The organism is Roseomonas nitratireducens (genome assembly GCF_017813355.1).
Lineage (GTDB): Bacteria > Pseudomonadota > Alphaproteobacteria > Acetobacterales > Acetobacteraceae > Neoroseomonas > Neoroseomonas nitratireducens.
Genome location: NZ_JAGIYZ010000008.1, coordinates 114,836 through 169,181 on the forward strand (window position 1 = coordinate 114,836; position 54,346 = coordinate 169,181).

53 protein-coding genes and 1 tRNA gene (2 of these 54 cut by a window edge) are annotated in these 54,346 nt (G+C 72.2%); 36 read left to right on the forward strand and 18 right to left on the reverse strand.

Going from position 1 to position 54,346, the window contains the following annotated elements:
* The 9 genes from J5Y09_RS10140 to J5Y09_RS10180 form a co-directional block, all read left to right on the forward strand.
* Positions 1-1,316: the end of a nitrate/nitrite transporter gene (locus J5Y09_RS10140; protein ID WP_280845424.1), read on the forward strand. 1,366 nt of this gene lie to the left of the window's left edge; 1,316 of the gene's 2,682 nt are visible here — the last part of the coding sequence; the start codon falls outside the window, past its left edge; the stop codon is at positions 1,314-1,316.
* A gap of 19 nt (positions 1,317-1,335) precedes the next feature.
* On the forward strand, positions 1,336-5,064 hold the full coding sequence (locus J5Y09_RS10145; protein ID WP_209351647.1) for a nitrate reductase subunit alpha: 3,729 nt from the start codon (positions 1,336-1,338) through the stop codon (positions 5,062-5,064).
* 5 nt (positions 5,065-5,069) lie between these two features.
* The gene (gene narH, locus J5Y09_RS10150; protein ID WP_209351648.1) at positions 5,070-6,635 is read left to right on the forward strand and encodes a nitrate reductase subunit beta; all 1,566 of its coding nucleotides are present in this window, start codon (positions 5,070-5,072) and stop codon (positions 6,633-6,635) included.
* Positions 6,632-7,342, forward strand: coding sequence for a nitrate reductase molybdenum cofactor assembly chaperone (gene narJ, locus J5Y09_RS10155; RefSeq protein ID WP_209351649.1), 711 nt, complete (start codon positions 6,632-6,634; stop codon positions 7,340-7,342). The genes narH and narJ overlap by 4 nt, the downstream gene beginning before the upstream one ends.
* A gap of 12 nt (positions 7,343-7,354) precedes the next feature.
* Positions 7,355-8,110, forward strand: coding sequence for a respiratory nitrate reductase subunit gamma (narI, locus tag J5Y09_RS10160; protein WP_209351650.1), 756 nt, complete (start codon positions 7,355-7,357; stop codon positions 8,108-8,110).
* Between the two features lie 5 nt (positions 8,111-8,115).
* On the forward strand, positions 8,116-8,961 hold the full coding sequence (locus tag J5Y09_RS10165) for a peptidylprolyl isomerase (RefSeq protein WP_209351651.1): 846 nt from the start codon (positions 8,116-8,118) through the stop codon (positions 8,959-8,961).
* A 24-nt stretch (positions 8,962-8,985) separates the two neighbouring features.
* On the forward strand, positions 8,986-9,510 hold the full coding sequence (locus tag J5Y09_RS10170; protein ID WP_209351652.1) for a hemerythrin domain-containing protein: 525 nt from the start codon (positions 8,986-8,988) through the stop codon (positions 9,508-9,510).
* Between the two features lie 32 nt (positions 9,511-9,542).
* Positions 9,543-10,307 carry a carbonic anhydrase gene (locus tag J5Y09_RS10175; protein WP_209351653.1) on the forward strand — a complete coding sequence of 255 codons (765 nt, stop codon included), beginning with the start codon at positions 9,543-9,545 and terminating at the stop codon, positions 10,305-10,307.
* 67 nt (positions 10,308-10,374) lie between these two features.
* Positions 10,375-11,619, forward strand: a complete 1,245-nt coding sequence (locus tag J5Y09_RS10180) for an Hsp70 family protein (RefSeq protein WP_209351654.1) — start codon at positions 10,375-10,377, stop codon at positions 11,617-11,619.
* A gap of 17 nt (positions 11,620-11,636) precedes the next feature.
* Here J5Y09_RS10180 and J5Y09_RS10185 read toward each other — a convergent pair whose 3' ends face one another.
* Complete coding sequence (locus tag J5Y09_RS10185) at positions 11,637-12,197, reverse strand: hypothetical protein (protein ID WP_209351655.1); 561 nt, start codon at positions 12,195-12,197, stop codon at positions 11,637-11,639.
* 466 nt (positions 12,198-12,663) lie between these two features.
* On the opposite strand from J5Y09_RS10185, the gene J5Y09_RS10190 reads away from it, so the two are divergent.
* From J5Y09_RS10190 to J5Y09_RS10210, 5 genes are read left to right on the forward strand one after another with little or no spacing between them, the layout of a single operon-like run.
* Positions 12,664-13,695 carry an ABC transporter substrate-binding protein gene (locus J5Y09_RS10190; RefSeq protein ID WP_209351656.1) on the forward strand — a complete coding sequence of 344 codons (1,032 nt, stop codon included), beginning with the start codon at positions 12,664-12,666 and terminating at the stop codon, positions 13,693-13,695.
* Positions 13,696-13,721: 26 nt separating this feature from the next.
* Positions 13,722-14,738 (forward strand): ABC transporter substrate-binding protein, encoded by a 1,017-nt coding sequence (locus tag J5Y09_RS10195; protein WP_209351657.1) that lies wholly within the window; start codon positions 13,722-13,724, stop codon positions 14,736-14,738.
* A gap of 4 nt (positions 14,739-14,742) precedes the next feature.
* Positions 14,743-15,768, forward strand: a complete 1,026-nt coding sequence (locus tag J5Y09_RS10200) for an ABC transporter substrate-binding protein (protein WP_209351658.1) — start codon at positions 14,743-14,745, stop codon at positions 15,766-15,768.
* Positions 15,765-17,975, forward strand: coding sequence for an ABC transporter permease (locus J5Y09_RS10205; RefSeq protein WP_209351659.1), 2,211 nt, complete (start codon positions 15,765-15,767; stop codon positions 17,973-17,975). Before J5Y09_RS10200 ends, J5Y09_RS10205 begins: the two co-directional genes overlap by 4 nt.
* Positions 17,972-19,042, forward strand: coding sequence for an ABC transporter ATP-binding protein (locus J5Y09_RS10210; protein WP_209351660.1), 1,071 nt, complete (start codon positions 17,972-17,974; stop codon positions 19,040-19,042). Before J5Y09_RS10205 ends, J5Y09_RS10210 begins: the two co-directional genes overlap by 4 nt.
* 45 nt (positions 19,043-19,087) lie before the next feature.
* On the opposite strand, the gene J5Y09_RS10215 is transcribed toward J5Y09_RS10210, so the two are convergent.
* Positions 19,088-20,125, reverse strand: a complete 1,038-nt coding sequence (locus J5Y09_RS10215; RefSeq protein WP_209351661.1) for an AraC family transcriptional regulator — start codon at positions 20,123-20,125, stop codon at positions 19,088-19,090.
* A 318-nt stretch (positions 20,126-20,443) separates the two neighbouring features.
* Between J5Y09_RS10215 and J5Y09_RS10220 the strand changes: the two genes are divergently transcribed.
* The 3 genes from J5Y09_RS10220 to J5Y09_RS10230 all read left to right on the forward strand — a co-directional run bounded on the left by J5Y09_RS10220 (position 20,444) and on the right by J5Y09_RS10230 (position 22,716).
* Complete coding sequence (locus tag J5Y09_RS10220; protein WP_209351662.1) at positions 20,444-21,337, forward strand: dienelactone hydrolase family protein; 894 nt, start codon at positions 20,444-20,446, stop codon at positions 21,335-21,337.
* The gene (locus tag J5Y09_RS10225) at positions 21,334-22,029 is read left to right on the forward strand and encodes a hypothetical protein (RefSeq protein ID WP_209351663.1); all 696 of its coding nucleotides are present in this window, start codon (positions 21,334-21,336) and stop codon (positions 22,027-22,029) included. The genes J5Y09_RS10220 and J5Y09_RS10225 overlap by 4 nt, the downstream gene beginning before the upstream one ends.
* 216 nt (positions 22,030-22,245) lie before the next feature.
* Positions 22,246-22,716: a GlcG/HbpS family heme-binding protein gene (locus J5Y09_RS10230; protein WP_209351664.1), complete on the forward strand. Its 471-nt coding sequence runs from the start codon at positions 22,246-22,248 to the stop codon at positions 22,714-22,716.
* A 74-nt stretch (positions 22,717-22,790) separates the two neighbouring features.
* On the opposite strand, the gene J5Y09_RS10235 is transcribed toward J5Y09_RS10230, so the two are convergent.
* Positions 22,791-23,699 carry an acetamidase/formamidase family protein gene (locus tag J5Y09_RS10235; protein WP_209351665.1) on the reverse strand — a complete coding sequence of 303 codons (909 nt, stop codon included), beginning with the start codon at positions 23,697-23,699 and terminating at the stop codon, positions 22,791-22,793.
* 236 nt (positions 23,700-23,935) lie between these two features.
* Between J5Y09_RS10235 and J5Y09_RS10240 the strand changes: the two genes are divergently transcribed.
* On the forward strand, positions 23,936-24,679 hold the full coding sequence (locus tag J5Y09_RS10240) for a DUF2786 domain-containing protein (protein ID WP_209351666.1): 744 nt from the start codon (positions 23,936-23,938) through the stop codon (positions 24,677-24,679).
* Positions 24,676-25,107, forward strand: coding sequence for a SprT family zinc-dependent metalloprotease (locus tag J5Y09_RS10245; RefSeq protein WP_209351667.1), 432 nt, complete (start codon positions 24,676-24,678; stop codon positions 25,105-25,107). Before J5Y09_RS10240 ends, J5Y09_RS10245 begins: the two co-directional genes overlap by 4 nt.
* 37 nt (positions 25,108-25,144) lie before the next feature.
* On the opposite strand, the gene J5Y09_RS10250 is transcribed toward J5Y09_RS10245, so the two are convergent.
* Positions 25,145-25,219, reverse strand: a tRNA-Gly gene (locus J5Y09_RS10250).
* A gap of 147 nt (positions 25,220-25,366) precedes the next feature.
* Here J5Y09_RS10250 and J5Y09_RS10255 point away from each other — a divergent pair.
* The 6 genes from J5Y09_RS10255 to J5Y09_RS10280 all read left to right on the forward strand — a co-directional run bounded on the left by J5Y09_RS10255 (position 25,367) and on the right by J5Y09_RS10280 (position 29,180).
* Positions 25,367-26,338 carry a Bug family tripartite tricarboxylate transporter substrate binding protein gene (locus J5Y09_RS10255; RefSeq protein ID WP_209351668.1) on the forward strand — a complete coding sequence of 324 codons (972 nt, stop codon included), beginning with the start codon at positions 25,367-25,369 and terminating at the stop codon, positions 26,336-26,338.
* A complete protein-coding gene (locus tag J5Y09_RS10260) occupies positions 26,339-26,839 on the forward strand; it encodes a prolyl-tRNA synthetase associated domain-containing protein (RefSeq protein ID WP_209351669.1) in 501 nt (166 codons plus the stop codon).
* A gap of 112 nt (positions 26,840-26,951) precedes the next feature.
* Positions 26,952-27,893 carry a tetratricopeptide repeat protein gene (locus tag J5Y09_RS10265; RefSeq protein WP_209351670.1) on the forward strand — a complete coding sequence of 314 codons (942 nt, stop codon included), beginning with the start codon at positions 26,952-26,954 and terminating at the stop codon, positions 27,891-27,893.
* A 7-nt stretch (positions 27,894-27,900) separates the two neighbouring features.
* Positions 27,901-28,569, forward strand: coding sequence for an LON peptidase substrate-binding domain-containing protein (locus J5Y09_RS10270; protein WP_209351671.1), 669 nt, complete (start codon positions 27,901-27,903; stop codon positions 28,567-28,569).
* Between the two features lie 46 nt (positions 28,570-28,615).
* A complete protein-coding gene (locus tag J5Y09_RS10275; RefSeq protein WP_198377133.1) occupies positions 28,616-28,807 on the forward strand; it encodes a Trm112 family protein in 192 nt (63 codons plus the stop codon).
* A gap of 4 nt (positions 28,808-28,811) precedes the next feature.
* Positions 28,812-29,180, forward strand: coding sequence for a gamma-butyrobetaine hydroxylase family protein (locus J5Y09_RS10280; RefSeq protein WP_209351672.1), 369 nt, complete (start codon positions 28,812-28,814; stop codon positions 29,178-29,180).
* Positions 29,181-29,279: 99 nt separating this feature from the next.
* On the opposite strand, the gene J5Y09_RS10285 is transcribed toward J5Y09_RS10280, so the two are convergent.
* Positions 29,280-30,395: an alpha/beta fold hydrolase gene (locus J5Y09_RS10285; RefSeq protein ID WP_280845435.1), complete on the reverse strand. Its 1,116-nt coding sequence runs from the start codon at positions 30,393-30,395 to the stop codon at positions 29,280-29,282.
* A 95-nt stretch (positions 30,396-30,490) separates the two neighbouring features.
* Here J5Y09_RS10285 and J5Y09_RS10290 point away from each other — a divergent pair, with 95 nt between their 5' ends.
* The 3 genes from J5Y09_RS10290 to J5Y09_RS10300 all read left to right on the forward strand — a co-directional run bounded on the left by J5Y09_RS10290 (position 30,491) and on the right by J5Y09_RS10300 (position 33,687).
* Positions 30,491-32,038 (forward strand): class I adenylate-forming enzyme family protein, encoded by a 1,548-nt coding sequence (locus J5Y09_RS10290; RefSeq protein WP_209351673.1) that lies wholly within the window; start codon positions 30,491-30,493, stop codon positions 32,036-32,038.
* Positions 32,039-32,131: 93 nt separating this feature from the next.
* A complete protein-coding gene (locus J5Y09_RS10295; RefSeq protein ID WP_209351674.1) occupies positions 32,132-32,605 on the forward strand; it encodes a hypothetical protein in 474 nt (157 codons plus the stop codon).
* A 101-nt stretch (positions 32,606-32,706) separates the two neighbouring features.
* The gene (locus tag J5Y09_RS10300; RefSeq protein WP_209351675.1) at positions 32,707-33,687 is read left to right on the forward strand and encodes a Bug family tripartite tricarboxylate transporter substrate binding protein; all 981 of its coding nucleotides are present in this window, start codon (positions 32,707-32,709) and stop codon (positions 33,685-33,687) included.
* Between the two features lie 351 nt (positions 33,688-34,038).
* Here J5Y09_RS10300 and J5Y09_RS10305 read toward each other — a convergent pair whose 3' ends face one another.
* A complete protein-coding gene (locus J5Y09_RS10305; protein ID WP_209351676.1) occupies positions 34,039-35,301 on the reverse strand; it encodes a UbiH/UbiF/VisC/COQ6 family ubiquinone biosynthesis hydroxylase in 1,263 nt (420 codons plus the stop codon).
* Positions 35,302-35,487: 186 nt separating this feature from the next.
* On the opposite strand from J5Y09_RS10305, the gene J5Y09_RS10310 reads away from it, so the two are divergent.
* Together J5Y09_RS10310 and J5Y09_RS10315 are read left to right on the forward strand one after the other, a co-directional pair.
* The gene (locus tag J5Y09_RS10310; RefSeq protein ID WP_209351677.1) at positions 35,488-35,826 is read left to right on the forward strand and encodes a P-II family nitrogen regulator; all 339 of its coding nucleotides are present in this window, start codon (positions 35,488-35,490) and stop codon (positions 35,824-35,826) included.
* Positions 35,827-35,854: 28 nt separating this feature from the next.
* On the forward strand, positions 35,855-37,201 hold the full coding sequence (locus J5Y09_RS10315) for an ammonium transporter (protein WP_209351678.1): 1,347 nt from the start codon (positions 35,855-35,857) through the stop codon (positions 37,199-37,201).
* A 62-nt stretch (positions 37,202-37,263) separates the two neighbouring features.
* Here J5Y09_RS10315 and J5Y09_RS10320 read toward each other — a convergent pair whose 3' ends face one another.
* Positions 37,264-37,650 carry a carboxymuconolactone decarboxylase family protein gene (locus J5Y09_RS10320; protein ID WP_209351679.1) on the reverse strand — a complete coding sequence of 129 codons (387 nt, stop codon included), beginning with the start codon at positions 37,648-37,650 and terminating at the stop codon, positions 37,264-37,266.
* Positions 37,651-37,787: 137 nt separating this feature from the next.
* On the opposite strand from J5Y09_RS10320, the gene J5Y09_RS10325 reads away from it, so the two are divergent.
* A complete protein-coding gene (locus J5Y09_RS10325) occupies positions 37,788-38,510 on the forward strand; it encodes a DUF5765 domain-containing protein (RefSeq protein WP_209351680.1) in 723 nt (240 codons plus the stop codon).
* A 31-nt stretch (positions 38,511-38,541) separates the two neighbouring features.
* Here the strand turns inward: J5Y09_RS10325 and J5Y09_RS10330 are convergent, their stop codons facing one another.
* Positions 38,542-39,261 (reverse strand): response regulator transcription factor, encoded by a 720-nt coding sequence (locus J5Y09_RS10330; protein WP_209351681.1) that lies wholly within the window; start codon positions 39,259-39,261, stop codon positions 38,542-38,544.
* A gap of 262 nt (positions 39,262-39,523) precedes the next feature.
* On the opposite strand from J5Y09_RS10330, the gene ribA reads away from it, so the two are divergent.
* The 3 genes from ribA to J5Y09_RS10345 all read left to right on the forward strand — a co-directional run bounded on the left by ribA (position 39,524) and on the right by J5Y09_RS10345 (position 42,508).
* Positions 39,524-40,708, forward strand: coding sequence for a GTP cyclohydrolase II RibA (gene ribA / locus J5Y09_RS10335; protein WP_432761235.1), 1,185 nt, complete (start codon positions 39,524-39,526; stop codon positions 40,706-40,708).
* Positions 40,705-41,202: a L,D-transpeptidase family protein gene (locus J5Y09_RS10340; protein WP_209351682.1), complete on the forward strand. Its 498-nt coding sequence runs from the start codon at positions 40,705-40,707 to the stop codon at positions 41,200-41,202. Before ribA ends, J5Y09_RS10340 begins: the two co-directional genes overlap by 4 nt.
* Before the next feature lie 193 nt (positions 41,203-41,395).
* Positions 41,396-42,508, forward strand: a complete 1,113-nt coding sequence (locus tag J5Y09_RS10345) for a glycosyltransferase family 4 protein (RefSeq protein ID WP_209351683.1) — start codon at positions 41,396-41,398, stop codon at positions 42,506-42,508.
* A gap of 110 nt (positions 42,509-42,618) precedes the next feature.
* On the opposite strand, the gene J5Y09_RS10350 is transcribed toward J5Y09_RS10345, so the two are convergent.
* From J5Y09_RS10350 to J5Y09_RS10375, 6 genes are all read right to left on the reverse strand, one after another.
* Positions 42,619-43,590: an acetamidase/formamidase family protein gene (locus tag J5Y09_RS10350; protein ID WP_209351684.1), complete on the reverse strand. Its 972-nt coding sequence runs from the start codon at positions 43,588-43,590 to the stop codon at positions 42,619-42,621.
* Between the two features lie 11 nt (positions 43,591-43,601).
* Complete coding sequence (gene corA / locus J5Y09_RS10355; protein ID WP_209351685.1) at positions 43,602-44,645, reverse strand: magnesium/cobalt transporter CorA; 1,044 nt, start codon at positions 44,643-44,645, stop codon at positions 43,602-43,604.
* An 81-nt stretch (positions 44,646-44,726) separates the two neighbouring features.
* Positions 44,727-45,428 (reverse strand): acireductone synthase, encoded by a 702-nt coding sequence (gene mtnC / locus J5Y09_RS10360; RefSeq protein ID WP_209351686.1) that lies wholly within the window; start codon positions 45,426-45,428, stop codon positions 44,727-44,729.
* Positions 45,425-45,970: a 1,2-dihydroxy-3-keto-5-methylthiopentene dioxygenase gene (locus J5Y09_RS10365; protein WP_209351687.1), complete on the reverse strand. Its 546-nt coding sequence runs from the start codon at positions 45,968-45,970 to the stop codon at positions 45,425-45,427. The genes mtnC and J5Y09_RS10365 overlap by 4 nt, the downstream gene beginning before the upstream one ends.
* Positions 45,967-46,578 (reverse strand): methylthioribulose 1-phosphate dehydratase, encoded by a 612-nt coding sequence (locus J5Y09_RS10370; protein ID WP_209351688.1) that lies wholly within the window; start codon positions 46,576-46,578, stop codon positions 45,967-45,969. Before J5Y09_RS10370 ends, J5Y09_RS10365 begins: the two co-directional genes overlap by 4 nt.
* Positions 46,579-46,654: 76 nt before the next feature.
* A complete protein-coding gene (locus J5Y09_RS10375) occupies positions 46,655-46,930 on the reverse strand; it encodes a twin-arginine translocase TatA/TatE family subunit (protein ID WP_198375552.1) in 276 nt (91 codons plus the stop codon).
* 296 nt (positions 46,931-47,226) lie between these two features.
* On the opposite strand from J5Y09_RS10375, the gene J5Y09_RS10380 reads away from it, so the two are divergent.
* Positions 47,227-48,231 carry a TerC family protein gene (locus J5Y09_RS10380; RefSeq protein WP_209351689.1) on the forward strand — a complete coding sequence of 335 codons (1,005 nt, stop codon included), beginning with the start codon at positions 47,227-47,229 and terminating at the stop codon, positions 48,229-48,231.
* Between the two features lie 89 nt (positions 48,232-48,320).
* Here the strand turns inward: J5Y09_RS10380 and J5Y09_RS10385 are convergent, their stop codons facing one another.
* Complete coding sequence (locus J5Y09_RS10385; RefSeq protein ID WP_209351690.1) at positions 48,321-49,292, reverse strand: Bug family tripartite tricarboxylate transporter substrate binding protein; 972 nt, start codon at positions 49,290-49,292, stop codon at positions 48,321-48,323.
* A 148-nt stretch (positions 49,293-49,440) separates the two neighbouring features.
* On the opposite strand from J5Y09_RS10385, the gene J5Y09_RS10390 reads away from it, so the two are divergent.
* The gene (locus tag J5Y09_RS10390; RefSeq protein WP_209351691.1) at positions 49,441-50,100 is read left to right on the forward strand and encodes a hypothetical protein; all 660 of its coding nucleotides are present in this window, start codon (positions 49,441-49,443) and stop codon (positions 50,098-50,100) included.
* A 3-nt stretch (positions 50,101-50,103) separates the two neighbouring features.
* Here J5Y09_RS10390 and J5Y09_RS10395 read toward each other — a convergent pair whose 3' ends face one another.
* The 3 genes from J5Y09_RS10395 to J5Y09_RS24750 form a co-directional block, all read right to left on the reverse strand.
* A complete protein-coding gene (locus J5Y09_RS10395) occupies positions 50,104-50,604 on the reverse strand; it encodes a CHAP domain-containing protein (RefSeq protein WP_209351717.1) in 501 nt (166 codons plus the stop codon).
* A 126-nt stretch (positions 50,605-50,730) separates the two neighbouring features.
* A complete protein-coding gene (locus J5Y09_RS10400; protein WP_209351692.1) occupies positions 50,731-52,341 on the reverse strand; it encodes an ABC transporter substrate-binding protein in 1,611 nt (536 codons plus the stop codon).
* Positions 52,342-52,452: 111 nt separating this feature from the next.
* On the reverse strand, positions 52,453-54,346 hold the 3' portion of the coding sequence (locus J5Y09_RS24750) for a methyl-accepting chemotaxis protein (RefSeq protein WP_209351693.1). Its footprint extends 239 nt past the window's final position; only the last 1,894 of its 2,133 coding nucleotides appear in the window; its start codon lies beyond the right edge, outside the window — the gene reads right to left on this strand; it ends in the stop codon at positions 52,453-52,455.

Below are 54,346 nucleotides of genomic sequence, written 5' to 3' on the forward strand. Positions count from 1 at the left end.
TCTCCATCCCCTGCCTGCTGCTCGCCTTCGCGGTGTGGATGGTGTGGTCGGTGGTGGTGGCGAAGCTGCCGGCCGTCGGCTTCCGCTTCGATACCGGCCAGCTGTTCTGGCTGGCCGCGCTGCCCGGCCTGTCGGGCGCGACGCTGCGGATCTTCTATTCCTTCATGCCGCCCATCTTCGGCGGGCGGCTGTGGACGACGCTGTCCACCTGGTCGCTGATGATCCCGGCGCTGGGGATCGGCTTCGCCGTGCAGAACCCGGCGACGCCCTATTGGGTGTTCCTCGCGCTCGCGCTGCTGTGCGGCTTCGGCGGCGGCAACTTCGCCTCCTCCATGGCCAACATCTCCTTCTTCTTTCCGAAGCGGGAGAAGGGCAACGCGCTCGCGCTCAACGCCGGCCTCGGCAATCTCGGCGTCAGCGTGGTGCAGTTCGTCGTGCCGCTGGTGATCACCGCGGGCGTCTTCGGCGCGCTGGGCGGCGATGCCCAGGCGGTGCAGGGCGGATCGACGCTGTGGCTGCAGAATGCCGGCTTCGTCTGGGTGCCCTTCATCGCGGCGGCGGCCTTCGCGGCCTGGTTCCGCATGGATGACCTGGCGTCGATGAAGGCGTCCTTCGCCGACCAGGCCGTGATCTTCCAGCGCCGGCACAACTGGATCATGTGCTTCCTCTACACCGGCACCTTCGGGTCGTTCATCGGCTATTCCGCCGGCTTCCCGCTGCTGGCGCGCACCCAGTTCCCCGAGGTGGACGCGCTGCAGCTCGCCTTCCTCGGCCCGCTGGTGGGCGCGCTGTCGCGGTCCATGACGGGCTGGGTGTCGGACAAGTGGGGCGGCGGGCGGGTCAGCCTGCTGGTGTTCATCGCCATGGCGCTGGGCGTCTACGGCGTCATCCACTTCATCGGCATCAAGGAGCAGCCGGGCGCCTTCTGGGGCTTCTTCGCGAGCTTCATGTTCCTGTTCCTCGCGAGCGGCGTCGGCAACGCCTCCACCTTCCAGATGATCCCCGCGATCATGGGCAAGGACATGGCGCGGCTGATGCCGGAACTCGACCCGGCGCAGCGCCGGACGCAGGCGGAAAAGGAAAGCGCGGCGATCATCGGCTTCACCTCCGCCATCGCCGCCTACGGCGCCTTCTTCATCCCCAAGAGCTACGGCACCTCGATCGCCATGACCGGCAGCCCGGTCGCGGCGCTCTGGGGCTTCCTCGCCTTCTACCTGATCTGCATCGCCGTGACCTGGGGCGTCTACACGCGCCGGGGCGGCCTGCTGCACGACATCGAGCGCGGCCGCGCCAGCGCGCCGCCGGCCACGGCCTGACCGGGAAGGACCCGAACAGATGAGCCACTTCCTCGATCGCCTGACCTACTTCAAGAAGTACGCGGGCACCTTCAGCAACGGCCACGGCGAGACCACGACCGAGAGCCGCGCCTGGGAAGACGCCTACCGGTCGCGCTGGGCGCACGACAAGATCGTGCGGTCCACCCATGGCGCCAACTGCACCGGGTCCTGTTCCTGGAAGATCTACGTCAAGGGCGGGATCGTGACGTGGGAGACGCAGCAGACCGACTATCCGCGCACGCGCCCCGGCCTGCCGAACCACGAGCCGCGCGGCTGTTCCCGCGGCGCCTCCTACTCCTGGTACCTGTACAGCGCCAACCGCGTGAAATACCCGATGATCCGCAAGCGCCTGCTGCGCCTGTGGCGGAAGGCGAAGGCGCTGCACGCCGATCCCGTGCTGGCCTGGAAGTCCATCCAGGACGACCCGGCGAAGCGGCGTGAATACCAGCAGGTGCGCGGCCAGGGCGGCTTCGTCCGCGCGAACTGGGACGAGGCGGAGGAGATCATCGCCGCCGCGAACGTGCACACCGTGAAGCAGCACGGGCCGGACCGCGTGATCGGCTTCTCCCCCATCCCGGCGATGAGCATGGTCTCCTACGCCGCGGGCAGCCGGTATCTGTCGCTGATCGGCGGCGTCTGCATGTCCTTCTACGACTGGTACTGCGACCTGCCCCCGTCATCGCCGCAGACCTGGGGCGAGCAGACGGACGTTCCCGAATCCGCCGACTGGTACAATGCGGGCTTCATCATGATGTGGGGATCGAACGTGCCGCAGACGCGCACGCCCGACGCCCATTTCATGGCCGAGGCGCGCTACCGCGGCACCAAGGTCGTGACCGTCACGCCGGACTATTCCGAAGCGTCGAAGTTCGCCGATCTCTGGCTGCACCCGAAGCAGGGCACGGATGCCGCGCTGGCGCTGGCGATGGGCCATGTGATCCTGACCGAATGGCACGCGAAGGGGCGCGGCGACTACTTCATCGACTATTGCCGCCGCTATTCCGACATGCCGATGCTCGTGCTGCTGACGGAGAAGGACGGGCGCCTGGTGCCCGACCGGCAGCTGCGCGCATCCGACCTGGCGGGCAATGCGGGGGAGGCGAACAACCCCGACTGGAAGACCGTCGCGATCGACGACGCGACCGGCGCGGCCTATGTGCCCACCGGCTCGATCGGCTTCCGCTGGGGCGAGCAGGGCAAGTGGAATCTCGAGGGCCGCGACGCGAAGTCGGGCGCCGAGGTCACGCCGCGCCTGTCGCTGGCCGGCGCCGCCACCGCGCGCGTCACCTTCCCCTATTTCGGCGACGGCGCCGTCGCCTTCTTCAACCCGACCAGCCTCGGCGACACCGTCACGCATGAGGTGCCCTTCACCACCGTGGCCCTGGCCGATGGCGGCACGGCGAAGGTCGCGACCGTCTACGACCTGTTCCTCGCGAACTACGGCGTGACGGGCGAGGCGAACTACGACGCCATGGCCCCCTACACCCCCGCCTGGGCGGAGGCCGTCTGCGGCGTGCCGCGCCAGCAGATCATCACCGTGGCGCGCGAATTCGCCGACAACGCCGAGAAGACGCGCGGCAAGTCCATGGTCATCCTCGGGGCCGCGCTGAACCACTGGTACCACTCGGACATGAACTACCGCGGCATCATCAACCTGCTGGTGATGTGCGGCTGCATCGGCCAGTCCGGCGGCGGCTGGGCGCACTACGTGGGGCAGGAGAAGCTGCGCCCGCAATCGGGCTGGATCCCCGTTGCCTTCGCGACCGATTGGGGGCGGCCACCGCGGCAGCAGAACAGCACGTCGTTCTGGTACGCGCACACCGACCAGTGGCGCTACGAGACGGTGCAGGTCGCCGACCTGCTCTCGCCCACCGCGCCCAAGGCGATGACCGGCGCGCTGATCGACTTCAACATCCGCGCCGAGCGGATGGGCTGGCTGCCTTCCGCCCCGCAACTCGTGCGCAACCCGCTGGGCATCGCGGCGGAAGCCGAGGCGGCGGGTATGCCGGTGCCGCAATATGTCGCGCAGTCGCTGAAGTCCGGCACGCTCGAGATGTCCTGCGAGGATCCCGACCACCCGGCGAACTGGCCGCGCAACCTGTTCGTCTGGCGGTCGAACCTGCTGGGCTCCTCGGGCAAGGGGCACGAGTATTTCCTCAAGCACCTGCTCGGCACGCAGCACGGCGTGCAGGGCAAGGACCTCGGGGAACAGGGCGAGGCGAAGCCGGAGGAAGCGGCCTGGCACGACGAGGCGCCGAAGGGGAAGCTCGACCTGCTGGTGACGCTCGACTTCCGCATGAGCACCACCTGCATGTACTCCGACATCGTGCTGCCCACGGCCACCTGGTACGAGAAGCACGACCTCAACACCTCCGACATGCATCCCTTCATCCACCCGCTCTCCGCGGCGGTGGACCCGGCCTGGGAAAGCCGCACCGACTGGGCGATCTTCCGCGGCATCGCCAGGCGCTTCTCGGCGCTCACCAAGGGGCATCTCGGCAAGGAACGCGACACCGTCCTCACGCCACTGATGCATGACAGCCCGGCCGAGCTCGGCCAGACGCATGTCATCCGCGACTGGAAGAAGGGGGAGGTCGAACCCATCCCCGGCAAGACCATGCCGGCCGTCACGGTGGTGGAGCGCGACTACCCCAACACCCATGCCCGCTTCACCGCGCTCGGCCCGCTGATGGACAGGCTTGGCAACAACGGCAAGGGCATGGCCTGGAAGACCGAGCATGAGGTGGAGTTCCTCCGCCACCTCAACGGCACGACCGAGGTGCCGGGCGTCGAGGGCAAGCTAGCGAAGATGGAAAGCGACATCGACGCCTGCGAGACGCTGATGCACCTCGCGCCCGAGACCAACGGCCATGTCGCGGTCAAGGCGTGGGAGTCGCTCGGCAAGTTCACCGGGCGCGACCACACGCACCTCGCGCGCGCGAAGGAGCACGAGGCGATCCGCTTCCGCGACGTGCAGGCCCAGCCGCGCAAGATCATCTCCTCCCCCATCTGGTCGGGGCTGGAGAGCGAGGAGGTCTGCTACAACGCCGGCTACACCAATGTGCATGAGCTGATCCCCTGGCGCACGCTGACGGGGCGTCAGCAGCTGTACCAGGACCACCCCTGGATGCTCGCCTTCGGGGAGGCGCTCTGCCTCTACCGCCCGCCGGTGGATCTGCGCGCGCATGGCCCGATGCACGGCGTGAAGCCGAACGGCAACACGGAGATCGCGCTCAACTTCATCACGCCGCACCAGAAATGGGGCATCCACAGCGTCTACACCGACAACCTGCTGATGCTGACGCTCTCGCGCGGCGGGCCGATCGTGTGGCTCAGCGAGACCGACGCCGCGACCATGGGCATCGAGGACAATGACTGGGTCGAGGCCTTCAACGTCAACGGCGCGCTCTGCGCCCGCGCCGTCGTCTCCCAGCGCGTGCCCAAGGGGATAATCATGATGTACCACGCGCAGGAGAAGATCGTGAACGTACCAGGCAGCGAGATCACGCATGCCCGCGGCGGCATCCACAACTCGGTCACCCGCGCCACGATCAAGCCCACGCACATGATCGGCGGCTACGCGCAGCTGGCCTACGGCTTCAACTACTACGGCACGATCGGCACCAACCGCGACGAGTTCGTCATCGTCCGCAAGATGGCGAATGTCGACTGGATGGACGGCCCGCGCGTGACACCCCAGGCGGCAGACCTCAAGGCGGCGGAGTAACGGCCATGAAGATCCGCGCACAGATCGCGATGGTGCTCAACCTCGACAAGTGCATCGGCTGCCACACCTGCTCCGTCACCTGCAAGCAGGTCTGGACCAGCCGCGAGGGCGTCGAATACGCCTGGTTCAACAACGTCGAGACCAAGCCCGGCATCGGCTATCCCAAGGACTGGGAGAACCAGGACCGCTGGAAGGGCGGCTGGGCGCGTAAGCGCAACGGCAAGATCCAGCCGCGCATCGGGGCGAAGTGGCGCATCCTCGCCAACATCTTCGCCAATCCGAACCTGCCGGAGATAGACGACTACTACGAGCCCTTCACCTTCGACTACACGCACCTGCAGACCGCGCCGGAAAGCGAGACGATGCCCGTCGCGCGCCCCGTCTCGCTCATCACCGGGGAGCGGATGGAGATCAAGTGGGGCCCGAACTGGGAGGAGATCCTGGGGACGGAATTCCGCAAGCGCTCCAAGGACCGCAACTTCGACGGCATCCAGAAGGAGATGTACGGGCAGTTCGAGAAGACCTTCATGTTCTACCTGCCGCGGTTGTGCGAGCACTGCCTCAACCCGGCCTGCGTCGCCTCCTGCCCCTCGGGCAGCATCTACAAGCGGGAGGAAGACGGCATCGTCCTGATCGACCAGGAGAAGTGCCGCGGCTGGCGCATGTGCGTCTCCGCCTGCCCCTACAAGAAAATCTACTACAACTGGCAGTCCGGTAAGGCCGAGAAGTGCATCTTCTGCTACCCGCGCATCGAGGCGGGCGAACCCACCGTCTGCTCGGAGACCTGCGTCGGGCGCATCCGCTACCTCGGCGTCCTCCTCTACGACGCCGACCGCATCGAGGAAGCGGCGAGCGCCGAGAACGAGCAGCAGCTCTACCGCAAGCAGCTCGACATCTTCCTCGACCCCAGCGACCCGAAGGTGATCGAGCAGGCGCGGGCCGACGGCGTCCCGGAAGCCTGGCTCGAGGCCGCGCGCAAAAGCCCGACCTACAAGATGTGCATCGACTGGCAGATCGCCTTCCCGCTGCACCCCGAATACCGCACGCTGCCGATGGTCTGGTACGTCCCCCCGCTTTCGCCCGTGCAGTCCGCGGTGGAGGCCGGCCATGTCGGCTGGAAGGACGGGCTGCCGGACATCGAGAGCCTGCGCATCCCGGTGAAGTACCTCGCCAACCTGCTGACCGCGGGGGCGGAGGCGCCGGTGGTGCTGGCACTCCAGCGCATGATGGCGATGCGCATGCACATGCGCGCGCGCACCGTGGAGAACCGCGAGGACCTCGAGGTGCTGGCCAAGGTCGGCCTCACCGCCGCGCAGGTCGAGGACATGTACCAGACGCTGGCGATTGCGAACTACGAGGACCGCTACGTCATCCCGACCACGCATCGCGAATACGCGGAGAACGCCTTCGACCTGAAGTCGTCCTGCGGCTTCAGCTTCGGCCAGGGCTGCTACGACGGGCGCACCGTCGGCAACCTGTTCAGCGCCTCCGGCCCCTCGGCCGGGCGCATGGCGCCGCCGCGCATCCGCGAAGCGCAGGAAGCCGCCCAGCAGCAGGAGAATGCGAAGTGAACAAGCGCCTCGCCATCCTCTCCCGGCTCCTCCGTTATCCGGACGAGGCGCTGCGCGCGGACCTGCCCGACATCGCCGCGGCCATCCCCGGCGCCGGCTTCCGTCCCGACCTCGTCGCCCGCCTGCTGCGCCTGCCGCGCCGCCTGGCGCAGGGCGACGGGCTCGACCGGGAGGAAGCCTATGTGCGGCTCTTCGACCGCGGCCGCGGCACATCGCTGCACCTGTTCGAGCATGTGCACGGGGATACCCGCAACCGCGGCCCAGCCATGATCGAGCTCGCGCAGGTCTACGAACAGGCGGGCTACGCGCTCGATGCGCGGGAGCTGCCGGACTTCCTGCCGCTCTTCCTCGAATTCTGCGCGGTGGCCCCGGAAGGGACGGCCCGCAACCTGCTCGAGCAATGCGCGCCGATCCTCGACGCGCTGCATGCCCGGCTGCTCGGCCGCGGCAGCGCCGAGGCGCGGCTCTACGCCGTCATCCTCGCCGCCACGCTGGCCGAGATCGGCGCGAAGCCCGCCCAGGCCCCGACGCAGGAACAGGAACGCACCGACGCGGAGGAATTCGCCGAGCTCGACGCGGCCTACGAATCCGAGCCCGTGGTCTTCGGCCCGGAATCCGACCCCGACAAGGAAGGCGCCCGCGCCAAGGTCGCCGCCATGATCCAGCGCCTGCGGCATTTCCGCGGGCCTTCCGCCACCGCCCGCTGAAGGAGAGCGGACATGTTCGCCATCTGGGACGCCTTCACCGACCACCTCCACGGCTTCCTCTTCGGCATCTACCCCTACATCTGCATGGGCGTGTTCGTGATCGGCTCGCTCATCCGCTTCGACCGCGACCAGTACACCTGGCGGTCGGGGTCCTCGCAGATGCTGCGCGCGCGGCAGCTGCGGCTCGGCAGCAACCTCTTCCACTTCGGCATCATCTTCCTGTTCTTCGGGCACTTCATCGGGCTGCTGACGCCGCACTGGGCCTATGATTGGCTGATCGACCCGGCGACCAAGCAGCGCGTCGCGATCATCGCCGGTGGGCTCGCCGGCGCGGTCTGCTTCGCCGGGCTCTCGTTGCTGCTGCACCGCCGGCTGTACGACGACCGCATCCGCCGCACCTCCACCTATGCCGACACCTTCATCCTGCTGCTGCTGTGGGTGCAGCTCTGCCTCGGCCTCGTCACGCTGCCCTTCTCGCTCGGGCATCGCGACGGCTCGGTGATGCTCGCGCTGTCGGGCTGGAGCCAGGCGATCGTCACCTTCCAGCCGGGCGCGGCCGACCTGATCCGCGGGCTCGACTTCCCCTACCACGCGCATCTCGTGCTCGGCATGACGCTGTTCCTCGTCACGCCCTTCACGCGGCTCGTGCACATCTTCTCCGCGCCGGTCTGGTACCTGTTCCGGTCCTGGCAGGTCGTGCGGGTGCGCGGCGGCGCGACCAACCGGCCCGGGCCCGTCGCGCGCCCCGGCGCGCAACCGGCGGAGTGACGCCCATGACCGTCCGTTTCCAGCCGCCGCCGCAGAAGCCCGCCGCGCCGGCCGCCCCCGCCTGGCCCGAGCACGACGTCGTCGTGAACGGCACCACCATCCCGGCGCGCGACATCGCCGCCGAGATGCAGCACCACCCCGCCGCCTGCGCCGAGATCGCGTGGGAGAACGCCGCCCGCGCCCTCGTCATCCGCCGCCTGCTGCTCGACGCGGCGCGGGAAGGCGGGCACGCGGAAGCGGAGGAGGAGGAGGAGGACGCGATCGACGCCCTGCTCGCCGCCGAGATCCGCATTCCCGATCCGGACGAGGCCGCGGCGCGCCGCTGGCATGCCGCGCATCCCGAGCGCTTCGGCACGCCCGAGGCCTGGGACGCCTCCCACATCCTGATCGCCGCCGACCCGGAGGTGGAGGAGGAACGCAAGGCCGCGCGCGCCAAGGCCGAGGCGCTGCTCGTCGAGGTGCTCGCCTCCCCCGGCCGGCTGCCGGAACTCGCCAGGCTGCATTCCGACTGCCCGTCGCGGGAGGAAGCCGGCCATCTCGGCCGCATCGAGCGCGGCAGCACCGTCGCGGAATTCGAGTCGATGCTCGTGGGGCTCGAGCCCGGCCAGGTCTGCCCCGTGGTGGTCGAGACGCGCTACGGCATGCACCTCGTGCACCTGCATCGCCACACGCCCCGCCGCGTCGCCGAGTTCGACGAGGCGCGCCGGCAGGTGCTGCGCGACCTGCGCCACGCCGCCTGGACGGCGGCCGTGCGGCAGTACATCGCCGTGCTGGCCGCGCGCGCGACGATCGAGGGCTTCACGCTCGGCGCCGATGGCGAGGCGCGCGCGGACGGCCCGCTGGTGAATTGACCAGGGACGGAGGAGGCACGCGCCATGGGCGGCCCGGGTGCCCTGTTCGGCTCCCTCGATCCGGCACTCCTCGCGGATCCGCTCGGCTTCCTCAGCGCCGAGCACGCGCGGCAGCGCGCGCTGCTCGGGCATCTCGAGCGCTTCGCGCGCAAGCCCGGCCGGCGGGGTCGGGTCGCGATGGCGCGCGCGCTGGCCGCCTGGCTGGCGCACGACCTGCCGCTGCACCTGCGCGACGAGGAGGAGTCGCTCTTTCCGCGCCTGCCCGCCGTCATCGCCCCCCTCGTCGACACGCTCGCGGCGGACGGCCGCGTCGCCGCCAGGCAATGCGCGATGCTGCAGGCGGATCTGCTCGCCATCGCCAGGGGCCATCCGGCGCCCGCGCGCTTCCTGCCCGCAGCGCTGGATTTCGCGGCCGCCTATCGCCGGCATCTCGCGCTGGAGGAAGCCGAGCTCCTCCCCGCCGCGCGCCGCATCCTCAACACCACCGAACGCGACGCGATCGCCGGCGAGATGGCCGCGCGCCGCGACCAGGGAGGAACCGATGCCTGACCTGACCGGGCCGCGGCGGGGGCGACGCTGACATGGCGCGCCAGGACCAGGGGCCGCCGCCGGGCGGCGCGCTGCGGCGCCTCGTCGAGGGCTTCGACCGCTTCCGCGGCCAGCATTTCGACCTCGACCCCGACCTCTACGACGCGCTGCTCGACGGGCAGCGGCCGGAGGTCATGGTGATCGCCTGCTCGGACAGCCGCACCGATCCCGCCATCATCTACGGCGCGCGGCCCGGCGACCTCTTCGTCATCCGCAACGTCGCCGCGCTGGTGCCGGAATACGAGCCGGACCAGCGCCCACGCGGCACGTCCGCGGCGATCGAGTTCGGTGTGAAGGCGCTCGGCGTGCGCCACGTCATCGTGCTCGGCCATTCCTTCTGCGCCGGCGTGCGCTGCCTGCTGGACCACGACCATGGCGGCCGGCGCTTCGAGTTCGTCTCCGACTGGGTGAATATCGCGCGCGAGGTGCGGGAGGAGATGGACGGGCTCGTCACGGACGCCGACCGCGCCGTGATCGCCCGGCGGGCCGAACAGGCGACGGTGCTGGCGAGCCTGCGCCACCTCGCCACCTATCCCTTCGTCGCCGAGGGCGTGCGCGAGGGGCGCCTCGCGCTGCATGGCTGGTACTTCCACTTCGGCTGGGGCCTGCTGCAGGCGGCCGAAACGCCGGACGGGCCTTTCCGCCAGGTGGATGGCGGCGCCGCGCCGCGCCCGGCGCTCGGCCTGGCCGAGTCCGGCCCGGTGCCGGCCGCCATCGGCCTCGCCCCGGCGCTGCGCTGCGACGACGCGGAGGGCTGACGCGCGCGGGCTTGCCAGACCGCGTCGCGCGGGGTTGAACCCCGCTCCCCTCGGACCGGCCCCGCGCATGCGCCCCGCCATCGGCATCGACTTCGGCACCACCAACAGCGTCGTCGCCATGCTGCGGCCGGATGGCGGCTGCGAGACGCTGCGCCACCCGACGGGCGAGGTGTTCCGCTCCGTGCTCTGCTTCGGCACGGGGGCGGGCGGGCGGACGGTGCACGCCGCCGGGCCCGCGGGCATCGAGGCCTATCTCGAGGATCCGCTCGGCAGCCGGCTCATCATGTCGCTCAAGAGCTACCTGGCGCAGCGCAGCTTCACCGAGACGCGCATCTTCGGCCGCGCCTGGCGGCTCGAGGACCTGGTGGCGCTGTTCCTGCGCGAGCTCCTCGCGCCCTTCCGCGCCGGGCTCGATGGCGCGCGCATCGTCGTCGGCCGGCCGGTGCGCTTCGTCGGCGACGCGGATGGCGCCGACCTCGGTGAGCGCAGGCTCCTGGCCGCCTTCGCGGCCGCGGGCATGCCGGATGTCGCGCTGGCGCTGGAACCCGCCGGGGCGGGCCATCGCTTCGCGGCCGGGCTCGACCGCGCGACGACCGTGCTGGTGGCCGATTTCGGCGGCGGCACGAGCGACTTCTCCGTGCTGCGCTTCGACCCCGGGCCGCCGCGCCGCGTCACGCCGCTGGGCCATGCCGGCGTGGGCATCGCGGGCGACGCCTTCGACTACCGCATCATCGACCACGTCGTCTCGCCGGCGCTCGGCAAGGGCAGCAGCTACGCCGTGATGGGCAACCCGCTGCCGGTGCCGCCCGGATGGTTCACGAGCTTCGCGCGCTGGCACCACCTGTCGCTGATGCGCGCGCCGCGCACGCTGCGCGACATCGCCGAGGTTGCGCGCACCGCGGAGCATCCGGAGCGGCTGCGCCGCCTCATCCGCCTCATCGAGGACGAGGCGGGCTACGAGCTGTACCGCGCCGTTTCGGCGGCCAAGAACGCGCTGTCGCGGGACGCGGCGACGACGCTGCGCTTCGCCCATGGCGACCTGCTGCTGGAAGCCGCGATCGACCGCGCCGAATTCGAATCCTGGATCGCGCGCGACCTCGCGCGGATCGCGGGCGCGCTCGATGCGGCGCTGGCCGATGCCGGGCTCGCGGCGGCACGGGTGGACCGCGTCTTCCTCACGGGCGGCACCTCGCTGGTGCCGGCGGTGCGGCGGCTGTTCGAGGAGCGCTTCGGGCCGGACCGCGTCGCGGGCGGCGGCGAGTTCGTGTCGGTGGCCGAGGGCCTCGCGCTGATCGCGGGGGAGGCGGGCTGACGCCGCGCGGCGGTGGCCTACGCCGTCGCCGGCCTGTCCGCCCCGTCGCATCCCGCGCAGGTCAGCAGACCGCGCCTTTCCCGCGCCGGTTCGACGCGATAGCCGCAGCGCAGGCAGTTCGCGCCGTCATCGGCGGCGTCGAAGGGGTCCGCGACCTGCCGCGACGGCGAGGCGGCGATCTCCTTGCGCGGCCTGCCGCGACCGCGGCGGATCTCGGCCTCCGGCGCCTCGGCGGGCGGCGGCGCGGCGGGCGGCTCGGCCGGTGCCCAGGCCGGCATGACATGCGCCCGGGGTGCCGCCGGCTGCGCTGCCGGCTGCGCCGCGGGGGGCGTGCCGAAAACCTGGGACGCCGCGGACTTCTTCGCGGGGAAGCCGTCATCCCAGGATGCGGCGCGGAGCTGCGCGTCCGGTCGCTGCGCGCGGTCCTTGGCCGGCCCGCCCGAGCGCAGATGCACCACCTGCACCGTCCGGCTCCCGGTGGCCCCGTTGCGGCGCGGAATGTTCAGCACTTCGCGCCGGTCGGCCGGTTCCGGCTTGTCGTCCTTGAAGCGGGCGAAGACGCGATCCTTGTCGTCCATGGACGTCCAGTCTTGCGAAGTGGGGCGGCATCGCGGCGCCGCGGGAACCTTTTGGTCATCGGTCGATGGCGGGCGGGGCCGAAGACCCGCCGGCGCGGCCGGGTGGCGGAGTCGCGCGGCCCGGGCCGGCGCGCCGCCGCCAGAGTCAACGAGTTGCGCCCGGGGGTCAAATCGGGCGTGCGGCGAGGGCCGCCGCGCCGCGCGCCCGTCGCCCGCAACCCGCCGCGGCGCGGGCATCCGGCGCTCCGGCATGGCCGGACGTGCCCCATATGGAACGACGCCGCCGCGCGCCGTAGGGGCCGCGTGCGTCTCCGCGCGCCGTAGAGCCTGCGCGCGTCGCCGCGCGATGTCGCGGCCGAAGGCAGACGATACGCCGCTTGTGGCGCGGCGGCGGAAATGACAGTTTTGTTGCAATACGAAGGCAGGCCGCGCCGCCGCGCGCCGCAGGGAGACGGGAACACAACGCATGCGCACGAAGATCGTCGCCGCCACGCTGGCCGGCGCCCTGGCTGGCCTCGCCGCGCCAGAGGCCGCCGCGCAGGGCACGCTGAACCTCTACTGCTCCGTCCAGGTCGAATGGTGCCAGGCGATCGCGACCAACTTCCAGCGCGACAGCGGCATCCGCGTGAACATGACGCAGCGCGGCTCGGGCGAGACGCTCGCCGCGATCCGCGCCGAAGGCCAGAACCCGCGCGCCGATGTCTGGTTCGGCGGCACGGGGGACCCGCACCTGGCCGCGGCCGAGGAGAATCTCAGCCAGGCGTATGAAAGCGCCAACAACGCGCTGCTGCACCCCTGGGCGCTGACGCAGTGGCGCCAGTCGAACCAGCGCGCCATCGGCGTCTATGCCGGCGCGGTCGGCTTCGGCTTCAACACGGAACTCCTCGCCCGCAAGGGCATCGAGCCGCCGCGCTGCTGGGCCGACCTGACGCAGGCGCGCTTCCGCGGCGAGATCCAGATGGCGAACCCGAATTCCTCGGGCACCGCCTACGTCATCATCGCGACGCTGGTGCAGCTGATGGGCGAGGACCCGGCCTTCGCCTTCATGCGGCAGATGCACCCGAACGTGAATTCCTACACGCGGTCCGGCACCGCGCCGATCAAGGCCGTGGCGCGGGGGGAGACGGGCGTCTCGCTCTCCTTCGTCCATGACGCGGTGACGGAACGCAACGCGGGCTTCCCCGTCTCCTACGCCACGCCCTGCGAGGGCACGGGCTACGAGATCGGCTCCATGTCCATCCTGCGCGGCGCGCGCAACCTGACCCAGGCGCGGCGCTTCTACGACTGGGCGCTGACCGAGCCCGCACAGCGGCTGGGCTTCGAGGCCGGCGGCCAGCTGCAGCAGCCGTCCAACCGCAGCGCGCCGCTGCCGCCGAACGCGCCGGACCTGTCGGCCATGCGCCTGATCGAATACGACTTCGCGCGCTACGGCCGCGCCGCGGAACGCCGCCGCCTGATCGAACGCTGGGACCGCGAGGTCGGCGCCCTGCCGCGCTGACCGAGCCCCATCCAAGGACGCCCGCCATGATCTTCCGTCGCCTCGCCGTCGCCTGCGCGCTCGCCGTCTCCCTCGCCGCGCCGGCCGCGGCGCAGGGCACGCTCAACATGCTCTGCGCCCCGGCGGCCGACTGGTGCGAGGCGATCGCGGCGGGCTTCCAGCGGGACACCGGCATCCGCGTCGCCATGGCGCGGAAATCGGCCGGCGAGATCCTGGCGCAGATCCGCGCCGAGGCGCAGAACCCGCGCACCGACATCTGGTTCGGCGCCTCGGCCGAGACGCACATCTCGGCGGGCGAGCTGCTGCAGCCGCACACCTCCCCCAACATGGCGCAGCTGCAGCCCTGGGCGCGGCGCGCGCATGAGGCGTCGGGCGGGCGCTGCGTCGGCGTCTCCTCGGGCGCCATCGGCATCGCCTACAACACCGAGGTGATGGCGCGGCGCAACCTCGCCATCCCGCGCAGCTGGGAGGAACTGGCCGGCCCCGCCTATCGCGGGGAGGTGCAGCTGCCCAACCCGAATTCCTCCGGCACCGCCTACACCATCATCGCGGGCCTGGTGCAGCTGTGGGACGAGGACCGCGCCTTCGCCTACCTCCGGCGCCTCCATCTCAACGTGAACGCCTATACGCGGTCGGGTGCCGCGCCGATGCAGGCAGTGGCGCGGGGGGAGACGGCGCTCGCGGCGAGCTTCAACATGGAGACCGCGTCGATGGCCAATGCGGGCTTCCCGATCGAGATGGTCTATCCGTCCGAGGGAACCTCCTACGAAGTGGCCTGCATGTCGATCATCCGCGGCGCGCGCAACATCGCGCAGGCGCGGCGCTTCTACGACTGGTACCTGACGCCGGCGGCGATGGACATCGGCCCGCGCGTGAACCAGTTCCACGTGCCGGCGCATCCGGGTGCCGCGCCGCATCCGCGCATCCCGGACCTCTCGACCATCCGGCTCATCGACTACGATTTCGCGACCTATGGCGACCCGGAGGTGCGGCGGCGCATCCTCTCGCGCTGGGACCGCGACATCGGCTCCCTGCCGCGCTGACCGCATGACGATGCGCCCGATCATCCTCGCCGCCGCACTGGCGGCTGCGGCCCCGCTGCCTGCCGCCGCGCAGGGGCAGCTCAACCTCTACTGCTCGGCAACCATCGAATGGTGCACGCCGATCGCCCGCGGCTTCGAGCGGGAGACGGGCATCCGGGTGACTCTCGCCCAGAAGTCGACCGGCGAGATGCTGGCGCAGCTGCGCGCCGAGGCGCGCAACCCGCGCGGCGACGTCTGGTGGGGCGGCACCGGGGACCCGCATGTCGCGGCCGGGGAGGAAGGGCTGACCCAGCCCCACGAAAGCCCCCGCATCGCCGAGCTGCACGACTGGGCGCAGGCGCAGTGGCGCCAGACGCAGGGGCGCACCGTCGGCGTCTATGCCTCCGTGCTCGGCTTCGGCTTCAACACGGAGCTGGTCGCCCGGCGCAACCTGCCCGCGCCGCGCTGCTGGGCGGACCTGCTGAATCCCGCCTATCGCGGGGAGCTCCAGATGGCGAACCCGAATTCCTCGGGCACCGCCTACATCGTCATCGCGACGCTCGTGCAGATGATGGGGGAGGAGCCGGCCTTCGACTACCTCAAGCGCCTGCACGGCAGCATCAACGCCTATCCGCGCAGCGGCACCGCGCCCATCACGGCGGTCGCGCGGGGGGAGACGGCGCTGTCCATCTCCTTCGTCCACAACGCCGCCGAGGAAGCCGCGGCGGGCTTCCCCGTCGGCCACGCCGTGCCCTGCGAGGGCACGGGCTACGAGATCGGCTCGATGTCGATCATCCGCGGCGCGCGCAACCTCGACAACGCGCGCCGCTTCTACGACTGGGCCCTGTCGGCCGAGGCGCAGATCGCCGCGAGCCGGGAGGCGCGCAAGCTGCAGACCATGGCGAACCGCAACGTGCCGCTGACCGACGGCGCGCCCAACATGGCGACCGCGCGCATCATCGACTACGACAATGCCCGCTTCGGCGCCTCGGCCGAGCGCCGGCGCCTGCTCGCGCGCTGGGACCGCGAGGTCGGCGCACTGCCGCGATGAAGTCTCCGTCCTCTCTCTACACCTGGTCGGCGGCCGCGCTCGGCGCGATCGTCCTGCCCTGGCACATGCAGCAGGACGGCGTCGCGCTGGGCGGGCTGATGGCGCTCGGCCAGGCGGATCCGGAAGCGGCCTCGGCGCTGTGGCAGGCGATGGCGCATGGGCGCTTCTGGTTCTGGCCGGTGGTGGCCGCGCTCGCGCTCGCGCTGCCGGGCGCGCTGCCCTTCGGCACGGCGGCGCGGCGGGCGGGCTTCCTGCTCGCGGGGGCGGGGCTCGGCCTTGCCGCCATCGTCGCGCAGGGGCTCGCCATCGGCGTGCAGGGCTGGTCCATGCCCTGGCTCGAGGCGATGTTCGGCGAACTCGGGGACCGGCAGTTCGGCGTCGGCCTCGGCGGCACGATCGCCTTCGCGGGCTTCGTGCTGCTGCTGACCGACGGGCTCGCGCTGCGCGGCTTCTTCCGCGGCGACCGTTTCGTCTCGGGCGCCGTCGGCGTGCTCGTCGCCTCCATCATCCTCTTCACCGCCTGGCCGGTGACGACGGTGCTGTCGCAGATGTTCACGCCGCGCGGCGACCTTTCCACCGCCGCGGCGCTGGCCGACCGGCTGTTCGACCAGAAGATCTGGGGCCTGTCCTGCGTCGCGGCCAACGTGAATTGCGGCGTCTTCTGGAACACGCTGCTGCTGGCCACCTCCACGGCGAGCGCGGCGACGCTGCTCGGCCTGTGCTTCGCGCTGATCGTCACGCGCACCGGCTTCCCGCTGCGGCGCGGGCTGCGGCTGCTGACGGTGCTGCCGATCATCACGCCGCCCTTCGTCATCGGCCTCGGGCTCATCCTCATCTTCGGGCGCTCGGGCGTGGTGAACCAGATGGCGGAGGCGGTGTTCGGCCTGCAGCTCGGCCGCTGGATCTACGGCTTCAACGGCGTCTTCCTCGCCCAGGTCTTCTCCTTCACGCCGACCGCCTTCCTCGTGCTCATCGGGGTGGTGGAAGGCATCTCGCCGACCATGGAGGAAGCCTCGCAGACGCTGCGCGCGTCGCGCATGCGGACCTTCTCCTCCGTCACCCTGCCGCTGATGGTGCCGGGCCTCGCCAATGCCTGGCTCGTCGTCTTCGTCGAGAGCCTGGCCGATTTCGGCAATCCGATCGTGCTCGGCGGCTCCTTCGGCGTGCTCTCGACGGAAATCTTCTTCGCCGTCGTCGGCGCGCAGCAGGATTTCGGCCGCGCCGCGGTGCTCGCCGCGGTGATGCTGGTGGTGGCGCTCGTCGCCTTCATGGTGCAGCGCGCGGTGGTCGGCACGCGGTCCTATGTCTCGATGACCGGCAAGGGCGATGTCGGCCTGCCGCAGCCCCTGCCGCGCCGCGTCAAGGTCGTCGCCTTCGCCGTCGCCATCCCCTGGGCGGTGCTGACCATCGTGGTCTACACCATGGCGCTCGCCGGCGCCTTCGTGCGCGTCTGGGGGCGGGACTGGACGCCGACGCTGTCGCATTTCCAGCGCGCCTTCGCCCTGGAATGGGCGCCTTCGGGCGGGCTGATCTTCGCCGGCGGCGCGTGGCATTCGCTGTTCACCACCATCCAGCTCGCCGCCATCGCGGCGCCGCTCACCGCCGGGCTCGGCCTGCTGGCCGCCTGGGTGCTGACGCGCCAGCGCTTCGCCGGGCGCACGGCGCTGGAATTCGCGCTGATGCTGACCTTCGCCGTGCCGGGCACGGTGATCGGCGTCGCCTACATCCTGACCTACAACATCCCGCCGCTCGAGATCACGGGCACGGCCACGATCCTCGTCGTCTGCTTCGTGTTCCGCAACCTGCCGGTCGGCGTGCGGTCCGGGGTGGCGGCCATGAGCCAGCTCGACAAGTCGCTGGACGAGGCCGCGGTGACGCTGCGCGCCTCCACCTTCCGCGCCATCCGCACGGTGGTGCTGCCGCTGCTCAAGCCCGCCATCGTCACCGCGCTGGTCTATTCCTTCGTGCGCGCCATGACGACGGTCTCGGCCGTCATCTTCCTCGTCTCGGCGGAGTATGAGATGGCGACCGTCTTCATCATCAACCGCGTCATCAACGGCGACTACGGGCTGGCCATCGCCTATTGCGCGGTGCTGATCGTGCTGATGATGACGGTGATCGGGCTGATCAACCTTCTCGTGGGCCGGCGCCGGCTCGGCCGCCGCCAGGCCGCCCCGCCCGCCCTTCCGGCCGGAGGCCGCGCATGAGCCACGCCATCGCGAAGCCCGGCGCCGAGGTGCGCCTCGAAGGCATCGGCAAGCGCTACGGCGCGGTGCAGGCGGTCAAGCCGCTCGACCTCGTCATCGAGGGCGGCACGCTCGTCACGCTGCTCGGCCCCTCGGGCTGCGGCAAGACGACGCTGCTGCGCATGATCGCGGGGCTGGAACAGGCGACCGATGGCCGCCTATTCATCGGCGGGCGCGACGTGACGCTGCTGCCGGCCGGGGCGCGCAACGTCTCCATGGTGTTCCAGTCCTACGCCCTGTTCCCGCACATGAACGTGCTGGACAACGTCGCCTACGGCCTCGTCTCCTCCGGCATGCGCAAGCGCGACGCGCATGGGCGGGCCGAGGCGGCGCTCGAGACGGTGGGCCTCAAGGGCTTCGGCGGGCGCCTGCCGTCGGAGATGTCGGGCGGGCAGCAGCAGCGCGTCGCGGTCGCCCGCGCCCTGGTGCTGGAACCCGAGGTGCTGCTGTTCGACGAGCCGCTGTCGAACCTCGACGCGCGGCTGCGGCGCAGCATGCGGGAGGAGATCCGCGCGCTGCAGCAGCGGCTCGGCCTCACCGTCGTCTACGTCACGCACGACCAGTCCGAGGCGCTTGCCGTGTCGGACCGCATCGTCGTGATGCGCAACGCCGAGATCGCCCAGGCCGGCACGCCCGAGGAACTCTACAGCCAGCCCAACTCCGTCTTCGTCGCGACCTTCATGGGGGAGGCGAACCGCGTCTCCGGCCGGATCGAGGCCATCATCGGCGATCGCGCGCGGGTGGCGCTCGGCGGCCTCGTGCTCGACCTGCCGGCGCGCGGGCTTCCGGCCGGGCCGGTCGACATCGTCATCCGGCCCGAAGCGGTTCGCGTCGCGGCGCCGGGCCAGGATGCGCTGCCGGCCCGCGTCGCGCGCGCGACCTATATGGGATCCCATGCCGAGTGCCACTTCGAGACCGAGGTCGGCCCGGTCTTCGTCGTCGCGCCAAGGACCGCTGCCCGGCTGCGGCCGGGGGAGGAGGTGGGCCTCGTGCTCGACCCCGAGGGCGTGGTGCTCGTTGCGCCCTGACCGCCGCCGCGCCGGTCGGGCGGGCTCGTCCGACCGGAAATTGCCCTAGTCGCGCGACGCGCGCCTGAGCGCCTCGGCCGGCGCCTCCCCGAAGCGGCGGCGATAGGCGGCGCCGAAGCGCGAGAGATTGGTGAAGCCGTGGCGGCGCGCCACCGCGGCGACGGACGCGCCGTCCAGCCGCAGCGCGTCCCGAACGCTGTCCAGCCGGGCGGCGTGCAGCGCGCCGAGCGGCGTCGTGTCGCGGAAGCGCCGGAACACGTCGTTCAGGGTGCGGACGCTGCACCCGGCCGCGGCCGCGACCTGCGCGACGCGGACAGGCTCGACGGCATGGACGCGCATGAATTCCTCGGCGCGGCGCAGATACGCCGGCACCGCGCCGCCCGTCCGCGTCTCCATCTGGTCGGAGTAGCTGTGCGGCACGGCGCGCAGCAGCAGCGCCACCAGCAGGTCGGTCGTCGCGGCCAGGGCGACGGGATTGTCCGCCACGCCCTCCGGGCTGCGGAACTCCTCCAGCACCACGTCGAGCTGGCGCTTGAGGCTCGTCGCCAGGCCGCCCTTCCAGGGCAGCGCGGGACGGAACTCGAGCGGCTGGCGCAGGCGGCGGTCGAGCGCGTGCTCCAGCGCCTGCTCGACCTCCTGCGCCCTGACGAAGACATTCGCGCGGGCGCTGCCGTCGCTCATCAGCACGCGGGTGCGCTGGCCGGGGCGGAAGGCAAGGCCCTGCGCGGCGTCGCTCGTCGTCGCCTCGCCGTCCCGGATGAGCGTCAGCCCACCCCGCAGCGGCATCGTCACGCAGAACAGCGCGCTGTCCTCGCCCTCGATGGCGACCTCGGTGGCGAAGCGGCTGTCGGCGAGGCTTACCACGAGCGCCCCGGCGCTGCGGATCGCCATGGTGAAGATCGGATCCGCGAACCGCATCCGCCACACGGCGCGGTCCTGCAGCCGGTACCTGTAGACCTGGCCGGAGGGAGGAAGGCGGCTGCTGACCTGCGACCGCAGGCCGAGCTCCGCGGGGTCCGTCGAACTGACGACGTCGAACAGCGGAAGCGACCCCGGATCGATGTTGCCCATGCCGAAAGACATGCGATTTGGTCCCGTCCCGGCGCCCTTGCACGTGAAGCAATCAGTATCCGGTTGCCGGGGATAGACGAATTCCGCAGCGACCATACGGAATGCGCAGCAAAGCTAGCGCGACTGCATCGCGGCGTCTTCAGACATCACGGTTCCGTGAGATTTTGTCTCGAACGCGCCTGGCGCCGCGGGCAATGCCCGCGCCCGGCACTGGAACGAGGCGGCACGCATGAAAAACTCTCGTCGGCCGGCGGACAGGCGGGGCACGGAACCCGCCCGGCCTCGCGGCAGGGTGGCCGGCGGCGGCTCCCATGCGATGGATGGCGGCCGGTGACCTCGCGCGGGGGCGCGCGGGGCTTCGTCGCGGCGGCGCTCGCGACGATGCTCCTCATGCCTGGCACCGGCCTCGCCGACGGGCGCGACCTGGTGCGCGACCTGGGCCTGCTCTGGCTCCCCGATGCGCCGCCCGCCGGCGAGCCGATGCCCGTGGTCGTGGCGATCCACGACACGACCGGGATCGACGCGCGCGGCTGGCGCTACGCCGAGCAGATCACGGCGGCCGGCATCGCGGTGCTGCATGTCGACCTGCTCGACACCTCCGCCGAGGATGGCGGCCCCGGCGACCCGGCCGCCGATGCGGGCGATGCGCTGGACCGCCTGCGCGTCGTGTCGGCGATCCTCGCCGCGGATCCGCGCTTCGCTTCGGCACCGGTCGGCCTGCTCGCCTTCGGTGGCGCGGGCGAGACGGCGATCCGCGCCGCGACCGACCCCGAGGCGGGCGGACGCGTCGCGGGGCTGGCGCTGCTCTATCCCGGCTGCGCGGGGCTCCAGCCGGGCGAAGGCCGCGCGCCGCGCGCGCCCGTCCTGCTGCTGCATGGCGATGCCGACCCGGCCAATGCGCCCGCGGACTGCATCGCCCTTGCCGTGGGCCTGGCGCGCCTGGGGCCGGTGCGGCGCATCGAATACGCCGGCGCCGGCTATGCCTGGGACCTGACGCCCTCGGGCCAGTACGAGGTGCCGAACCTGCCCTGGCCGCGCCGCGCCGGGCAGCGCGTCGGCGTGCGCCACTGGCCGCAGGGCGCGGAACTCTCGGCGACGCAGGTGGCGAGCTTCTTCGCCGCGCGCCTCGCGCTCCGGGATGGGGCCCAAGCCGGGCCCGAGGCGAGCCGGCCCGCCCGCGCGCGGATCCGGCCCATCGTGACCGTGACAGGAGAATTGCCATGACGACGTTCCGTCTTGCCGCGGCCGCGCTGGCCGTCGGCTTCGCCGCCGCGCCGGCCGCCGCCGACGACTACGTGACCTACGAGCATCTCGACGTCACCCTCGCCGCCGCGCCGGACTGCCGGAACAGCGGATTGGTGAGCCTGCCGTCGTCCTGGCGCAGCGGCGACGGCGCCGTGGTCCTGGTGACGCGGGAGCCGCTGCTCGATGCCGCGCGCGACCAGCTGGTGGCGGTGCTGCTGGACCAGCGCGCCGCGGTGTTCGAATTCATGCCGGTGCCGTGCGGGCCGATCGCCGCGGGGCGTGACGCAGTCGCCGCCGGCGCGCTGGGTGCGCTCGACGCCATCACGCGCGTCACGGGCGCCGGGCCGGTGGTGGCGATCGGCTACGGCCGCGACAGCGCGGCGGTGCTGGATGTCGTCGGCATGCGGATGGCGGGCGGGGCCGGCGAGGGCGGGCCGCGCTATGTCGGCGCGGTCGCGATCGGCGCCGGCGCGCCGGGCTTCGCGCGGGATGCCGGCCGGCGTGACGGGGACGACGTGCCGCTGCGCCTGGCCGCGCTGTGCGATGCCCTCGCCGCCTGGGCCGGCCACATGGGCGCGACGGAGGAGCGCGCCATGCCGGCCGCGACCGCCGAGGGCTGCCATGCCGGCATGGCGGAGGGACGGCCGGAGGCCCGCGCCGCGCGGCGCTGAGCCGCGGGACCGCCGCGGCGGCCGGACATGCCGCCGAGGCGGGCGGCCTTGGGCCGCGCCCGCCGGATCGGATGTCGTTTCACGCGCGCCGTCGCCGCGCCGCCGTGCCAGGGTGTCGCCGCACGGGCCAGGGCAAGGTTCGGTCACGCTGACCCGGCGTGACCGGATCGTGCCGCAGGGATCCTCCGGCCCGCCGCAGGGAAGGGAACGACAGGCATGAAAAGACGGCTCCTGATCGCGGCGCTCATGGCCTCGGCGGCCACGGGCGCCTTCGCGCAGGGCGCGCCGCCGCCCTATGGCGCCCCCATCGCCATCGAGGATGCGCGCCGCGTCGTCGCCGCCGCCCTGGCCGAGGCCACGCGGCAATCGCTTCCGATGGCCGTCGCGGTCGTGGACAGCGGCGGGCATCTCGTCGCCTTCGAGCGCGCGGACGGCACGCAGCTGGGCTCCATCCGCGTCGCGCAGGAGAAGGCGCGCACATCGGTCGAGTTCCGCCGCCCGACCAAGGCGTTCGAGGACGGCATCGTGGGCGGGCGCAACGCCATCCTCGGGCTTGGCGTGATGCCGATCGAGGGCGGCATCCCGCTGCTGCGCGACGGGCGCGTGATCGGCGCCATCGGCGTGTCCGGCGGCACCGCGCCGCAGGACGGGGTCATCGCGCAGGCCGGCGTCGCCGCGCTGAGGTGACGATGGGGATCGGCCCCGGCGCCCGTCCGCGCCGGGGCCGGCCGCAGCCGGTGCGATCCCGCGGCCGCCCGCGCCTACCGCCTCGTCAGCCAGCGCTTGGCGATGCGGCAGGCAACGGTGAAGGCGGGATTGAAGACGTTGCCGACGTCGTAGCGGACGACCTGGCCCATCAGGTGGCTCGCGGCGCGGGCGTCCAGGCCGTAATCCTCGCCCAGCCAGCGCGACATCTCGGTGGTGGCGTGCTGCAGCGCCTGGTCGAGCGGCCGGGCGTTGCCGACGGTGAAGATGTCCTCCGCCGTCTCGCCGCGCGGCCAGGTGATCTTCCGCTTCAGGACGCGGAAGGTCACCTCCATCTCGAAGGACGTCTCGATGCCGGTGCCGGTGATCTCCCCATCGCCCTGGCAGGCATGGCCGTCGCCCAGGTAGAACAGCGCGCCGGGCACGCTCACGGGGAACCAGGCCGTCGTGCCCGGCGCGAAGAGGCGGTAGTCCATGTTCCCGCCGTTCTGCGCGCTGGTCGCGGTGGACAGCGCCTGCCCGCCCGCCGGCGCGACACCGAAGCAGCCGATCATGGGCTGGATCGGCGGCGCGAAATCCTCCAGCCCCTGCACCGCTTCCCGCAGCCGCACCGTCCCCGCCGCGCGGTCGATGTCCCACACCGCGCGCTGCTGCGGCGGCCGGTCGATGATCGCGGCCGGGTCCAGCACGGTCAGGGCGAGCGGCGAATAGGTCCAGCCGGTCGCCCGGCTCGGCGTCAGCCGGTCGATCCGCACGGCGAGCGTGTCCCCGGGCTCCGCACCCTCGATGAAGAAGGGGCCGGTCATCGGGTTCGGCCGGCTGCCGACGGCGACCTCCCGCGCATCGAGGCCGGAGGCGTCGAGCGTGTCGGTCACCACCGTGTCGCCATCGGCGACGCGCAGGCAGGGCTCGGCGACGCCGATCGCGTTGAAGTAGCGCGTGGGACGGAAGTGGTGCGTGGCCATGGGGCTCCCCGGGGAGATCTCGCCGGCAGGGGCCGACCGGTCCGCGCCTGGGCTGCTCCCGCCACGCTAGGAAGGGGGTCGCGTGGCGGTCAAGGCGCGGCGCCGGATGCCTCGGCGCTTGCGCGCGGCGGATGCGCCGCCAAGATCGACAGTGATTGGACCGAATGCGGGGGGCACCCCGCTGCGCGGCGCGCGACGGACCGGCCTTCACGCAACGCGAACGAGGCGCAGGAGCGGTGAGCCAGCAGACCGAACTCGACAGGGTGAAGGGCCGCATCCGCGCCCTGGCGGCGCGCACGGTGGATCGCGGCTGCTCGGAGGCCGAGGCCCTCGCCGCCGCGCAGAAGATCGGCGAGCTGCTCGAGATCTACGGCCTGACCATGTCCGAGGTGGAGCTCCGGCAGGAGGCCTGCATCCAGCGCCAGGTCGTCTTCGAAGGGCCGCGGCTGCAGGCGCTCGGCACCATCTTCCTGCCCATCATCGACCTGACCGAGACCAAGGGCTGGATGGTCGGGCGGAACACCTTCGTCTTCTTCGGGCTAGAACCCGATGTGCTGATGGCGGAGTACCTGCTGCACGTCGTCGCGCGCGCGGTCGACCACGAGGAAGCGGCCTATCGCGCGAGCGACGCCTACCGGCAGGGGCGCGCGACGCCGCAGAACCGGCTGCGCAGCTTCCGCTACGGCTTCGCCGAGCGCGTGTCCAGGCGCATCGCCGATCTCGCCGCGCATCGCCGCGCGGCGGAGGAAGCGGCGCGGACGCCGACCGCCTCGGGCACCGCCCTGGTGCTGGTGAAGCGGCGGCTGATCGCCGAGGGCTTCAGGGACCTCGGGATCCGGCTGCGCACCAGCTACACGACGCGCACCGTGCGGGACGGGACGGCGTATCGGAACGGGATGGAAGCCGGCGGGCGCGTCAGCCTCGAGCGGCCGGTCGACGGCGCGTCCGGCGCGCCCGCCCTGCCGCGCCGGCCGCGATGACGAGCGCGCGCGACCGGCGGCTCTATGCCTGGGAGAACCGGGTCGTGGCGCCGCTGGACCGCTCGGAGGTGCCGTTCGAGCGGATGCAGGCGATCGTCGACCATGTCTGGGCGGCGGAGGGCCTGAAATGGCCGCCGCGCGTGCGGGCGCGCAAGGCATCCCGGGCGACGCTCGCGACCGGAAGCCGCCTGGCGATCGAGGCGCCGGCGAGCCTGCCGAGCTGGGTCCTGCTGCACGAGATCGCGCATGCGCTGACCAGCACGGCGGAGGGCGCGGGCGACGGCCACGGCCCCGACTTCGTCGGCACCTATGTCCGGCTGCTGGTGCGCCACTGCCGGATGGACCGGGCGATGCTGGAGGAGACGCTCGCGGCCGATGGGATCCGTTGGAACCCGGAGGCGCGGCCTGCCTTCGTCGATGGGGCGTGAGGCGCGCGCGGCGCGGAGGGCATCGGATGCGGAAAAGTGGAGCGGGCGAAGGGATTCGAACCCTCGACCCCGACCTTGGCAAGGTCGTGCTCTACCCCTGAGCTACGCCCGCGCTCCGTGCGGGCGGCGCTAATGGCACGGGTCGCGGGGGATTGCAACCCACCCCGAGCGACCCGCCCCGCACCCCCTCTCGACAGGCCCGCCGCGCCGGCGCGATCCTGCCCGCCCACGGCACACCGCCGGGAGGAAACGGAACACCATGAACCGCCGCACGCTCCTCGGCGCCGCCGCCGGCGCCCTCGCCCTTCCCGCGCTTCGCCCGGCCGCCGCCCAGCCGCTCGACCGGCCGGTGCGCATCGTCGTGCCCTTCGCCCCCGGCGGCACCTCGGACATCCTGGCCCGGCTGCTCGCCCCCGCGCTGACGCAATCCTTCGGCCAGAACGTGGTGGTGGAAAACCGCACCGGCGCGGGCGGCAACATCGGCGCCGACCTGGTCGCGAAATCGGCGCCGGACGGGCACACGCTGCTGCTGATCGACGTCTCGACGCTGGCGACCGCGCCCTCGCTCTACACGCGCCTGCCCTTCGACCTGAAGCGGGACCTCGCCCCGGTCACCATGCTGATCTACGCGCCCTACATCCTGGCGGTGCATCCTTCGGTCCCGGCGCGCAACGCGGCGGAACTCGTGGCCTATGCCAAGGCCAACCCGACGCGCGTCAATGTCGGCCATGCCGGCATCGGCGTGGGCAACCACCTCACCGGCCTGCTTCTCACCCAGCATTGGGGCGCGGACCTGACGCAGGTGCCCTATCGCGGCGGCGCCGCGGCGCTGACCGCCGTCGCGGCGGGGGAGGCGCAGATGCTCATCAACGGCGCGACCGCCACCGCGCCCTTCTGCAAGCAGGGCACGCTCCGCCCCATCGCCGTGACCGGCCCGGCGCGGCTGGCCGACTTCCCCGACGTGCCGACCTTCGCCGAGCTCGGCTGGCCGGCCGCGCAATCGGGCACCTGGCAGGGCGTGCTGGCGCAGGGCGGCACCCCGGCGCCCATGGTCAACCGCCTGGCCACCGACCTGCGCGCCGCCATGGCCGTGCCCGCGACGGCCGAGCGCATCACGGCGCTGGGCGCCGTCAACAAGGTCGAGGGGCCGGACAGCTTCCGCGCCTGGCTCGATGCCGAGATCGAGGTCTGGGCCGGCGTCGTGCGCGCCAACAACATCCGACTCGACTGAATGGCCGAGACGCCGGAAGGGCTGCTCGCCCGCCTCGCGGCGGCCGGCATCGCGGCCGAGACGCGCCACCACCCGCCGGTCTTCACCGTGGCGGAAAGCCGGGACCTGCGCGGGGAACTCCCGGGCGGGCACACCAAGAACCTTTTCCTCAAGCCGGCGAAGGGGGAGGGGCCCTTCCTCCTCGCCACGCTCGAGGAGGAACGCCAGGTCTCGATCAACGCGCTCGCCCGCATCGCCGAGGCCGGCAAGGTCCGCATGGCGAGCGCCGAGGAACTGATGGCCACCCTCGGCGTCCCGCCCGGCTCGGTCACGCCCTTCGGCCTGGTGAACGCCGCGCCGGGCAGCGTGCGCTTCGTGATGGACCGGCATCTGGCCGAGGGGTTCGCGCGGATCTGGGTGCATCCGCTGACCAATGCCGCGAGCACCGGCCTCGCGCCGGCGGACCTGCTGGGGTTCCTGGCCGGGCTGGGGCATCCGGCCACGCTGCTCGACCTCGGCTGACGGGGCGCCTCGACCCGCGCGCGGGCCCGGCGTATGTCCCCGGACCGGCCCAGCCGCTTGCCGAACCGGCGCGGCGACGCATCTATTCGCAAAGACTAGAGGAATGCCCGCCATGGAAGTCCTGTTCGACCCCGCCCGACAAGCTGGACCCGGCGCGGCCGGCGACGACGTCATCAAGGACGGCGACCAGAAGACCTTCATGCAGGACGTCGTCCAGGCCTCCCGCGAGGTCCCGGTCCTGGTCGATTTCTGGGCGACCTGGTGCGGCCCCTGCAAGACGCTGACCCCGGCGCTCGAGAAGGTGGTTAGGGCCGCCGGCGGCCGCGTCCGGCTGGTCAAGGTCGACATCGACAAGAACCGCCAGCTGGTCGCCCAGCTGACCCAGATGGGCCTGCCGCTGCAGTCCGTGCCGACGGTCGTCGCCTTCTGGCAGGGCCAGATCCTGGACCTGTTCCAGGGCGCGCTGCCGGAATCGGAGGTGAAGCGCTTCATCGAGGGGCTGCTCAAGGCCGCCGGCGGCCAGATGCCCGGCGCCGACCTGCTGGCGGAGGCCGAGGCCGCCGTCGCGCAGGGCGACCACGCCGCCGCGCTCGAGCTGTACGGCGCGCTCGCCCAGCAGGAACCGGAGAACGCCAAGGCCTTCGCCGGCGTCGCCCGCGCCCTGCTGGCGCTGGGGGAGGATGAGCAGGCGAAGGCCGTGCTCGACAACGTCCCCGACAAGATCAAGGAGGCGGCCGAGATCGCCGCCGCCCGCAGCGCCATCGAGATCGAGGTCGAGGGCCGCCGCGCGCGGGAGATGCGCGCCGAGTTCGAAGGCCGCATCGCCGCCGACCCGGACGACCACGCCGCGCGGATCGAGCTCGCCACCGCGCTGAACGCCGCGGGCGACCGCGACGGCGCCGTCGACGCGCTGATGGAGGCGATCCGCCGCGACCGCGCCTGGAACGAGGAAGCGGCGCGCAAGCAGCTGCTGAAGTTCTTCGAGGCCTGGGGCTTCGACGACCCGGCGAGCAAGGCCGGCCGGCGGAAGCTCTCGACGCTGCTGTTCAGCTGACCGGCGCATGGCGCCCTTCCACCCGCGGCTGGCCGACCTGCCGGAGGAGATCGCGGTCTTCCCGCTCTCCGGCGCGCTGCTGCTGCCGCAGGGTCGGCTGCCGCTCAACATCTTCGAGCCGCGCTACCTCGCCATGACGCTCGACAGCGTGGCGAAGGGGCGCGTCTTCGGCATGGTGCAGGCGGACCCGCGCGCGCCGCGCGGGGCGACGGGGCCGGGGGTGTATCGCATCGGCTGCCTCGGGCGCCTGTCATCCTTCAGCGAGACGGATGACGGAAGGCTGCTGATCACGCTGACCGGCCTGATCCGCTTCCGCATCGCCGAGGAACTGCCGCTCGCCGAGGGCGGCTACCGTCGCGTGCGGGCGGACTACGCGGATTTCTCGCGCGACCTGCTGCTCGACGGCCCCACCCCGGCCTTCGACCGGGAGGAGCTGCTCGGCGCGCTCCGCCCCTATTTCCGCGCGCGGGGGATCGACGCGAACTGGGAGGCGGTGGAGCAGATGGCCGACGCCATGCTCGTCACCACCCTGTCCATGGTCTGCCCCTTCGAGGTGCCGGAGAAGCAGGCGCTGCTCGAGGCCCCCGATTGCGGGGAGCGGGCGCGCATGCTGGTGGCGCTGATGCGCATGGGCGCGGCCGCCAACGCCCCGCCGCCCGAAGGCCGCCCGAGCTGAACACCCGGCGGGCCGCCGCGCCCGCATCGACAAGGAGGCGCTGAACGTGCCCGAGACCCACCCCGAAGCGATCGACCCGAGGCTGCTCGAGATCCTGGTCTGCCCCGTCACCAAGGGGCCGCTGCGCTACGACCGCGAGAAGGGCGAACTCGTCAGCGAGCGCGCCGGCCTCGCCTACCCGATCCGCGACGGCATCCCGATCATGCTGCCGGACGAGGCGCGCAAGCTGAACGGCTGAGACGATGTCGGCCGCGCCGACCGAGATCCGCCTCAAGCGCGCCGAGCAGGCGCTCGAGGTCGCCTTCCCCGACGGCGCGCGCTTCCGCCTGCCGGCGGAATACCTGCGCGTGGAAAGCCCGAGCGCCGAGGTGCAGGGCCATGGCCCGGGCCAGAAGGTGATCGTCGCCGGGCGCCGCCATGTCGGCATCCTGCGCGTGGAGGCGGTGGGCAACTACGCCGTGCGCATCGTCTTCGACGACCTGCACGACACGGGCATCTACTCCTGGGCCTATCTGCGCACGCTGGGGGAGGAGCAGGAGGCGCGCTGGGCGACCTACCTCGCCGAACTCGGCGCGCGCGGCCTGTCGCGGGAGCCGCAGCGGCGGGCATAGGCGCGACGGCGGCCCGCGCGGCCGCCTCGCGCATCAGCCGCGCGCCGTGTCCGAGCGGCTGGTTCACCGCTCCGGCGTGCCGCCTTCGCGGATCAGCCGCTAGGCCGCCTTCAGGAAATCCAGCAGCAGCGCGACGGTCTCCGCCGGCTTCTCCTGCTGCACCCAATGCCCGGCGCCGGGCACCAGGTGCGTGCCGCGCCAATCCGCCGTCGCGCGGGTTTCCATCGCCGCCAGCGCGCCCGGCGCCTGCTGCACGCCCCAGTCCCGCGCGCCGCCGATGAAGCAGGCGGGGATGCGGATGCGCGCGCCGGCGAAGGCCTCCATCTCCATGTTCGTGCCGGTGAAGCGCGTGCGGTACCAGTTCAGCCCACCCTGGAAGCCGCTGCGCCCGTATTCCTGCGCGTAGACCGCCGTCTCCGCCTCGCTCATCCAGCCGCAGGCGGCGATGGCCTCGGGGGATGGCATCTCATGCGCCACGGTCTGCGGCATCGTCTCGGCCAGGTCCATCACGTAGTAGGTGGGCAGCTTCGCCAGTTCCTCCGCCGTCCAGCCCTTCAGCGGATGGACGTCGTTGCCCGCCCAGTCGCCCGACTTGTGGTGGTAGTAGGCGCGGAAGAAGGCGTGCAGCCCCTGCGGGCTCGCCATCAGGTCGCCATTCGCCGGGCGCGTCGCGTAGTACCAGTGGTAGTGCTTGCGCGGCCGCGGCAGCGCGGCGAGGTCGGCCGCGATGTCCCGCGCCGGCGCGCGCGCCGAGCTGCCGATCGCCGGCGGCCCGGCGAAGGGCGCGCTCATCAGCGCGACGCGGGAGAACACGTCCGGCCGCACGAGGGCGCAGTGGGCGGCGACGGGCGACCCGAAATCATGCCCGATCACGGCGTGCAGCCGGTCGATCCCCAGCGCGCCGAGCAGCGCGAGCTGGTCGCGGATCAGGTTGAACAGCGCGAAGGGGCGCAGCTCGGCGTCGTAGGCGTCGTCCCAGCCGGTGGTGCGGCCATAGCCGCGCTGGTCCGGCGCGATCACGTGGTAGCCGGCCTCGGCCAGCGGCAGCATCACCTTCCGCCAGGAATAGGCGAGCTCCGGAAAGCCGTGCAGCAGCAGCAGCGCCGGCCGGCCGGGATCGCCGGCCTCCAGCACATGCATGGTCAGGCCGTTGATGCCGGGCACCATCCGCGCGCGGATGCCGGCGGGCAGGGTGCGTGTGCTGAGCGGGTCCATCGAGGTCTCCTTCCCCGCCGCCATCCGGCCCGCGAAGCGCCGCGCGATCAAGCCCCGGTTTGACGCGCGCCGCCGCGCGCCGGATGGTCCGCGCCATGCGGGATGGAATCGCCTGGTCGAACGACCTTCTCACCCTGGCCGCGCGCTTCGCCGGCCGCGTCGCCGTCACCGACGGCGTCGCAACGATGGACTACGCGACGCTGTCCGCCCGCGCGCATGCGCTGGCGCACCGGTTGCGTGCCGCGGGCCAGCGTGCGGGCACGCCGGTGGCGACGTTGGTGCCCAACGGCATCGACGCGCCCTGGGTCAGTTGCGGCGTGACCATCGCCGGCGCGGCGGAGGTCGCGGTCAACGCGCATTCCACCGATGCGGAAATCCTCTGGTACGCGGAACTGGCGGGCTTCCGGCGCATCCTGGCACCCGCCGCGCAGGCGGCGCGGCTGGCGGGCCTCGGCCTCGATCCCTGGCCGATCGAGCAGATCGCGCCCGACCCGGCCGCCGTTGCGCTGCCGCCCGTGCCCGCGGACGCCTGGGGGCGGATCATCTTCACCTCCGGCACGACCGGGAAGCCCAAGGCCATCGTGCACACCCATGGCGGGCGCTGGACGGCGCACCTGCTGCAGCGCGCGGTGCTGCCCTTCACGCCGGGCGAGGGCGACCGCGTGCTGCTGATGACGCCCTTCGTGCACGGCGCATCCCTGATCACGGCCGCTTGGCTGGAACAGGGGGCGGAGGTGGTGCTGCAGGACGGCGTGCGCGCCGACCGCCTGGCCGCCGTGATGGAGGGCACGCCGCCGGCCGCGATCTTCGCCCCGCCCACGGTGCTGGCGAAGCTGCTTTCGCTGTATCCGGGCCGGCGCTTCGAGGGCGTGCGCGTGATCTTCTGCGGCACCGCGACGCTGGCGCGGGAATTGTGGCAGCGCGCGGCGGAGGCCTTCGGCCCGGTGGTGCGCGTCACCTACGGCATGAGCGAGTGCTTCAATCCCATCACCGTGCTGGAACCGGCCGAGGTCGCGGCGGCCATGGCGGAACCCGATGACGGCCTCGGCGCCAATCTCGGCTGGCCGGCGCCGGGGGTGGAGGTCTCGATCCGCGGCGAGGACGGCGGCGCGCTGCCCCAGGGCGAGGCCGGCGAGATCTTCCTGCGCGCCCGCCACATGACGGGCGGCACCATCACCGCCGCGGGCTTCGCGGCGCGGCCGCCGGGCGGCTGGCACCGCACCGGCGACCTCGGCGCGATCGACCGGCGGGGGCGGCTGCGCCTGTCCGGGCGGGCTGCGGACCTGATGAAGACCGGCGGCTACCGCGTGCATCCTTCCGAGATCGAGGCGGCACTCGACGGCGCCGCGGGCGGCCAGGCGATCTGCGTGCTCGGCCTGCCGTCCGACTATTGGGGGGAGGTGGTGGTGGCCGTGGCGGAAAGCCCGCCGCCGGGCTGGGAGGACGCGGCGCGGGGCAGGCTCGCCGCGCTCGCCCGCCCGAAGCATCCGCGCGCCTTCGTCGCCCTGGCCGAATTGCCACGCAACGCGCAGGGCAAGGTCGTGCGGGCGCGGGTGCGGGAGGCGGTGCTGGAGCGCCACGCGCTCGAGGACGGTCCGCATCCGCGGCTTGTGGCGCGGCGGCCGCAGTCGCCCGCGCGCTGACGCGATTTTCACAATCCTCATGGCAGGCTTCTTGCGCATCGCGCCGCCACGGCGAAATGTTCCGCCCATCGCCAGACCAGGAGACCGTCTTCCATGGCCACCCGTCGCGCCCTGATCGGCGCCGCTGTTCTCGTCGCGCTCGGCGCCGGCGGCGTCGCGGCGCAGAACTACAACCTCCGCCCGTCCTTCGGGACCGCGAACCTGCGCTTCAACTTCGCCCCGGACCCCTTCGTGGTGAACGTGACCGCCGGCGGCACCATCCCGGCCGAGCGCATCGGCGGCCCGGGCTGCGTCGGTTCCATCGCCCAGGCGCCGGATGTGCGGCTGAACTACACGGCGGGCGGTGGCCTGCCGCTGTGGATCGGCGCCCGCTCGAACGGCGACGTGACGCTGGTCGTCAACCTTCCGAACGGCCGCTGGATCTGCAACGACGACTTCCAGGGCACCAACCCGGGCATCGTGCTGCGCCAGCCCATGTCCGGCCAGTACGACATCTGGGTCGGTCATTACGACCGCGGCCGCGGCGTGCCGACGCAGGTCTTCTTCTCGGAAGTGCCGCCGCGCTGAGCGCGGCCGCCCGCCCCGCCCTTGCCGGGCGGGGCGCGGCATGCTGATAGGCGCGGATCAGGCGGGCCAACCGCCGCCCACCGGTCCGGGAGGATCCCCGCATGTCCATCCAGCGCCGCGCCGCGCTTGCGCTTCTCGGTTCATCCGTCGCCGCCATCCCCGCCGCGCGGGCGCAGCAGGCGCCCTGGCCCAACCGGCCGCTGCGCATCGTCATCCCCTGGCCGCCGGGCCAGGCGACGGACCTTGCCGGCCGCGTCATCGCGCAGCGCCTGTCCGAGAAGCTCGGCCAGCCGGTCGTGCCGGAAAACCGCGCCGGCGCGGGTGGGACGATCGGCACGGACGCGGTCGCGAAGTCGGCGCCGGACGGCTACACGCTGCTCGCCGGGTCCTCCGGCCCCTACACCATCGCGCCGCTGCTCCAGCGCCTGCCCTACGACACGACGCGGGATTTCGCGCCGATCGCGATGTGGGGCGTCTCCCCCTACCTGCTCGTCGTGAAGCCTGATTTCCCGGCCAATACGATCGAGGAATTCGTGGCGCTGCTGAAGGCGCGCCCCGGGCACTACACCTTCGGCTCCTCCGGCCGGGCCGCGACCGCGCACCTGATCATCGAGGCCTTCAACGCCCGCGCGGGCGTCGATGCCCTGCACGTGCCCTTCGCCGGCAGCGCGCCGTCCATGACCGCGCTGGTCGGCGGGCAGATCCACTATTCGATCGAGACGCTGGCGGCGACCTTCCCGCTGGTGCGGCAGGGCGCGCTGAAGGCGCTCGGCATCTCGCTCAAGGACGGCAGCACGCTGGCGCCGGGCGTGCAGCCCTTCGCCCGCGCGGCGGGCTTCGAGGGCTTCGACGCCGGCGCCTGGGTCGGCCTGGTGGCCCGCGCCGGCACGCCGGCGCCGATCGCCGAGCGCCTGGCGCAGGAAGTCGAGCAGGGCATGGCCGACCCGGCCGTGCGCTCGCGCTTCGAGAGCATCTTCGTCGAGCCCGTGCCGCGCGGCCCGGCGGCCTTCGCGAGCTACCTGCAGGAACAGCGCGCGCTGTTCCAGGGCATCATCGAGCGGCAGAACATCCGTCTCGAATAGCCGCGCGGAGCGCGGCTGGTTTCTTGCCCTCAGACGGCGGGCGGGCCGCTTTTGCTTGTCCCTCAGACGGCGGGCGGCCCGCATCCGCGGGCCTTGCCTTCGCGGCGTGAACCGTCGCGCCGCGGGCGGCTGACGGTCTGGGCGCGGTCGCGCTTCGCGCTCGCGGCCCGAGGCATCGCCTCGGGCCGTTTTCCTTTGTCCCTCAGACGGCGGGCGGCCCGCATCCGCGGGCCTTGCCCTCGCGCCCTGGGCTGTCGCGCCGGGGACGGCTGACAGGCTGGGCGCGGTCGCGCTTCGCGCTCGCGGATCGCGGCGGCGCCGCGATCCGTTCATGTTCGTCGCTGGCCGTCGTCAGTCCGCCCCGGCGCCGCGGACCATCGGCTGGCCCGCGAGCAACCCCGTCGCACCCCCCAGCCCCATCGCGCGCGCCGCGAAGAAGCGCTTGAGCCGCGGCATCCGGTCCACCGCCGCGATGCCGAGCCGCCGCGCGATCCGCACCGGCGGCAGGGAGGAGGAGAACAGCCGCTCCAGCACATGCGTCGCCCCCAGCATCAGCAGCCCGTCCGGCCGCCGCGCCGCCTGGTAGCGTGCCAGCACCGCAGCGCCGCCCGGATCCTCGCCCGCGTTCACCGCCTCGATCACCAGCTCGGCCAGCGCGGCGACGTCGCGGAAGCCCAGGTTCAGCCCCTGGCCGGCGATCGGGTGGATGCCGTGCGCCGCGTCGCCCACCAGCGCCATGCGCTCGGCCGTGTAGCGCGCGACATGCATCGCCGTCAGCGGGTAGGACCAGCGCCGGCCGATCGGGGTCACGCGCCCCAGATGCTCGCCGAGCCGCGCCTGGATCTGCCGCGCATAGGCGGCGTCGTCCAGCGCGAGGCAGCGCCGCGCGATCGCCGTGCGCTCCGTCCAGACGATGGCGCTGACATGCGGATGGCCGGCGATGCCGTTCATCGGCAGCTGCGCGAAGGGCCCGTGCGGCAGGAACTGCTCCAGCGCGATGCTGTTGTGCGGCTTCTCATGCGCCACCGCGCCGACGATCCCCATGCAATGGTAGTCGAGCCGCGCGGCGGGGATCCCGGCCTCCCGCCGCAGCACGGAATTGCGGCCCTCGGCGCCGACGACGAGCCGCGCGCGGATCTCCTGCCCGGTCGACAGCCGCACCAGCGCGCCGTCCGGCCCGCGCGTGACGGTCGCGGTCGCGGGCGCGAAGACCGACAGCTCCGGCAGCAGCGGCAGGCGGGCGTTCAGCGCGACGCGCAGGCCGCGCGCCTCGACCATCCAGCCGAAGGGGTCCTCCCCCACCTCGGCATGGTCGAAATGCAGCGAGAGCGGCGAGGCGGGCTCGCCCGGCCGGCCATCGGCCACGCGGATGCCGAGGATGGGGCAGGGCGCCTCGGGCAGCCTGTCCCACACCCCGGCGGCGTCCAGCAGGCGCTTCGAGGTCAGGGCGATCGCATAGGCGCGGCCGTCGAAGTCCGGCATCTCCATGGGCGGCAGCGGCGCGGCGTCGATGACGGCCGCGCGGACGCCGCCGGCGGCGAGCGCGGCGGCAAGGGTGGCCCCGACGGGACCGGCGCCGAGGATGCAGACCTCGACCTCGAGGGTGGTGTTCATGGATGCAATCTAGGCGGGCATTGCGCGCCTGCCAGCCTGCCTTCTGCATAGGCAATCGCACAATTGTTCGGCGCCTGCGCGGAAATCCATGACGCGGCGCAGCGGAACCCATGGCGATCGCGCTGTGGCACGGCTCTTGGAAGCCACTCCCGCCAGTCCCGCCGCAGAAAGGAACAGGACGGCGCCATGAAACTTGTGATGGCTGTGATCAAGCCCTTCAAGCTTGACGAGGTGCGCGAGGCGCTCACGCCCCTCGGCGTGCAGGGGCTGACGGTGACCGAGGTGAAGGGGTTCGGCCGGCAGAAGGGCCAGACCGAGATCTACCGCGGGGCCGAATACCACGTGAGCTTCCTGCCCAAGGTGAAGATCGAGGTCGCCGTCCCGGCCGAGCTCGCCGACGCCGTGGTCGAGGCGATCGCCTCGACCGCGCGCACCGGCAAGATCGGCGACGGCAAGATCTTCGTCCTCGATGTGGAGCGCGCGCTGCGCATCCGCACGGGCGAGACCGACAACTCGGCTCTCTGACGGGCCGGCGACCATGCACGGAAAGGACATGACGACGGTGAAGCGCATGATCGCGCGCGGCGGCCTCGCCGCACTGGCCCTGGCGTTCGCGGCGCTGCCCGCGATGGCGGCCGACGACCCCAAGGTGGATACCGGCGACGCCGCCTGGATGCTCACCTCCACCGCGATCGTCCTGATGATGACGATCCCGGGCGTGGCGCTCTTCTACGCGGGCATGGTCCGCAAGAAGAACGTGCTCGCCACCATGATGCAGTCCTTCTTCATCTGCGGCCTCGTCTCGGTGCTGTGGATGGTGGCGGGCTACTCGCTCGCCTTCGGCAATGGCGGCGCCTACATCGGCGACTTCTCCCGCATCCTGCTGAACGGCCTGGCCGAGAACTGGGACAAGCCCTTCACGCTCGGCACGGGCGACGCGACCGTCGCATTCACCATCCCCGAATCGCTCTTCGTGATGTTCCAGATGACCTTCGCGGTCATCACCGCCGCGCTGATCACCGGCGCGGTCGCGGACCGCATGAAGTTCTCGGCCCTGGTGCTGTTCATCTCGCTCTGGACGCTGCTGGTCTACAGCCCGGTCGCGCACTGGGTGTGGCATCCCTCGGGCTGGCTGTTCGTGGACGGCGCGCTGGACTTCGCGGGCGGCACGGTGGTGCACATCAACGCCGGCGTGGCGGGCCTCGTCGCGGCACTCGTGCTCGGCAAGCGCGTGGGCTTCGGCACCGAGAACATGGCGCCGCACAACCTCGGCCTCGCCGTGATCGGCGCCTCGCTGCTCTGGGTGGGCTGGTTCGGCTTCAATGCCGGCTCGGCCGGGTCCTCGGGCGGCGGCCGCGCGGCGATGGCGATGCTCGTCACGCAGGTGGCCGCGGCCGGCGCCGTGCTCGCCTGGGTCTTCGCCGAGTGGATGATCAAGGGCAAGCCGTCCGTGCTCGGCGCGATCTCCGGCGCGGTCGCCGGCCTCGTCGCCATCACGCCGGCGGCGGGCTTCGTGCTGCCGGGCTCGGCGCTGATCATCGGCGTCGTCGCGGGCATCGCGGGCTACTGGGGCGCTACCGCGCTCAAGCACGCGCTCGGCTACGACGACAGCCTGGACGCCTTCGGCGTGCACGGCATCTGCGGCATCGTCGGCGCGCTGCTGGTGGGCTTCCTCGCCTACGGCCCGCTCTCGGCCACCACCGCAGCGCCGGACGGCAGCTCTGGCTCGATGGCGCAGTTCATCAAGCAGTGCACCGCGGTGGGTGCGACGGTCGTTTTCACTGCGGTGGCGACCTTCGTCCTGCTCAAGATCGTGGACGTCATCGTCGGCCTGCGCGTGACCGAGGAAGAGGAGCGCGAGGGCCTCGACGTGACGATGCACGGCGAGCGCATCAACTGAGGCGCGCGGCTCCACGTCGCGCCTGAGCGGCGGGCCCGGGGAGAGATCCCCGGGCCCTTTCGCTATTCGAAGGCCGGGTCGACCGGCACGCGCAGCGCCTCGGCCAGCCGGTTCGTCTCCGCCGCCATGCCGAGGATTGCGAGCAGTTCGCCGTGCATCTCCTCCGTCATGCCCTTCGCCCGCGCCGCGGCGGTGTGGGAGGCGACGCAATAGGCGCAGCCCGCCGCGGCGGACGCGGCGAGGTAGAGCATCTCCTTCACCAGCGGGTCGAGCGCGCCCGGCGCCATCACGCGGCGCAGGCTCTCCCAGGTCCGCGCCAGCGTCGGCGGATGCACCGCCAGCGCCTTCCAGAAGTTGTTCACGTCGGCGACGCCGCGCGCGGCCTTGATGTCGTCGTAGACGGCGCGCACCTCGGGCGATGCGTCGGCATACTCGATCAGGCGGGTCATGCGTTCCTCGCGTCGTGGATCCGGGTGGCGACAGCCTAGCGCAGCGCGGCGCCGGATGTTCCGCCGCCGGCCCGCCGGGTGACAGGCGCGCCCGTTCGGGCAGAGTGGCGGCGGGAGGACCGCCGATGTGCTGGTCGATGGAAGCGACCGTTGCGATGGTGGCGACCGGCACCGTCGCGACCGCCGTCACGATCCGCCGCGGGGACCCGCCCGCCATCCCGGTCGTGCTCGGCTGGTTCACGCTGATGGAGGCGCTGCAGGCCGCCGGCCATGCGCGCGTCGACCGCTGCGGCGACCCGGCGAACCAGGCGGTCGCGCTGCTCTCCTACCTGCACATCGCCTTCCAGCCCTTCTTCATCAACGCCTTCGCCCTGTGCCTGGTGCCCGCGCCGGTGCGGCGCGGCGTGCGGGTGGCGGTCTGGATCGCCTGCGGCGCCTCGGCCGCGGTGATGCTGCTGCAGGTCTATCCCTTCGGATGGGCGGGCGCCTGCCGTGCGGGCAGCGTGCTGTGCGGGCCCGGGCCCTGCGTCGTCTCGGGCGACTGGCACATCGGCTGGAGCATCCCGCGCAACGACATGCTCGCGATGGTCTCGGGCCTGCCGATCATCGCGAACGGCTTCCCGACCTACCTCGCCACGGCCTTCCTGCTGCCGTTGCTGTACGGCGCCTGGCGCTTCGTGCTGTTCCACGCCCTGGCGGGGCCGGTGCTGGCCTCGCTGCTCACCTCGAACGCGAACGAGATGCCCGCGATCTGGTGCCTGTTCTCGATCGGGATCACGCTGGCGAGCCTGAGCCGCCCGATCCGGGCGGGGCTCGAGACGCGGTCGTGGTTCCTGTGGCCCGCCGCCTGGCGGGCGTGAGGCGCGCCATCCTGGCGCGCGCCGCGGCGCGTCAGGCGGCGTAGGAGGACGCCGGGTCCAGTTCCAGCCGGTAGCCGCCGGATTCCGTCACGAGCAGCCGCGCATCGGCGGGGTTCAGCTCGATCTTCTGGCGCAGGCGGTAGATGTGCGTCTCGAGCGTGTGGGTGGTGACGTGGCTGTTGTAGCCCCACACCTCGTTCAGCAGGATCTGCCGCGGCACCGGCTTGCCGCCGGCGCGGTAGAGGAACTTCAGGATCGCGGATTCCTTTTCCGTCAGCCGCAGCCGCTTGCCGCGCGACGGGTCGTGCAGCTGCTTGGCGGAAGGGCGGAACAGGTAGGGCCCGATCTGGAAGATCGCATCCTCGCTGCTGTCGTAGACGCGCAGCTGGGCGCGCATCCGCGCGAGCAGCTCGCTCATGCGGAAGGGCTTGGCGATGTAGTCGTTCGCCCCGGCATCCAGCCCGCTGACGATGTCCTGCTCGCCGTCCGAGCCGGTGAGCATGATGACCGGCATCCGGTACCCGCCGCGGCGCAGCCGCGTGCAGAATTCCCGGCCGTCGCCGTCCGGCAGCGTCAGGTCCAGCAGGACAAGGTCGTACCGCGCGCCCGAGCCCGCGAGCCGGGTCTCGGCATCGGCGAGCGAGGCACTGACGGCGGGCTCGAAATCCCCTTCGTGACCCAACTGTTCCGCGAGCGTTTCGGCAAGCGCGGAATCATCCTCGATGATCAGCACAGGGCGTGGCCCCGACATCCCCCGTCTTCCTCTATCTCAGCACGCCCCGCGCGGTCCCTCGCCGGGTACGTCAGCCCCGCGAGAGGTATGCCGTGCCAAGCCGGCTTGTGCCAGCCGTAGGACCGTTCGGGAAGCAAAATCGCGCATGTGTGATTGACGCCGGTTGCATCTGGACGCTTCCGTCGTGCGTACCACATCCCGAAGGCCCCCAGGGATGCCAGAGGGCCCACCCCCGGTTGCCTTTGGCACGCCATATTCCCGGCGCGCCATGGATCGAAGAATGGAACGCCAGACCATGACGCCTCCCGGCCAGCTCGCGACTGACGAGACGCTTCCCGTCGTGACCGCCGAGCCCGCGGCGCTCGCCCTGCGCGCGGTGCATCGCGCCATGGCCGAGCTGCGCCGCGGCACGCCCGTGCTGCTGCGGGGCGCGGATGCCTGCCTGCTGGTCGTCGCGGCCGAGACGGCGGGCGCGCGCGGGCTCGCCGACCTCGCTTCCGCCGCGCTCGGCGCGCCGGTGCTGCTGCTCGCCCCCGCCCGCGCCGCCGCCGTGCTGCATCGCCCCGTGCCCCATGCGGTCGATGACGAAGGCGCCGTCGCGCTGCGCCTGCCGCCCGCCCTGCTGGCGCCCGAGGCGCTGCGCAGCCTGGCCGACCCTACCGCCGAGCGCCTGCTGCCCGAGGCGCCCGAGCGCGTCGCCGTCCCCGCGCTCGCCCAGGCGGCGATCGCGCTCGCCAAGCTCGGCCGGCTGCTGCCCGCCCTGGTCGCCGCCCCGGCGACCGAGGCCGGGGCCGACCGGCGCGGCCTGCTGACGGTGCAGGCCGCCGACGTGCTGGCCTATCCGACCACCGCCGCCACCACCCTGACCCGGGTGGCCGAGGCGCGTGTGCCGCTCGAGGACGCGCCCGAGGCGCGCATCGTCGCCTTCCGGGCCGCCGATGGCGGCATCGAGCACCTCGCCATCCTGGTGGGAGACCCGGAGAGGACCGCCGCCGAGGGCGGCGCGCCGCTGGTGCGCGCCCATTCCGAATGCTTCACCGGCGACCTGCTGGGCAGCCTGCGCTGCGATTGCGGCCCGCAGCTGCGCGGCGCCATCGCCCGCATGGCCCAGGACCCGGCCGGCGGCGTGCTGCTGTACCTGGCGCAGGAAGGCCGTGGGATCGGCCTGGTGAACAAGCTGCGCGCCTATACGCTGCAGGATGGCGGGCTCGACACGCTCGATGCCAACCGGGCGCTGGGCTACGGGGCGGACGAGCGGAACTTCCTGGTGGCCGCCACCATGCTGCGCGCCGTGGGCGTGGAGCGCGTGCGCCTGCTGACCAACAACCCCGACAAGATCGCCGGCCTGTCCGCCTGCGGCATCGCGGTGCAGGGGCGGGAGGCGCATGCCTTCGACCCGAACGGGGTGAATGACGGCTACCTCAAGACCAAGGCGCGCCGCTTCGGGCACCTGCTGCCGGAATGAGCGACACCGCCCGCGTCACCGCGGACGGCCTGCTGCGCTTCCGGGGTGAGACGCTGCGCTGCGCGATCGGCGCCGGCGGCATCCGTGCCGCGAAGCAGGAAGGCGATGGCGCGACGCCTGTCGGGCTGCTGCCGCTCCGCCGCGTCTTCTGGCGGGCCGATCGCGGCCCGCGCCCGGCCTGCGCCGTCCCGGCCGAGCCCCTGGCCCCCGACGATGGCTGGTGCGACGACCCCGCCCATCGCGACTACAACCGCCCCGTCCGCCTGCCCCACCCCGCCCGCCATGAGCGCCTGTGGCGGGAGGATGCCGTCTATGACGTGATCGGCGTGCTCGGCTGGAACGACGCGCCGGTGCTGCGCGACCGCGGCAGTGCCATCTTCCTGCATGTGGCCCGCCCCGGCCTTCCGCCGACTGAAGGCTGCGTCGCCATGCCCGAGCCCGAGTTGCGCCGCCTGCTGGCCGCCGGCCTCGCCGGCCTGGAAATCGTCGGCTAGAAGTCCCGGGTCCCAAGGGCCATTCGGCCTCCGGAGCAATATCCGGTCAGCCAAAAACGGCTGACCGGATTTCCTGCTCCGGCAACCATCGAACATACGGCACGAAATCCGAACACACGGGTTCCGTGTGATCGGATAGTGCTGTCGCGGGGTGAGGTCCGGAGAGGGGCGGCGCCCCTCTCCGGGTGCCGCCATGAAGATCTGCCAGATCGCCAACGTCGACTTCGCGATGCGCCACTTCCTGCTGCCCTTGATGCGCGGCGCGCGCGCGCGCGGGCATGAGGTGGTCGGCGTCTGCGCCGACGGCGCGCTGCTGGACGTCCCCCGCGCCGAGGGCTTCCGCATCGAGACGCCGCCCATGGCCCGCAGCCTGAACCCGGTGGCCCAGGCGCGCGCCTTCCGCGCCCTGGTCGAGCTGTTCCGACGCGAGCGCTTCGACCTGGTGCATGCCCATTTCCCGATCAGCGGCCTGCTCGGGCGGCTTGCCGCGCGGGCGGCGGGCGTGCCGCGCATCGCCTATACCTGCCATGGCTTCCTGTTCAACCAGCCCGGCCCCTGGTGGCGGCGGACGCTGTCGCTGCACATGGAACGCCTGGGCGGCCGCGTGACCGACACCTTCATGACGGTCAGCGCGGAGGAGGCGGAGGATGCGAAGCGCCTGCGCATCCATCCGCGCGCGACGCCGGTGCTGAACGGGCGCGACCCGGCGCTGTTCCATCCCGACCCCGCCGCCCGCGCCGCGCTGCGCGCGGAGTTCGGCGCGGGGGAGGGCGATTGCGTCGTCGCCGCCGTGTCACGGCTTGTGCGCCACAAGGGCCATCCGGAACTGCTGCGCGCGATGGAGGACACGCCCCCGAACGCCGTGCTGTGGGTGGTGGGCGAGCGGCTGGCCTCGGACCATGGCGAGGACCTGGAGCCATACTTCGCGCGCGCGGCCGAACGGCTCGGCCGGCGGATCGTGCGGCTGGGCTACCGGCACGACGTCGCGCGCATCCTGGCGGCGGCGGATGCCTTCTGCCTGCCTTCGCACTTCGAGGGCCTGCCCATGTCGGTGATTGAGGCGATGCTGACCGGCCTGCCGGTGGTCGCGACCGACATCCGCGGCCCGCGGGAGCAGGTGGTGGACGGGCAGACCGGCTACCTGGTGCCGCCGATGCAGGCCGCGCCGCTGGCGCGCGCCATCACGTCCCTGGCGGAGGATGCGGCTCTGCGCGCGCGGATGGGGGAGGCGGGGCGGAAGCGGGCGCTCGATCGCTTCGACGAGGGGAAGGTGGTCGGGCACACGCTCGACCTGCTGGGGCTGTGAAGGCGAGGGGGCGCCGCCCCCTCGCCACTCCCCCGCCTTGGGTCCCATCGCCGATGCGCCGCATCGGCGATGGGGGACCCGAGGGCCGAAAGGCCCTCGGAACCCATCGTTCAGAACAGCAGGCCCTTCTTCAGCAGGCCGTGCACGCCCTTCTCGCCGTTCACCGTCTGCGTCACGTGGAAATCCACCGCCAGCGAGCAGAACTGGTAGGCATCCGCGTCGGAGAGGTTGGTGCGGGAGCAGATGAAGGCGATCATCTCCCGCAGCGCCTGCTTCATCGCGACGTCCAGGTCCTCGTTCATCCCCATGGTGATGTAGTGCGTCTTCGTCTCGGCGCGCGGCCACTTCAGCACCGGGTCGCGCGCGCCGCCGCCCTTGACCAGGCTCAGGCGGAAATGGCCGGTCAGGCAGATCTCGAGCGCGTTGATGCAGACCTCGCCGTCGCCCTGGACGCCATGGCCGTCGCCGGCGGAGAACAGCGCGCCCTCGTTGAACACGGGCAGATACAGGGTCGTGCCCTCGGTCAGTTCCTTGTTGTCGAGGTTGCCGCCGATCGCGCGCGGCTCCTTCGTGTTCAGCATCCCCCAGTCGCGCGGCGGGGCCACGCCCATCACGCCGAAGAAGGGGGCCAGCGGCAGTTCGAGCCCGTTCTCGGACGGCCCGAAGGGCAGGCGGCAGGTCTTCTTCGCGCGGTCGACCGGGATGTGCAGCGTCCGGCGATAGGGGAAGTCCTCCGGCAGCGTGCCGAAGAGCGGGCGGAAGCCGCAGAAGCCCCAGTCGGCGCCCAGCTCGATCTTCTCGATGTCCACGCGCAGCGCGTCGCCGGGCTCGGCGCCGCGCACCTCGACCGGGCCGGTGATGACATGCGCGCCGAGGCGCGGGAGCTTGGCGTGGATTTCCCGCAGCGCGGCGGGGACCTCCATCATCTTCTCCTGCGGCGGCATCACCTCCGGCCCGCCGGAGAGGCATTCGAGGATCACCACCTCCCCCGGGTCGATCGAGGCGACGGGCGGGAAGGAGGCGTCGAAGGCCCCCCAGCGGCAGGTGGCGACGGAAGCGGCAACGCGTGTCGGTTCGGGCATCTCGTCTGTTCCTAGAGCCAGCCTTTGCGGCGGAAATAGAGGACGGGAAGGATGGCGCTGACGACCATCATCAGGATCGCCAGCGGATAGCCGTACTCCCACTTCAACTCCGGCATGTTCTCGTAGTTCATGCCGTAGATCGATGCGATCAGCGTCGGCGGCATCAGCGCGACCGAGGCCACGGTGAAGGTCTTGATGATCGCGTTCTGCTCCACGTTGATGACGCCGAGCACGGCATCAAGCAGGAACTGTGCCTTCGCGTTGAGGAAGGTCGCGTGTTCCACCAGCGACCGCACGTCGCGCACCAGCGTCTTGATCAGCGTCTGGTTCTCCTTGCGCACCGCCGTCGCCTTCTCGGCGCCGACGAAGGCGAGGATGCGGTTGAGGCCGAGCAGCGTCTCGCTGGTCCGCGTCGTGACTTCACCGACCTGGCCGAGGGTGATCAGCGTATCCTTCAGCGCGTCGTCGCGCCGGTTCGCCTTGATGTTGGCGCGCGCCGCGCGGAAGGTGCGCTGGCTGGCGCGGTCCATGTCCCCGGCGACGCGTTCGAGGATGTCGGCGAGCCGGTCCACGATCTGCTCGAACAGGTGCAGCATCACCCCGTCGGGGGAGGCGAGCAGCGCGCCCGGCTGCTTCTGCGCCCGCACGCCGAACACGCTGAAGGCCTTGGGCGTCGCGTAGCGCACCGTGACGAGCGTGGTGTTGCTGAGCACGAAGGTGATGGCGGTCGAGCCGTATTCGCCGCTGTCCACGCCGTAGAGGAAGTTCGCGGTCAGGAACAGCGCATCGCCTTCCCGGTAGAGCCGGGAGGAGCTCTCGATCTCCTGCATCTCCTCCCGCGTCGGGATCTCGAGCCCGAGCGCGTCCTGCACCGCCCGCTCCTCGGCCGGCGTCGGATTAAGCAGGTCGATCCAGACCGCGCGGCGCAGGCTGCCGGGCTCGCACACAGCGGCCGCCGCCGCCTGCGCCTCGGCCGGCAGGGCGGCGGTGATCTCGGAGACGGCGCCCTCGCGCACGCGACAGCGGCCGTCCTCGACCGTCCAGGTCGTCAGCATGGCGGCGGCCTCCTGCTGCTTGGGTGGGAAGATGTCTCGGCTGCTATCTAGCCATGGCGGCGGCCGGGCGCCACCCGCGGATCATCCGGGGTTCGGCAGCCGGAAGCGGCGCGCGACGCCGGGGAAGTCCGCTTCCTCGGCGTGCCGGCCGAACGGGCGCGTGCCGTCCGCCGCGCGGACCAGCTGGCAGGTGGCCATGCCCGCCGCCGCGGCGGCGTCCAGCTCCTCGGCCACGTCGGACAGGAACAGCACCTCGCCCGGCGGCAGGTGCAGCCCCGCGGCGATGGTCGCGTAGGACGCGGCGTCGCGCTTGCCGCCGACCTTGGTGTCGAAGAAGCCGGCGAAGAGGCCCGTCAGGTCGCCCGCCTCGGAATGCCCGAAGAGCAGCTTCTGCGCGCCGACCGAGCCGGAGGAATAGACCGCGAGCCGCAGCCCCGCGCGCGCCCAGGCGCGCAGGCAGGGGGCGACGTCGGGCCAGAGATGCCCCTTGAGCCGCCCGTCGCGGTAGCCGGCGTCCCAGATCAGCCCCTGCAGCGCCTTGAGCGGCGTGACCTTCGCATCCTCCGCCATCCAGCGGCGCAGCGCGGCGCGCGGATCCTCCCCCGGCGCGGCGGCGGCGACCTCGGCCATGATGGCGGCGACCTCTGGCTCCCCCCCGTTCGCGTCGAGGAAGGCGTCGAGTTCCGCCGTCGCGAAGGGGAACAGCGTCTCCTTCACGAAGGCGATCGCGCTCGTCGTGCCCTCGATGTCGGTCAGGATGCAGGCCGGGCGAGGCCCGGTCACGCCGCCTCGACCGTCACGGGGATGCGCGCGGCGATGTCGCTGCCGGTGTAGTGCGGCGTCCAGCCCGTGGTGTCGGTGAAGACGCGCAGCGCCGTCACGTGCGGCACCTCGCCGGCATCGAACCAGTGCTTGGTGTTCGCGGGCACCGAGATCAGGTCGCCGCGCGTGCAATGCGCGTCGTAGATCATGCCGTCCACATGCATGACGAAGTTGCCCGCGCCCTCGTGGAAGAAGCGGACCTCGTCCTCGGTGTGGATGTGCTCCGACAGGAACTTCGCGCGGATCGCGTCCTTCTGCGGATGGTCGGCGGTCAGGCGGATCACGTCCGCCGTGCCGGCCTTCGTCTCCTTCAGGAAGGCATCGAGATGCGGGCGATAGGCCGCGAGCACCGCCTCGGGCTCGGCGCCCGGCGGCAGGTCGGCGACCGGCCAGCGTTCGAAGCGCACGCCGATCGGGGCGAGCGCGGCCGCGATCTCGGCGGCGTCCTCGGTCTTGAGAGTCTCGGCGCCGGTCGCGGCGTCGCGGATCGTCAGCAGGCTCATCGCGTGTGCCTCCCTTCCTCCAGGTGACAGAGCAGCATGAACTCCAGGGCCTCGAGCCGGGCCATCGCCTGGTCCATGCCGGAGCCCCATACATAGACGCCGTGGCCGCGGATGACATAGCCCGGCGGCGCATCCGGCGCGGCATCCCAGCGCGCCTCGAGCGCCGCCTGCAGGCGGGGGATGTCCTGGTCGTTGTCGAGCACGGGCAGATCGGTCGCCGCGTCATGCGTCGGCCCGCCGGGGAAGGCCTTGAGCAGTTCGTAGCCGGCCAGGCGGATGGCGTCGCCGGCGCGGCGGGACAGCACCGTCGCCGCGACCGAATGGCCGTGCAGCACCGCCCCCGCATCGGCGAAGCGGCGATAGATCCCGCAATGGAGCAGCGTCTCGTAGGACGGCTTCGTCCCGGGATCGAGCGGCCGGCCCGCCAGGTCCACGCGGATCACGTCGGCCGCCGCGAGGAAGCCCTTGTGGCCGCCGGAGCGGGTGATGGCGACGTCCCCCGGCCCCAGCCGGACGGAGAGGTTGCCGGCCGTGGCCGGCACCCAGCCCATGCGGTCCATGCGGCGCCCGGCCGCGACGATGGCGGCGGCGGCCTCGGCGAGGCTCATCCCCGATGCTCCCCAGGAACGGCGAACCCCGCCGCGCGGCGCGCGACGGGGCTTACGGCACGATCGGACGCCGTGGTCAGGCGGCGGGGCGGGTATTGCCCGGCGTGGCCTGCGGCTGCGCCTGCGCGGCGGTGGCCTGGCCCTGCTGCGGGCCGGGGATGGTCCCCGCCGGCGCCTGCGGCGTGGCCTGCGCTTCCATGGAGGCGTCCTTCTCGTCCTCCTTGATGTTCTGCTTGAAGGACTTGATGCCCTTGGCCAGGTCGCCCATCAGGCCGCTGATCTTGCCGCTGCCGAACAGCAGCAGGATGACCAGCAGCACGACAAGCCAGTGCCAGATGCTGAACGAACCCATGGCGACGCCTCGATCCCGTTTGGGGCCGCCCGGACGGGGGCGGCCGTAACCCTCTGTGAACGGGCGGCAACCTAGTGTCCCGGCAGCGCCCTTGCAAATCCAGATGGGCAATCGAAGGCGCGGCCGCAACGGGTCTTGACTCCGGCGGCCGCCGAAACCAGTTACCGCGCTGATCCGGGCCCCTCTGGCGGCCACGCGTCCTCCGGGAGCGTGTCCGCGATGTCGGATCGCGTGGGAAATCGCGCGATCACGGCCCTCTGTGCGCCGTGTGAGCGCCAGAGAGGAGTATCTGGGGGATGGAATTCTTTTCGGCCGAATGGCTCGGCAAGCCCTTGTGGATGTGGAAGGGCTTCCTGCTCGTCGTCGTGGTGCTGCTCGCCTTCGACCTTGGCGTGCTGAACCGCAAGGACAAGGAAATGGGCATCGCGGAGAGCCTCTGGCTGTCCGCCTTCTACATCAGCTTCGCCATGATCTACGGCGCCGGCATCTGGTGGGCGTATGAGGTGGGCGAGCTGACCACCAGCGACGGCGTCCATGCGGGCGTGGCCTACTTCACGGGCTTCTTCATCGAGAAGGCGCTGTCGATCGACAACGTCTTCGTCATAAGCCTGATCTTCACCTACTTCGCCATTCCGCGCCGGTACCAGTACCGCGCGCTGGTGTGGGGGATCATCGGCGTGATCGTGCTGCGCGGCCTGATGATCGGCCTCGGCGCGGCGCTGGTGCAGCAGTACTCCTGGGTCCTGTACATCTTCGGCGCCTTCCTGATCATCACCGGCATCAAGATGCTCGTGGTGCCGGAAGGCGAGCAGGACATGTCGAAGAACCCGATCGTGACGTTCATGCGCAAGCACATGCGCGTGTCCGACAGCCTGCACGGCGAGAAGTTCTTCGTGAAGGAGACGGACTCCAAGACGGGCAAGATGGTGCGCGTCGCGACCCCGCTGTTCCTGGCGCTGGTCGTGATCAACATCGCCGACCTGATCTTCGCGGTGGACAGCGTGCCGGCGATCTTCGCCATCACGACCGACACCTTCATCGTCTACACCGCGAACATCATGGCGATCCTCGGCCTGCGCGCGCTGTACTTCGCGCTCGCCGCCATGGTGCACCGCTTCCACTACCTGAAGTACGCGCTGGCGCTCGTGCTGGTGTTCATCGGCGGCAAGATCTTCTGGAACCAGATCGTGGGGAAGGTCGACCCTGCCATCTCGCTCGGCGTGACGCTGGCGATGATCGCGGGCGGCATCTTCTACTCGCTGTGGAAGACCCGGAAGGACACGCCGGTCCCGGCCGAGTAACGCCGGGCGGACATGCCGGCCGGGCCTTCGGGTCCGGCCGGAACCCGACGGGAGCGGGGGGAGGGGCGACCCTTCCCCCGCTTCGCGTTTCAGCCCTCCGGCCGCAGCCCCAGCCGGCGGATGATGCCGCCCCAGCGGGCGATGTCGCTGCGCAGCAGCGCCTGGAACTCCGCCGTATCGCTGCCCACCACCACGAAGCCCGCCGTCTCCAGCGCGCGCCGCTGCTCGGGCACCGCCAGGGCGCGGCCGGTCTCCGCCGCGATGCGCGCGATCCGGTCGGCCGGCATGCCCGTCGGCGCGAACAGGCCGATCCAGGCCACCGCCGGTTCGGCATCGACGCCGCTTTCGCGCATCGTCGGCACCTCGGGGATGGCGGCGAAGCGCTCGGCGCTGGTCACCGCCAGGGCGCGCACCGTGCCTTCGCGCACCTGCGGCAGCACGCCCCCCGTGGCGGCGAAGAAGGCCTGGATGCGCCCCGCCACCAGGTCCAGCACCGCCTGGCCGACGGCGCGGTAGGGCACGTGCACCGCCTCGAACCCCTGGGTCGCGGCGAGGTCCTCCATCACCAGGTGGGACAGCGTGCCGGGGCCGGTCGAGGCGTAGGAGATCCGCCCCGGATTGGCCTTGGCATAGGCGACGAACTCGCCCGCCGTGCGCGCGGGGACCGAGGGATGGGTCGCCAGCACGAAGGGCAGCCGCGCCAGCAGCGAGACCGGCGCGAGGTCCGTCGCCGGGTCGTAGCCCAGCGCCGGGTTGAGGATCTTCGCCGTGCTGCCCGGCCCGCCGATCGTGACGCCGAGCGTGTGCCCGTCGGTCGCGCGCGCGATCGCCTCGGTGCCGATATGCCCGCCGCCGCCGGCCCGGTTGTCGACCACCACGGGCTGGCCGAACACCTGCTGGAAATGCGGCGCCACGGCGCGCGCGGCGAGGTCCGGCGTCGATCCGCCGGGGAAGGCGACGATCATGCGCAGCGGCCGGTCGGGCCAGGCGGCCTGTCCCCGGGCCGCGCCGGGCAGGGCAAGGGCGGGCAGCGCGGCCAGGCCGCGGCGGGTGATGGTCATGGCGTGTCCTCCCGGTTCCGGGCCTTTGCAGCATGGCGGGGGCGCGGGCGGCAAGGCGGGGGGCTTGCAGGATACGCGGACGGATTCATTTCGATAAAAGAATTATACTGCCAGCATCCCGCGCCATCGCCGCAACCGGAGTTCCGCCATGCCCCCCGCCTGCCGCCTGACGCTGCTCGGCCTCGTGCTGCTCTCCGCCCCGGGCTGCGCGACCGTCGCGCTGAACGCCGCCCTGCGCGCCGCCAACCCCGCCCCGCCCTGGAACGGGGAGGTGCGCGTCGCCAGCGACCCCGAGGGCGCGCGCTGCGCCATCCATCGCGGCGACCGCGTGGTGGCCGAGATCGCCGCCACGCCCGGCACCGTGCGGCTCGAACGCTCCCACGCGGTGCTCGATGTGCGCTGCACGGCGGAAGGCCACCTCCCCGCGTCCGAGCGGCTGCGCCCGGGCGACGACCCCGCGGTGTTCCGCATGGCGCCGAACGGCATCGTCGGCGCGACCGCGACGGTCATCAGCCTCGCGAGCGCGCGGACCATGCGCTACCCGGGCACGATCGACGTCGCCCTGCCGCCCGCGACCTTCGCGAGCGAGGCGGCGCGGGACCAATGGTTCGCCCTGCGGCGCGATGCGGTGCTCGCCCGCCGCGCCGCCGACATCGCGCTGGCCGAGGAACGCTGCCGCGCCCAGGCCGAGCATGGCTGCGACCCGTCGCTGATGGTGATGCGGGAGGAACAGGCGCAGGACCTCGCGGCGCTGGACGCGCTGCGCGGGCGGGCGACGATCGCGCCGGCGCTGGCCGCGGCGAACTAGCCGCTACCGCGCCTCGGCCATCAGCGTCCCGCCATGGATGAAGCCGTAGGTCGGGAAGTTCGTCTGGCCGAAATCGTTGACCGGCGGGTACCACACCCGCACCAGCGACCAGTCGTTGTTCGGCGAGACGTCGATCACGGGCTGGTCGCGCGCCACCCGGCCGCGGTCCCGCCCGCTCGCCCAATTGGCGTGGTCCACCCGGATCTCGCGGCTGTTCACCACCCGCGTCACGACCGACAGGTGCCCCGAGCGGTTGCGGGAGGTGCGCATGAACACCAGCACCGCGCCCACGCGCGGCCGGCGCGATCGGTCGTAGCGGCCGGATGTCGCGGCCGCGTCCCACCACTGCCAGGCGTCCCCCGACAGGTCGATGCCCGACCGGGCCCGCGCATACGGCACGCAGGACAACTCGCCCCCGGCATAGCCGGGCACGTTGCTGCGCGATGGCGTGCCGCGCGGCCCGCCGCAGGCCGCGAGCGACAGCGCGGCCAGTACCAAGATCATGCGAAGCACGACCCCGATCCCCCTGATTCCCCTGGACAAACCATATCAGGAAATCGGGCGGAAGTGGAGCGTTTCGATGCCGGCCCGATGGCCGCACCCCGTCGCGGGGGCGCGGCCGCGGCGCGGTCAGGACAGCGTCGTCAGGTCCTGGAACCAATGCTGCGCGGGGACATAGCCGCGCACATTGCGCCCGAGCGCCTTGGGGTTGGTGTCGTGCACCACGAAGACCCAGAGCGCCTCGTTCACCACCTTCTCGTGCACGCGGCGCATGATCGCGTCCTGCTCCGCCGTGTCGAAGGACGCCATCGCCGCGTCCAGCATCCCGTCCATCTCCGCGTCGCGGTAATGGCCGTAGTTCACGCCGACCGGCGCGATCTGGTTGGAATGGAAGAAGCGGATGAAGGCGTAGAGCGGATCCGACGTCAGGTAGGCGACGTTGTTCGCGGTGATGTTGCCCGCGCGGCTGATGTCCCCCGCCGCGCCCTGGCGCCAGGCGGTGTAGAGCACTTCCAGCTCCACCACCTGGAACTCGACGGCGATGCCCACTTCGCGCCAGGCGGACTGGATGTACTCGTTCATCGGCATGGACAGCATCTGCCCCGACCCGCCGGTCGGCACGATGAAGCGCGTGCGCAGCGGGTTCTGGCGGCTGAAGCCGGCTTCCTGCACCAGGCGCCGCGCCGCGTCGATGTCGGTCCGCACCTGGAATTCCGGCCGCCCGAACCAGGGGGAGGAAGGATCGACCACGCCGACCGCCGGCTTGCCGAGGCCGTTGAGCAGCGCGACCACCTCCTCGCGGTTGATGGCGAGGTTGGCGGCGCGGCGCAGCCGCACGTCGCGCCAGGGGGAGCCTTCCAGCAGGCTCAGATGGTAGTTCCAGACATGCGGCGTGACGTTCTCGACGATGCGCGCCCCGCCCTGGCGCAGCCGCGGCAGCAGATCCGGCGCCGGGCTCTCGATGATGTCCACCTGGCCGGAGATCAGCGCGTTGGACCGCGTGGTGGTCTCGGGTGCGACGACGAGCACGACGCGGTCCACCTTCGGCATCCGCCGCGGGTCCCAGTAGCCCGTGTTGCGCACCAGCTCCGCCCGTTCGCGCGGCACCAGGCGGGCGAGGCGGAACGGCCCCGTGCCCGAGGGTTCCTGCGCGAAGCGGTCCCAGGACCGGCCCAGGCGCTCGTACTGCGCCGGGGAGGAAATCAGGAACCACAGCATCTGGTAGGGGAAGAAGCTGTCGACCGCGCGGGTGGTCACTTCCACCGTCATCGCGTCGACCTTGCGGTAGGAGGCGACGGAGGGCAGGCGCGGACGGACCTGCGCGGCCTGGCGCTGGTCGAAATGCGGTGCCTGATTGTTCAGCACCTTCTCGAAGTTCCAGATCACCGCGTCGGCATCGAAATCCGACCCGTCATGGAACTTCACCCCCTGACGGAGGCGGAACACCCACTTCCTGCGGTCCGCGGGGTCGGCTTCCCAGCTCGTCGCGAGCCCCGGCATCAGCTTCCCCGGCCGGTCGCCCACGTCCATCTCCCAGGCCACGAGCGGGTCGTAGATGGTGTGGCCGGTGAACTGGTAGGCGCCCGCGCCGCGGTCCGGCTGGCCGGTGGTCTGCGGGATGTCGGCCATGGAGATGCCGTAGCGCAGGACGCGTTCCTGCTGCGCCATGGCGAAGGGCGAAGGCAGGCCCGCGACGCCGGTGGCGGCGGCGCCGAGCAGGGTGCGGCGGGTGAAGGTCATGCGGTTGAAGCCCCCGGTTGCGGTTCTTTTCGACCGCGCCGGGTTTGCAACTCGCGTGCCGGTTACGTACCGCCGCCTGCCGGGCGTGCGCCCTGCCCATGAAGGCGGGCGTCAGGCGGCCCGATCCTCCCGCAGGCGGGACACCAGCCGGCTGAGTTCGGCGTTCAGCGCGGTGCCCTCCTGCGCCACGCGGCCCGTGGCGCCGCGCAGCCCGCCCAGCGCCTCGTTGCTGTCGCGCGCGGATTCGCTCAGCCGGTCGACCGAGACCGAGACGAGCGAGGCGCCCGAGGCCGCCTCGGCGACGTTGCGCGCGATCTCGCGCGTCGCGCTGCCCTGCTGCTCGACCGCGGCGGCGATCGCGGTGGTGATCTCGGCCGAGCGCGAGATGGTCTCGCCGATGCCGCGGATGGCGCCCACCGCGCTGTCGGTGGCCTCGCGCATCTCGGCGATCTGGCGGGCGATCTCGTCGGTCGCGCGGGCCGTCTGGCTGGCCAGGGTCTTGACCTCGGAGGCGACGACGGCGAAGCCCTTGCCGGCATCCCCCGCGCGCGCCGCCTCGATCGTGGCGTTGAGCGCGAGGAGGTTGGTCTGCGCGGCGATGTCGCCGATCAGGCGCACCACCTCGCCGATCCGCTGCGCCCCTTCGGCCAGCGCGCCGACGGTCGTATCGGTGCCCTCGGCCTCGTGTCGGGCGGTGCGCGCCACCTCGGCGGCCTCGGCGACCTGGCGGGTGATCTCGCCGATGCTCGCGGCCATCTCCTCGGCCGCGGCGGCGACGGTCTGCACGTTGTTGCTCATCTGCTGGGCGCCGCCGGCGGCCTGGCCGGCTTCGGCGGCGCTGCGCCCGGCGGTGCCCGCCAGGCCCTCCGCGGTCGATTCCAGCTCGACCGAGGCGGCGGCGAGGGTCTTCGCGATGGCGCCGATCGACCGCTCGACATCGCCGGCCAGGGCAAGGCGCGCCTCGCGCGCCTGCTCGGCGGCGCGTTCGCGCAGCTTGGCGGCCTCGGCCTCCAGCGCCCGGGCGCGCAGGGCGCCTTCGCGCAGCACGCCCAGCGCCTCGGCCATCGCGCCGATCTCGTCGCGATGGCGCCGCGCGGGAACCTCGGTGTCGAGGTCGCCATCCGCGATGCGCTGCGTCGCCTTCGTCAGCGCGCCGACCGGCGCCACGACGCGCCGTTGCACGATCAGGAAGGCGCCGGCGCCGAGCCCGAGCCCCAGCAGCATCAGCGCGGCGGTGATCGAAAGCGCGGCCTGGGCCGCCTTCTCGACCGCGGCGGCATGCGCCTCGCTCGCCCGGCCGGCGGCGTGCATCACCTCGAGCAACGTGCCGAGCTGCGGCGTCGTCGTCTCGACGAAGGCGCCCGCCGTCGTCGGATAGGCGGCGCCATCGGCGCGGGCGCGCACCAGGCTGTCGGCCAGCGTGCGGAAACCCTGGAAGTAGCCCTGCTGCGCGCCGGCCATGGCGGCGCGGATCGCCGGGGCGATCGCCGGGTCGTTCGCCGGCGCCAGCACTTCGAGCTGCTGCCACAGGAGGTCCACCCGCGCGCGCACGGCCGCATTGGCGGCCAGCTGGGCGGGGCTGAGCGGCTGGCCCGCGGCGATCGCGCCGGCCACCGTGCCGCGCTCGGTGCCCGCGACGTCGCGCAGGCGCCAGCCGAGTTCCTGCACCGAGGCGAGTCGTGCCAGCAGCGGGTCGGCGGAGGCGACGGCGTGGTTGGCGGCGAACCACACCCCGAGCGCCGCATTGACCGAGGCGGTGATGGTCGGGACGTAGTCGGCCAGGAGTGCCGCGTCGCGCTCCGCGCGCGGCAGGCGGATCGCGGCGTCGGCACGGCGGCGCGCGTCATCGGCACGCGCCTGCGCCGCTTGCAGGTCGCGCAGCAGCGCGTCGCGCCCGGGGAAGCTCTGGCTGGCGAGCACGGCGAGGCCGGCCGGAACCTTCGCGGCGACGGTGGCCCGGCGCTGCGCGATCTCGGCCAGCGCGGCCGCCGTGGCCGGGGCCTCA

What these genes read in the sequence shown, in the direction of transcription:
- narI (WP_209351650.1), top strand. Translation starts at nt 7,355, where the DNA reads ATGTTCGCCATCTGGGACGCCTTCACCGACCACCTCCACGGCTTCCTC.
- J5Y09_RS10295 (WP_209351674.1), top strand. Translation starts at nt 32,132, where the DNA reads ATGGCCACCCGTCGCGCCCTGATCGGCGCCGCTGTTCTCGTCGCGCTC.
- J5Y09_RS10395 (WP_209351717.1), bottom strand. Translation starts at nt 50,604, where the DNA reads ATGATCTTGGTACTGGCCGCGCTGTCGCTCGCGGCCTGCGGCGGGCCG.
- J5Y09_RS10245 (WP_209351667.1), top strand. Translation starts at nt 24,676, where the DNA reads ATGACGAGCGCGCGCGACCGGCGGCTCTATGCCTGGGAGAACCGGGTC.
- J5Y09_RS10325 (WP_209351680.1), top strand. Translation starts at nt 37,788, where the DNA reads ATGGAAGCGACCGTTGCGATGGTGGCGACCGGCACCGTCGCGACCGCC.
- narH (WP_209351648.1), top strand. Translation starts at nt 5,070, where the DNA reads ATGAAGATCCGCGCACAGATCGCGATGGTGCTCAACCTCGACAAGTGC.
- J5Y09_RS10225 (WP_209351663.1), top strand. Translation starts at nt 21,334, where the DNA reads ATGACGACGTTCCGTCTTGCCGCGGCCGCGCTGGCCGTCGGCTTCGCC.
- J5Y09_RS10260 (WP_209351669.1), top strand. Translation starts at nt 26,339, where the DNA reads ATGGCCGAGACGCCGGAAGGGCTGCTCGCCCGCCTCGCGGCGGCCGGC.
- J5Y09_RS10195 (WP_209351657.1), top strand. Translation starts at nt 13,722, where the DNA reads ATGATCTTCCGTCGCCTCGCCGTCGCCTGCGCGCTCGCCGTCTCCCTC.
- J5Y09_RS10300 (WP_209351675.1), top strand. Translation starts at nt 32,707, where the DNA reads ATGTCCATCCAGCGCCGCGCCGCGCTTGCGCTTCTCGGTTCATCCGTC.
- J5Y09_RS10285 (WP_280845435.1), bottom strand. Translation starts at nt 30,395, where the DNA reads ATGGACCCGCTCAGCACACGCACCCTGCCCGCCGGCATCCGCGCGCGG.
- J5Y09_RS10235 (WP_209351665.1), bottom strand. Translation starts at nt 23,699, where the DNA reads ATGGCCACGCACCACTTCCGTCCCACGCGCTACTTCAACGCGATCGGC.
- J5Y09_RS10270 (WP_209351671.1), top strand. Translation starts at nt 27,901, where the DNA reads ATGGCGCCCTTCCACCCGCGGCTGGCCGACCTGCCGGAGGAGATCGCG.
- J5Y09_RS10380 (WP_209351689.1), top strand. Translation starts at nt 47,227, where the DNA reads ATGGAATTCTTTTCGGCCGAATGGCTCGGCAAGCCCTTGTGGATGTGG.
- J5Y09_RS10175 (WP_209351653.1), top strand. Translation starts at nt 9,543, where the DNA reads ATGGCGCGCCAGGACCAGGGGCCGCCGCCGGGCGGCGCGCTGCGGCGC.
- J5Y09_RS10210 (WP_209351660.1), top strand. Translation starts at nt 17,972, where the DNA reads ATGAGCCACGCCATCGCGAAGCCCGGCGCCGAGGTGCGCCTCGAAGGC.
- corA (WP_209351685.1), bottom strand. Translation starts at nt 44,645, where the DNA reads ATGCTGACGACCTGGACGGTCGAGGACGGCCGCTGTCGCGTGCGCGAG.
- J5Y09_RS10255 (WP_209351668.1), top strand. Translation starts at nt 25,367, where the DNA reads ATGAACCGCCGCACGCTCCTCGGCGCCGCCGCCGGCGCCCTCGCCCTT.
- J5Y09_RS10385 (WP_209351690.1), bottom strand. Translation starts at nt 49,292, where the DNA reads ATGACCATCACCCGCCGCGGCCTGGCCGCGCTGCCCGCCCTTGCCCTG.
- J5Y09_RS10315 (WP_209351678.1), top strand. Translation starts at nt 35,855, where the DNA reads ATGACGACGGTGAAGCGCATGATCGCGCGCGGCGGCCTCGCCGCACTG.
- J5Y09_RS10230 (WP_209351664.1), top strand. Translation starts at nt 22,246, where the DNA reads ATGAAAAGACGGCTCCTGATCGCGGCGCTCATGGCCTCGGCGGCCACG.
- J5Y09_RS10185 (WP_209351655.1), bottom strand. Translation starts at nt 12,197, where the DNA reads ATGGACGACAAGGATCGCGTCTTCGCCCGCTTCAAGGACGACAAGCCG.
- J5Y09_RS10205 (WP_209351659.1), top strand. Translation starts at nt 15,765, where the DNA reads ATGAAGTCTCCGTCCTCTCTCTACACCTGGTCGGCGGCCGCGCTCGGC.
- J5Y09_RS10265 (WP_209351670.1), top strand. Translation starts at nt 26,952, where the DNA reads ATGGAAGTCCTGTTCGACCCCGCCCGACAAGCTGGACCCGGCGCGGCC.
- J5Y09_RS10200 (WP_209351658.1), top strand. Translation starts at nt 14,743, where the DNA reads ATGACGATGCGCCCGATCATCCTCGCCGCCGCACTGGCGGCTGCGGCC.
- J5Y09_RS10190 (WP_209351656.1), top strand. Translation starts at nt 12,664, where the DNA reads ATGCGCACGAAGATCGTCGCCGCCACGCTGGCCGGCGCCCTGGCTGGC.
- J5Y09_RS10340 (WP_209351682.1), top strand. Translation starts at nt 40,705, where the DNA reads ATGAGCGACACCGCCCGCGTCACCGCGGACGGCCTGCTGCGCTTCCGG.
- J5Y09_RS10400 (WP_209351692.1), bottom strand. Translation starts at nt 52,341, where the DNA reads ATGACCTTCACCCGCCGCACCCTGCTCGGCGCCGCCGCCACCGGCGTC.
- J5Y09_RS10370 (WP_209351688.1), bottom strand. Translation starts at nt 46,578, where the DNA reads ATGAGCCTCGCCGAGGCCGCCGCCGCCATCGTCGCGGCCGGGCGCCGC.
- J5Y09_RS10390 (WP_209351691.1), top strand. Translation starts at nt 49,441, where the DNA reads ATGCCCCCCGCCTGCCGCCTGACGCTGCTCGGCCTCGTGCTGCTCTCC.
- J5Y09_RS10320 (WP_209351679.1), bottom strand. Translation starts at nt 37,650, where the DNA reads ATGACCCGCCTGATCGAGTATGCCGACGCATCGCCCGAGGTGCGCGCC.
- J5Y09_RS10345 (WP_209351683.1), top strand. Translation starts at nt 41,396, where the DNA reads ATGAAGATCTGCCAGATCGCCAACGTCGACTTCGCGATGCGCCACTTC.
- J5Y09_RS10145 (WP_209351647.1), top strand. Translation starts at nt 1,336, where the DNA reads ATGAGCCACTTCCTCGATCGCCTGACCTACTTCAAGAAGTACGCGGGC.
- J5Y09_RS10330 (WP_209351681.1), bottom strand. Translation starts at nt 39,261, where the DNA reads ATGTCGGGGCCACGCCCTGTGCTGATCATCGAGGATGATTCCGCGCTT.
- J5Y09_RS10180 (WP_209351654.1), top strand. Translation starts at nt 10,375, where the DNA reads ATGCGCCCCGCCATCGGCATCGACTTCGGCACCACCAACAGCGTCGTC.
- J5Y09_RS10280 (WP_209351672.1), top strand. Translation starts at nt 28,812, where the DNA reads ATGTCGGCCGCGCCGACCGAGATCCGCCTCAAGCGCGCCGAGCAGGCG.
- J5Y09_RS10170 (WP_209351652.1), top strand. Translation starts at nt 8,986, where the DNA reads ATGGGCGGCCCGGGTGCCCTGTTCGGCTCCCTCGATCCGGCACTCCTC.
- J5Y09_RS10290 (WP_209351673.1), top strand. Translation starts at nt 30,491, where the DNA reads ATGCGGGATGGAATCGCCTGGTCGAACGACCTTCTCACCCTGGCCGCG.
- J5Y09_RS10215 (WP_209351661.1), bottom strand. Translation starts at nt 20,125, where the DNA reads ATGTCTTTCGGCATGGGCAACATCGATCCGGGGTCGCTTCCGCTGTTC.
- ribA (WP_432761235.1), top strand. Translation starts at nt 39,524, where the DNA reads ATGGAACGCCAGACCATGACGCCTCCCGGCCAGCTCGCGACTGACGAG.
- J5Y09_RS10165 (WP_209351651.1), top strand. Translation starts at nt 8,116, where the DNA reads ATGACCGTCCGTTTCCAGCCGCCGCCGCAGAAGCCCGCCGCGCCGGCC.
- J5Y09_RS10305 (WP_209351676.1), bottom strand. Translation starts at nt 35,301, where the DNA reads ATGAACACCACCCTCGAGGTCGAGGTCTGCATCCTCGGCGCCGGTCCC.
- J5Y09_RS10350 (WP_209351684.1), bottom strand. Translation starts at nt 43,590, where the DNA reads ATGCCCGAACCGACACGCGTTGCCGCTTCCGTCGCCACCTGCCGCTGG.
- J5Y09_RS10375 (WP_198375552.1), bottom strand. Translation starts at nt 46,930, where the DNA reads ATGGGTTCGTTCAGCATCTGGCACTGGCTTGTCGTGCTGCTGGTCATC.
- J5Y09_RS10365 (WP_209351687.1), bottom strand. Translation starts at nt 45,970, where the DNA reads ATGAGCCTGCTGACGATCCGCGACGCCGCGACCGGCGCCGAGACTCTC.
- J5Y09_RS10310 (WP_209351677.1), top strand. Translation starts at nt 35,488, where the DNA reads ATGAAACTTGTGATGGCTGTGATCAAGCCCTTCAAGCTTGACGAGGTG.